This window comes from Pseudoalteromonas sp. SA25 (assembly GCF_011378705.1).
Taxonomy (GTDB): domain Bacteria; phylum Pseudomonadota; class Gammaproteobacteria; order Enterobacterales; family Alteromonadaceae; genus Pseudoalteromonas; species Pseudoalteromonas arctica.
Map to the genome: position 1 here is coordinate 1 of NZ_WTKV01000030.1, position 57,671 is coordinate 57,671.

General features: G+C 38.6%; 54 protein-coding genes and 1 pseudogene. 23 read left to right on the top strand and 32 right to left on the bottom strand.

Translation table 11 applies throughout. The annotated features are described in order from the left end of the window. The 4 genes from GQR45_RS19035 to GQR45_RS19050 all read right to left on the bottom strand — a co-directional run. Positions 1 to 299: transposase (locus tag GQR45_RS19035; protein ID WP_165726761.1), on the bottom strand; the 299-nt coding region annotated here is incomplete at its 3' end. A 215-nt stretch (positions 300 to 514) separates the two neighbouring features. Then, on the bottom strand, positions 515 to 1,315 hold the full coding sequence (locus tag GQR45_RS19040) for a hypothetical protein (RefSeq protein ID WP_165726762.1): 801 nt from the start codon (positions 1,313 to 1,315) through the stop codon (positions 515 to 517). A 360-nt stretch (positions 1,316 to 1,675) separates the two neighbouring features. Continuing rightward, positions 1,676 to 1,927, bottom strand: coding sequence for a Rho-binding antiterminator (locus GQR45_RS19045; RefSeq protein ID WP_007378407.1), 252 nt, complete (start codon positions 1,925 to 1,927; stop codon positions 1,676 to 1,678). Between the two features lie 16 nt (positions 1,928 to 1,943). Beyond that, positions 1,944 to 2,783, bottom strand: coding sequence for a DUF417 family protein (locus tag GQR45_RS19050; RefSeq protein WP_165726763.1), 840 nt, complete (start codon positions 2,781 to 2,783; stop codon positions 1,944 to 1,946). Positions 2,784 to 3,069: 286 nt separating this feature from the next. On the opposite strand from GQR45_RS19050, the gene GQR45_RS19055 reads away from it, so the two are divergent. Further along, complete coding sequence (locus GQR45_RS19055) at positions 3,070 to 4,536, top strand: DASS family sodium-coupled anion symporter (RefSeq protein WP_165726764.1); 1,467 nt, start codon at positions 3,070 to 3,072, stop codon at positions 4,534 to 4,536. Between the two features lie 221 nt (positions 4,537 to 4,757). Here the strand turns inward: GQR45_RS19055 and GQR45_RS19060 are convergent, their stop codons facing one another. Next, the gene (locus GQR45_RS19060; protein ID WP_004334621.1) at positions 4,758 to 5,393 is read right to left on the bottom strand and encodes a trimeric intracellular cation channel family protein; all 636 of its coding nucleotides are present in this window, start codon (positions 5,391 to 5,393) and stop codon (positions 4,758 to 4,760) included. A 711-nt stretch (positions 5,394 to 6,104) separates the two neighbouring features. Between GQR45_RS19060 and xdhA the strand changes: the two genes are divergently transcribed. Genes xdhA through puuE form a run of 8 tightly spaced genes read left to right on the top strand, consistent with a single transcriptional unit; the run spans position 6,105 to position 15,175 of the window. Next, a complete protein-coding gene (gene xdhA, locus GQR45_RS19065; protein ID WP_165726765.1) occupies positions 6,105 to 7,604 on the top strand; it encodes a xanthine dehydrogenase small subunit in 1,500 nt (499 codons plus the stop codon). Continuing rightward, entirely contained in the window at positions 7,591 to 9,930 is a 2,340-nt protein-coding gene (gene xdhB / locus GQR45_RS19070) for a xanthine dehydrogenase molybdopterin binding subunit (protein WP_165726766.1), read from the top strand. Before xdhA ends, xdhB begins: the two co-directional genes overlap by 14 nt. Further along, positions 9,923 to 10,828, top strand: a complete 906-nt coding sequence (gene xdhC, locus GQR45_RS19075) for a xanthine dehydrogenase accessory protein XdhC (RefSeq protein WP_165726767.1) — start codon at positions 9,923 to 9,925, stop codon at positions 10,826 to 10,828. Before xdhB ends, xdhC begins: the two co-directional genes overlap by 8 nt. Continuing rightward, positions 10,810 to 11,310: a 2-oxo-4-hydroxy-4-carboxy-5-ureidoimidazoline decarboxylase gene (uraD, locus tag GQR45_RS19080; RefSeq protein WP_165726768.1), complete on the top strand. Its 501-nt coding sequence runs from the start codon at positions 10,810 to 10,812 to the stop codon at positions 11,308 to 11,310. Before xdhC ends, uraD begins: the two co-directional genes overlap by 19 nt. Then, on the top strand, positions 11,307 to 11,657 hold the full coding sequence (gene uraH / locus GQR45_RS19085; RefSeq protein ID WP_033028479.1) for a hydroxyisourate hydrolase: 351 nt from the start codon (positions 11,307 to 11,309) through the stop codon (positions 11,655 to 11,657). The genes uraD and uraH overlap by 4 nt, the downstream gene beginning before the upstream one ends. A gap of 2 nt (positions 11,658 to 11,659) precedes the next feature. Continuing rightward, entirely contained in the window at positions 11,660 to 13,024 is a 1,365-nt protein-coding gene (guaD, locus tag GQR45_RS19090; protein WP_165726769.1) for a guanine deaminase, read from the top strand. A gap of 5 nt (positions 13,025 to 13,029) precedes the next feature. Further along, entirely contained in the window at positions 13,030 to 14,241 is a 1,212-nt protein-coding gene (locus GQR45_RS19095; protein ID WP_165726770.1) for a urate hydroxylase PuuD, read from the top strand. Position 14,242: 1 nt separating this feature from the next. After that, positions 14,243 to 15,175 carry an allantoinase PuuE gene (puuE, locus tag GQR45_RS19100; RefSeq protein ID WP_165726771.1) on the top strand — a complete coding sequence of 311 codons (933 nt, stop codon included), beginning with the start codon at positions 14,243 to 14,245 and terminating at the stop codon, positions 15,173 to 15,175. Between the two features lie 80 nt (positions 15,176 to 15,255). Here puuE and GQR45_RS19105 read toward each other — a convergent pair. The 4 genes and pseudogenes from GQR45_RS19105 to GQR45_RS19120 all read right to left on the bottom strand — a co-directional run bounded on the left by GQR45_RS19105 (position 15,256) and on the right by GQR45_RS19120 (position 20,067). Next, positions 15,256 to 15,945, bottom strand: a pseudogene (locus GQR45_RS19105) (LuxR C-terminal-related transcriptional regulator). Between the two features lie 183 nt (positions 15,946 to 16,128). Next, on the bottom strand, positions 16,129 to 17,631 hold the full coding sequence (locus GQR45_RS19110; protein ID WP_165726772.1) for a trehalase family glycosidase: 1,503 nt from the start codon (positions 17,629 to 17,631) through the stop codon (positions 16,129 to 16,131). A gap of 14 nt (positions 17,632 to 17,645) precedes the next feature. Next, entirely contained in the window at positions 17,646 to 18,884 is a 1,239-nt protein-coding gene (locus GQR45_RS19115) for an MFS transporter (RefSeq protein WP_165726773.1), read from the bottom strand. A 175-nt stretch (positions 18,885 to 19,059) separates the two neighbouring features. Beyond that, on the bottom strand, positions 19,060 to 20,067 hold the full coding sequence (locus GQR45_RS19120; protein ID WP_165726774.1) for a substrate-binding domain-containing protein: 1,008 nt from the start codon (positions 20,065 to 20,067) through the stop codon (positions 19,060 to 19,062). Positions 20,068 to 20,352: 285 nt separating this feature from the next. On the opposite strand from GQR45_RS19120, the gene GQR45_RS19125 reads away from it, so the two are divergent. Continuing rightward, on the top strand, positions 20,353 to 22,605 hold the full coding sequence (locus tag GQR45_RS19125; RefSeq protein WP_165726775.1) for a TonB-dependent receptor: 2,253 nt from the start codon (positions 20,353 to 20,355) through the stop codon (positions 22,603 to 22,605). A gap of 80 nt (positions 22,606 to 22,685) precedes the next feature. Here GQR45_RS19125 and GQR45_RS19130 read toward each other — a convergent pair whose 3' ends face one another. The 5 genes from GQR45_RS19130 to GQR45_RS19150 form a co-directional block, all read right to left on the bottom strand. Then, entirely contained in the window at positions 22,686 to 23,207 is a 522-nt protein-coding gene (locus GQR45_RS19130; RefSeq protein WP_165726776.1) for a hypothetical protein, read from the bottom strand. 57 nt (positions 23,208 to 23,264) lie between these two features. Further along, a complete protein-coding gene (locus GQR45_RS19135; RefSeq protein ID WP_165726777.1) occupies positions 23,265 to 24,803 on the bottom strand; it encodes an EAL domain-containing protein in 1,539 nt (512 codons plus the stop codon). Between the two features lie 78 nt (positions 24,804 to 24,881). Beyond that, entirely contained in the window at positions 24,882 to 25,517 is a 636-nt protein-coding gene (locus GQR45_RS19140; RefSeq protein ID WP_165726778.1) for an SGNH/GDSL hydrolase family protein, read from the bottom strand. Positions 25,518 to 25,525: 8 nt separating this feature from the next. Further along, positions 25,526 to 26,035: a DsrE family protein gene (locus GQR45_RS19145; RefSeq protein WP_165726779.1), complete on the bottom strand. Its 510-nt coding sequence runs from the start codon at positions 26,033 to 26,035 to the stop codon at positions 25,526 to 25,528. 72 nt (positions 26,036 to 26,107) lie between these two features. Then, positions 26,108 to 26,581, bottom strand: a complete 474-nt coding sequence (locus tag GQR45_RS19150) for a flavodoxin family protein (protein WP_165726780.1) — start codon at positions 26,579 to 26,581, stop codon at positions 26,108 to 26,110. Between the two features lie 76 nt (positions 26,582 to 26,657). On the opposite strand from GQR45_RS19150, the gene soxR reads away from it, so the two are divergent. From soxR to GQR45_RS19165, 3 genes are all read left to right on the top strand, one after another. Continuing rightward, positions 26,658 to 27,116 (top strand): redox-sensitive transcriptional activator SoxR, encoded by a 459-nt coding sequence (gene soxR, locus GQR45_RS19155; RefSeq protein ID WP_165726781.1) that lies wholly within the window; start codon positions 26,658 to 26,660, stop codon positions 27,114 to 27,116. 418 nt (positions 27,117 to 27,534) lie between these two features. Continuing rightward, on the top strand, positions 27,535 to 28,176 hold the full coding sequence (locus GQR45_RS19160; RefSeq protein WP_165726782.1) for a hypothetical protein: 642 nt from the start codon (positions 27,535 to 27,537) through the stop codon (positions 28,174 to 28,176). Continuing rightward, the gene (locus GQR45_RS19165; protein ID WP_165726783.1) at positions 28,166 to 29,251 is read left to right on the top strand and encodes a rhomboid family intramembrane serine protease; all 1,086 of its coding nucleotides are present in this window, start codon (positions 28,166 to 28,168) and stop codon (positions 29,249 to 29,251) included. Before GQR45_RS19160 ends, GQR45_RS19165 begins: the two co-directional genes overlap by 11 nt. Positions 29,252 to 29,464: 213 nt before the next feature. Here the strand turns inward: GQR45_RS19165 and GQR45_RS19170 are convergent, their stop codons facing one another. Further along, positions 29,465 to 29,983: a transthyretin-like family protein gene (locus GQR45_RS19170; protein ID WP_240920289.1), complete on the bottom strand. Its 519-nt coding sequence runs from the start codon at positions 29,981 to 29,983 to the stop codon at positions 29,465 to 29,467. A gap of 25 nt (positions 29,984 to 30,008) precedes the next feature. Next, on the bottom strand, positions 30,009 to 30,392 hold the full coding sequence (locus GQR45_RS19175; protein ID WP_165726784.1) for a DUF1294 domain-containing protein: 384 nt from the start codon (positions 30,390 to 30,392) through the stop codon (positions 30,009 to 30,011). Positions 30,393 to 30,444: 52 nt separating this feature from the next. Between GQR45_RS19175 and GQR45_RS19180 the strand changes: the two genes are divergently transcribed. Continuing rightward, entirely contained in the window at positions 30,445 to 30,975 is a 531-nt protein-coding gene (locus tag GQR45_RS19180) for a hypothetical protein (RefSeq protein WP_165726785.1), read from the top strand. A 62-nt stretch (positions 30,976 to 31,037) separates the two neighbouring features. Here GQR45_RS19180 and GQR45_RS19185 read toward each other — a convergent pair whose 3' ends face one another. Beyond that, complete coding sequence (locus GQR45_RS19185) at positions 31,038 to 31,580, bottom strand: carboxymuconolactone decarboxylase family protein (protein ID WP_007586212.1); 543 nt, start codon at positions 31,578 to 31,580, stop codon at positions 31,038 to 31,040. Positions 31,581 to 31,692: 112 nt separating this feature from the next. On the opposite strand from GQR45_RS19185, the gene GQR45_RS19190 reads away from it, so the two are divergent. Beyond that, on the top strand, positions 31,693 to 32,280 hold the full coding sequence (locus tag GQR45_RS19190) for a TetR/AcrR family transcriptional regulator (protein WP_010553549.1): 588 nt from the start codon (positions 31,693 to 31,695) through the stop codon (positions 32,278 to 32,280). Between the two features lie 103 nt (positions 32,281 to 32,383). Here GQR45_RS19190 and GQR45_RS19195 read toward each other — a convergent pair whose 3' ends face one another. The 5 genes from GQR45_RS19195 to GQR45_RS19215 form a co-directional block, all read right to left on the bottom strand. Further along, entirely contained in the window at positions 32,384 to 34,504 is a 2,121-nt protein-coding gene (locus GQR45_RS19195; RefSeq protein WP_165726786.1) for a methyl-accepting chemotaxis protein, read from the bottom strand. Between the two features lie 108 nt (positions 34,505 to 34,612). Beyond that, positions 34,613 to 35,830: an organoarsenical effux MFS transporter ArsJ gene (gene arsJ / locus GQR45_RS19200; protein WP_165726787.1), complete on the bottom strand. Its 1,218-nt coding sequence runs from the start codon at positions 35,828 to 35,830 to the stop codon at positions 34,613 to 34,615. Between the two features lie 24 nt (positions 35,831 to 35,854). Further along, positions 35,855 to 36,865, bottom strand: a complete 1,011-nt coding sequence (locus GQR45_RS19205; protein WP_165726788.1) for an ArsJ-associated glyceraldehyde-3-phosphate dehydrogenase — start codon at positions 36,863 to 36,865, stop codon at positions 35,855 to 35,857. Positions 36,866 to 36,897: 32 nt separating this feature from the next. Continuing rightward, entirely contained in the window at positions 36,898 to 37,254 is a 357-nt protein-coding gene (locus GQR45_RS19210; RefSeq protein WP_024591540.1) for a metalloregulator ArsR/SmtB family transcription factor, read from the bottom strand. Positions 37,255 to 37,411: 157 nt separating this feature from the next. Next, a complete protein-coding gene (locus GQR45_RS19215; protein WP_165726789.1) occupies positions 37,412 to 37,840 on the bottom strand; it encodes an organic hydroperoxide resistance protein in 429 nt (142 codons plus the stop codon). 129 nt (positions 37,841 to 37,969) lie between these two features. Between GQR45_RS19215 and GQR45_RS19220 the strand changes: the two genes are divergently transcribed. The 3 genes from GQR45_RS19220 (at position 37,970) to astB (ending at position 41,539) form a co-directional block, all read left to right on the top strand. Further along, a complete protein-coding gene (locus tag GQR45_RS19220) occupies positions 37,970 to 38,404 on the top strand; it encodes a MarR family transcriptional regulator (protein WP_165726790.1) in 435 nt (144 codons plus the stop codon). Positions 38,405 to 38,449: 45 nt separating this feature from the next. Next, a complete protein-coding gene (locus GQR45_RS19225; protein ID WP_165726791.1) occupies positions 38,450 to 39,556 on the top strand; it encodes an L-dopachrome tautomerase-related protein in 1,107 nt (368 codons plus the stop codon). A gap of 636 nt (positions 39,557 to 40,192) precedes the next feature. Beyond that, positions 40,193 to 41,539 (top strand): N-succinylarginine dihydrolase, encoded by a 1,347-nt coding sequence (astB, locus tag GQR45_RS19230; RefSeq protein WP_039486553.1) that lies wholly within the window; start codon positions 40,193 to 40,195, stop codon positions 41,537 to 41,539. 99 nt (positions 41,540 to 41,638) lie between these two features. Here astB and GQR45_RS19235 read toward each other — a convergent pair whose 3' ends face one another. Beyond that, positions 41,639 to 42,493 carry a mechanosensitive ion channel domain-containing protein gene (locus tag GQR45_RS19235; protein WP_007586226.1) on the bottom strand — a complete coding sequence of 285 codons (855 nt, stop codon included), beginning with the start codon at positions 42,491 to 42,493 and terminating at the stop codon, positions 41,639 to 41,641. A 275-nt stretch (positions 42,494 to 42,768) separates the two neighbouring features. On the opposite strand from GQR45_RS19235, the gene GQR45_RS19240 reads away from it, so the two are divergent. Continuing rightward, positions 42,769 to 43,449 carry an SDR family oxidoreductase gene (locus tag GQR45_RS19240; RefSeq protein ID WP_165726792.1) on the top strand — a complete coding sequence of 227 codons (681 nt, stop codon included), beginning with the start codon at positions 42,769 to 42,771 and terminating at the stop codon, positions 43,447 to 43,449. A 131-nt stretch (positions 43,450 to 43,580) separates the two neighbouring features. Here GQR45_RS19240 and GQR45_RS19245 read toward each other — a convergent pair whose 3' ends face one another. The 3 genes from GQR45_RS19245 to GQR45_RS19255 all read right to left on the bottom strand — a co-directional run bounded on the left by GQR45_RS19245 (position 43,581) and on the right by GQR45_RS19255 (position 45,681). Beyond that, complete coding sequence (locus tag GQR45_RS19245; RefSeq protein WP_007586232.1) at positions 43,581 to 43,919, bottom strand: hypothetical protein; 339 nt, start codon at positions 43,917 to 43,919, stop codon at positions 43,581 to 43,583. 185 nt (positions 43,920 to 44,104) lie between these two features. Then, positions 44,105 to 44,404, bottom strand: coding sequence for a hypothetical protein (locus GQR45_RS19250; protein WP_165726793.1), 300 nt, complete (start codon positions 44,402 to 44,404; stop codon positions 44,105 to 44,107). Positions 44,405 to 44,973: 569 nt separating this feature from the next. After that, positions 44,974 to 45,681 (bottom strand): SDR family oxidoreductase, encoded by a 708-nt coding sequence (locus GQR45_RS19255; protein WP_165726794.1) that lies wholly within the window; start codon positions 45,679 to 45,681, stop codon positions 44,974 to 44,976. 386 nt (positions 45,682 to 46,067) lie between these two features. Here GQR45_RS19255 and GQR45_RS19260 point away from each other — a divergent pair, with 386 nt between their 5' ends. Next, positions 46,068 to 47,381: a M20/M25/M40 family metallo-hydrolase gene (locus GQR45_RS19260; RefSeq protein WP_007586240.1), complete on the top strand. Its 1,314-nt coding sequence runs from the start codon at positions 46,068 to 46,070 to the stop codon at positions 47,379 to 47,381. A 64-nt stretch (positions 47,382 to 47,445) separates the two neighbouring features. Here GQR45_RS19260 and GQR45_RS19265 read toward each other — a convergent pair whose 3' ends face one another. The 5 genes from GQR45_RS19265 to GQR45_RS19285 form a co-directional block, all read right to left on the bottom strand. Next, complete coding sequence (locus tag GQR45_RS19265; RefSeq protein ID WP_165726795.1) at positions 47,446 to 48,243, bottom strand: response regulator; 798 nt, start codon at positions 48,241 to 48,243, stop codon at positions 47,446 to 47,448. Between the two features lie 121 nt (positions 48,244 to 48,364). Beyond that, the gene (locus GQR45_RS19270) at positions 48,365 to 49,081 is read right to left on the bottom strand and encodes a Sir2 family NAD-dependent protein deacetylase (protein WP_165726796.1); all 717 of its coding nucleotides are present in this window, start codon (positions 49,079 to 49,081) and stop codon (positions 48,365 to 48,367) included. After that, positions 49,078 to 50,094: a kelch repeat-containing protein gene (locus GQR45_RS19275; RefSeq protein ID WP_165726797.1), complete on the bottom strand. Its 1,017-nt coding sequence runs from the start codon at positions 50,092 to 50,094 to the stop codon at positions 49,078 to 49,080. Before GQR45_RS19275 ends, GQR45_RS19270 begins: the two co-directional genes overlap by 4 nt. Positions 50,095 to 50,202: 108 nt before the next feature. Continuing rightward, positions 50,203 to 50,388, bottom strand: coding sequence for an epimerase (locus GQR45_RS19280; protein ID WP_010553527.1), 186 nt, complete (start codon positions 50,386 to 50,388; stop codon positions 50,203 to 50,205). Between the two features lie 147 nt (positions 50,389 to 50,535). Continuing rightward, on the bottom strand, positions 50,536 to 51,414 hold the full coding sequence (locus GQR45_RS19285) for a sensor domain-containing diguanylate cyclase (protein WP_121955445.1): 879 nt from the start codon (positions 51,412 to 51,414) through the stop codon (positions 50,536 to 50,538). A gap of 483 nt (positions 51,415 to 51,897) precedes the next feature. Between GQR45_RS19285 and GQR45_RS19290 the strand changes: the two genes are divergently transcribed. Genes GQR45_RS19290 through GQR45_RS19300 form a run of 3 tightly spaced genes read left to right on the top strand, consistent with a single transcriptional unit; the run spans position 51,898 to position 56,521 of the window. Continuing rightward, positions 51,898 to 53,958 (top strand): TonB-dependent receptor, encoded by a 2,061-nt coding sequence (locus GQR45_RS19290; protein ID WP_165726798.1) that lies wholly within the window; start codon positions 51,898 to 51,900, stop codon positions 53,956 to 53,958. A 9-nt stretch (positions 53,959 to 53,967) separates the two neighbouring features. Further along, positions 53,968 to 54,495, top strand: coding sequence for a YfiR family protein (locus tag GQR45_RS19295; protein WP_165726799.1), 528 nt, complete (start codon positions 53,968 to 53,970; stop codon positions 54,493 to 54,495). 4 nt (positions 54,496 to 54,499) lie between these two features. Beyond that, positions 54,500 to 56,521, top strand: a complete 2,022-nt coding sequence (locus GQR45_RS19300; RefSeq protein ID WP_165726800.1) for an EAL domain-containing protein — start codon at positions 54,500 to 54,502, stop codon at positions 56,519 to 56,521. Between the two features lie 253 nt (positions 56,522 to 56,774). Here GQR45_RS19300 and GQR45_RS19305 read toward each other — a convergent pair whose 3' ends face one another. Continuing rightward, positions 56,775 to 57,410 (bottom strand): isoprenylcysteine carboxylmethyltransferase family protein, encoded by a 636-nt coding sequence (locus tag GQR45_RS19305; protein ID WP_165726801.1) that lies wholly within the window; start codon positions 57,408 to 57,410, stop codon positions 56,775 to 56,777. Positions 57,411 to 57,671 lie beyond the last annotated feature (261 nt).

Here is a 57,671-nt window from a genome sequence, read left to right on the forward strand (position 1 = left end):
TGGATATCTCCCGACACACTCATAAATAAAATGTTCGTCTCACACGCTTTAGCAATTCGACGGCTACTGATCAAACCATGTGCATAGCCCAGTAAAATAATCTTTAGCATTACCGAAGGCGGATACGCAGCAGCGCCCGTTTTGTCATTGTTGTACCACGCGTCAAACCCCGATAAATCGAGTTTATTTTCGACAATATAACAAAGGGCATACTCAAAAGTGCCAGGCAGAATTTGCTCAGCGAAATTGATAGGAATGAATTTATTTTGACAGGATAAGTCAGGCTTGTAGTTAGCCATAACAGTTTACCGTGGGTGAATAATATCTATTAGATCACAGCGAACAGATGGATTCAAGGTTAAAAAGCAACCAACCAAGAATTGTTGGATACGTTCCTAAAAAGAGTAATTCTACAGCCTCAACGCTTTGCTAAGCGGCTAAAAATGGCTGGCTATAATAGCGAGGTACGAGCACAGCCAGCTGTTTGTGTCCGTTTAAGCAACTTGTTATACGTTTAAGCACCAATATATTTACCTAGTATTGACCCAAGCCACCCAAAAACATTACTTATAATTAAAAGTGTTATTGCTACAAATATACCAGCAACAAATGCCTGAGATAACCAATTTAACGAGCTTTTATCTTGTCTAATAAACCTCACATTTGGAAAAGAGAACTCAAGAAACCTAAGGATTTGTTGATTAAGGAACCCCCAAGTATTGGAAAAAATTAGAAAAGCGAAAAGGAATGTTATTACAAAAGAGTTTTCAATATTTATATGCGGTGAAATCTGCAAGCCTGCGATTAGGCTCAATATAAAACCAAATACAACGCCCGCAATCTGAACTATTAATTGGCTCCAAGTATTACGAACTAACCAATTTTTATTTTTACCTTTTTTAATTATTTCAAGTAACCCGCAAAACACAGAGTCAACAGAATCACTATCATCAGAGGAAACTTGAATAAATGTATTCCTAGGATCTTTCGCATCAATTTTAATTTCAAAATGCTCCCCGTACATTCTATTAGTTTTCACGCTTTGAGCGGAATCTAGCGTAAAAATAACCCGTTCAATAGAATTAGCTTGCGAGTAGTGTTTTTGAAGTTCAGAGAAATCTGTCGGTTTATAGCCTCGGTTATCAAAACGAATTATATAATTTAACATTAATTCTTGATCGGGTTCAGCACCAGATTCTTTTAATTTTTCGTTTGCTTTAGTTTCACGCTCAGTTAGAAATTCATTGATCTGCTCTAACATTTGCTCTGTAACACTAAAGTTTTCGAGAAACTCATCTCTTAAATAATTAGCCAAATCTGAACTCCATTTTCTAAAAACGTATAACATCTTATTGAACACCACTTTGGGGGGTTATAACACCCCAAAGCGGCGTATATTACACCGCTCAATAATTCCACTAAATAACTGCAATGTAAACAAACAATTAGGTATGCAATGAAAAAGCCTTTGTTATTTTGCACCAAAACGGCTTTTAATAATGTTATTGGACAAAGTAAAATAGCTGTTTATATGAATAGTTCAGTCTGAAGAAAAATTTTGGCTTTGTGCATTTAGCGCGTAATTAGCTAAAGCATTGGTGAGATAAGCGAGCCTTAACATATTAATGATACAGGCTCGCTGAGGTGTTTATAATAAAACGAATGAGTGAGGTGTTTACTTTACATCAAAATTCACGTGGTCAAAGTATGGATTTTGTTCACGCGCTTTAAGTACGCTGATTGTAGTGAGCACAATGAGTTGCAGTTCGTTATTTACGTTAACAACTATGCATTCGTCTTTATTTGCATTGCGCTTTGTATCAGTGGCTACACCACATACACCATCACCATTTTTTAATACAAGCTCAATATTCAGCCTGTGCATACAGGCAATTTCAATGTAGTCATATTGGTGGCAACTGATCATAAAGCCTCGTTATAAATTACTTAGCTGATTGAAAAAGCATTAAATTAGCAATTACTGCAAGGTTGGCTATATACCAAAGATCTTTAATTACAAACATACCGAGACCATCTAATAAAGTGGCGGCACTAAATGCACCGGTTGCGGTAATTAAGAATGTTTGAGTCATTAAAAATACACTCAAACACGCTAAGCCACTTACAATAATTAGCTTTTTATTATTTAAAAATAGCCCTAAGCCTAATAGCACAGCAAATAATACATCAAATCCGCCAATCACGTTAGACGCGCCTTGTACGCTAAATACCGTGTATAACCACGACATAAACGGTGAGGTTTCTACTAAACTTACAATGCCTTTTGCTTCAAACTCATAAAACTTCATGCCGCCAATCCACAATAAAACCATGGCAACCGGTATAAAGTTTAAAAGTACGTGTTGTTTGTCGGTAAGTTTGTCTTTATAAAATAAAAACAAATACAAAGGCACTACAGCAAAGTATTTAATTATGCCCTGCCCACTACCAATGATTGGAAAGCCGCCAAGTTGAGCCATCCAACGGTTACTGGCAAACAAGGTAAGTAATGCTACTAAACTTATAATTGCTGCAAGTAAAAGTGCTGGCGTAGGTTTCATTAGCTTAAGGTGAGCGAGCACGGTGGCAAACGCTAAAGCAACCATAAATGAGCCACTAATCAAACCTAATGCAGATACAGACATTAGCGAATCAACGCCATAAAAACTAAACGTAGCCGTTAACGTATTAGGGTTTGCTCCTAACGCAAACGATAAGCCAAGTAACAAAAAGCTACTCGCTAATAAAAAAGTAATCACGTTGTTGGTTAATTTTAAGTTCATTGTATTTCCAAGTATTCGTTAAGACTTACAAAGACCTTGCTAGTCGATAAAACAATTCAAGCTAACTCTTAAAAATATAAGAGTTGATTAAGCACAACGTAAGCTCTCATCGGGTAATGTAATCAATCACTTTAGTTTATGATTTATTACCTCTTTATTAATAAAATTAAATAAGTCTAATATTCATATGATGTGCGTCATTTTTTTTATTATAAAATGAAGTAGAATAACGTCGCCTTTTCAATACACAGAATGCATGCATTTCTAAAACTTAGGGACATTTTTAATGAAGGGTACTGATATTCGAGTTACCTCTGGACTGATTTCTATAGCCATTGTTTTACTACTTTGGTTTGCTGTACCGCCCCCGCAAGGTGTTACCGAAAACGCATGGCATTTGCTCGCTTTATTTATTGGTACTGTAGTTGCCATTATTGGTAAAGCAATGCCTATCGGCGCCATTGCTATTTTAGCTATTACTTCTGTTGCGTTAACCGGCGTAACTAATGACAGCCCATCTGGCGCTATTAAGGATGCATTAAGTGGCTTTTCTAATTCATTAATTTGGTTGATTGGTATTGCTATTATTATATCTCGGGGTTTAGCTAAAACTGGTTTGGGAAATCGCATTGGCTATAATTTTATTTCTCTTTTTGGTAAAAAAACAATTGGTATTGGTTACGCACTCGCACTTTCTGAACTTGTTATAGCGCCTGTAACGCCAAGTAATACCGCGCGAGGCGGCGCTATTATTCACCCAATTATGAAGTCGATAGCAACAAGCTTCGGCTCGTCCCCTGAGGAAGGCACCTCTCGTAAAATTGGGCACTACCTTGCTTTAGTGAGCTACCATATAAACCCTATTACATCAGCTATGTTTATTACGGCAACTGCGCCAAACCCTCTAATTGTAAAGCTGATTGCTGATGCTACCGGTGCAAATATTAGTATTACTTGGGGTACGTGGGCACTCGCAGCGCTTGTTCCTGGTTTGCTATGTATTGCCCTTGTGCCTTTGGTTGTTTATGCCATTTACCCACCTGAAGTTAAAAGTACGCCCGACGCTAAAACCTACGCAGAATCTAAATTAACTGAAATGGGCCCAATGAGTTACGGCGAAAAAATAATGGTGGGTGTTTTTGCCATGCTGCTTATTTTATGGGCCGGCGTGCCTGCAATGATTTTAGGGGCTGACTACGCAGTTAACACAACCGCAGTGGCTTTTTTAGGTTTGTCGGTTTTATTAGTGACTGGTGTATTAAGCTGGGACGATGTACTTAAAGAAAAGTCTGCGTGGGATACCGTTGTTTGGTTTTCAGCATTAGTAATGATGGCCACTTTTTTAAATAAATTAGGTTTGGTAACGTGGTTTTCAACACTTGTTGAGAGCAACATTGCGCAACTGGGTTTTGACTGGATTGTATCGGCCATTATATTGGTAGCTGTGTATTTTTACGCTCATTACTTTTTTGCCAGTACCACAGCACATATTACTGCTATGTTTGCCGCATTTTACGCCGCAGGTTTAGCGCTTGGCGCACCGCCTTTATTTTTAGGTTTACTGTTAGCTGGCGCTTCATCACTCATGATGTCGTTAACACATTACGCAACGGGCACATCTCCCATAGTGTTTGGCTCAGGCTATGTATCATTAAAAGACTGGTGGGTAATGGGCCTTATAATGAGCATTATTAATTTAAGTGTATGGGGAATTATTGGCGGGCTTTGGTGGAAAGCACTTGGGTATTGGTAGTGCTGTGTATAGGTAGTAATGTCTTTGTTAGCTTAACCAGCATGTTTAACTCTATGCGCTTGTTTTAGTCGTACCTAATTAAAAGCGCTATAGCCCTAAAAATATAAACTTTAGGGCTATTATAAGGAAGTATTAAAGCTTTATAAACGACTCAGTTTTACCATTATTGATGAAGATAATTACGAGTACCACATGCAAACGCGGGCTACTCGTAGCTAAAATTAGTCGCTTTGATCTCTGAAGTCTTTTTTTCTGAAAATAGTTAAATGCCAGCCCCAATGCAAAGAGCCTAATCTTAAAAAAATAGTCGTGAAAAATGAGCCTAAAATACACCAAATGTAATCTACATTAAGGCTAAATAAAGCAGCATAAACTGCACCACCCGCTAAACATGCAGAGGCGTAAGGTTCGCTGCGCATAACAGTTGGCACTTCACGGCAAATTACGTCACGTATTAAACCACCAAATATACCTGTAGTAATACCCATGGTAATTGCGACTACCATGCCAGAGCCATTAATGAGTGCTTTTTCTATCCCCATAATATTAAATAACGCCATACCAACAGCGTCTACCAATAAAAAGTAGTAATTATTAACGCGCGGTAAGTATCGAATAAATGCAATTGTTGCTATAACGGCCCCGTAGGTCGAATACAAATACTCCGGGGTAGCAATCCAAAATACCGGTTTGTTTAAAAGTATATCTCTGAGGGTACCGCCCCCTAGTGCTGTAACGGTTGCAACCACTACTACGCCAAAGCCACTAATGTTTTTTTCATACCCAAGCAATGCCCCTGCAACAGCAAAAAATGCAACACCGAGTAACCCTAGTACCATAAAGTATTCAGCAGTCATGGTAATTCCTTTTTAAAGTTTATTAGGAGTTGTATCAACTTACGTGCCAAAAAAACATCTCTCAAAAGTTGAATTAACTTTGAAAAATACATTTAAAAACAACGCTGTAATTCACACTGAATGCAGTTTGAGGTTAGGTTTTATGAAAGGTAATATTTGAGAAGGTAATTATTTTAAAAGTAGGTATTTTTTACACGTTGTTTATAAGTAGGCCCATAAATTAAGCTAGCGCTATTTATCCACTCAAAATATGCAAGATAGCCTACAAAAATTGACTCAAAGATTAATAGGCTAATACCTATCCAACTTGCAAAGTTACGTAAAAAAATAACGCTGACACCTACCCTAATTTTTCATTGTTGATTGGTATTATACGGCCATTAAAAAAACATGTCCCTTTGGTCAGGTTTAACCACACTACAAAGCATTTTCATTAACGTGCTTTTACCAGCCCTATTTTCCCCTTTAGATTTAAATAGTAAAAGCATTCGCTTCACCGTGCCTTATTTTTAAGGCTACTCCGTTATTACCTATACCTCGATAATTTAACCCAACCGCCCTTAACTGACCAAGCGGTCAACAATGGCATAGTAACTGCAATAAGCTAATTAAAGATTAAAAAGTATTTTTGTTACCCGTGCGCAAACAACAAGAAAAAACATACGCCAAGCCTTTATGTATCAGGGCTTTATAAAAATTAAGGGGGTCTGTGTGATTCAATTTTTATTAAATAACACGCCAATTGAAGTACAAGAATGTTCGCCAAGTCTCACCATTTTGGACTGGCTTCGCACCAAAAAAGGGAAAGTGGGCACCAAAGAAGGATGTGCAACTGGCGACTGTGGTGCGTGCACAATTTTAGTGGGTGAAGAGCGTATAAATGCAAACGGGCAAACTAGTTGGCAATACAAAACAATGAACAGCTGTTTATTGTTATTAGGTAATGCGCATGCAAAACATATAGTAACGGTAGAGGCTGTGACTACTGGTTTATACCCAAACTTAACCGATTTACACCCCGTACAACGTGCACTCGTTGAGTGCCATGGTTCGCAATGTGGTTTTTGCACACCCGGTATAATAATGAGTTTGTTGGCTCTTTATATTAATGAACCAACGTACCCTGGTAAAAAAGCGGTTATTCATGCACTTAGCGGTAACTTATGCCGTTGTACAGGTTATAGCCCTATATTACTTGCAGCAGAAAAAGCCTATAGCTATGACCGTAAAGCTGAACCGTACTCAGCAATGGCCGCTCAATTTAAAGCATCACTTAATACGCAATATGATGACGATATTCCATTTTTAAAAAATGGTCCTCGCAAATTTTACTTACCACAAATAGCCCAACAACTTGTTGAGCTAAAAGCGCTTTATCCTTATGCACATTTAGTTGCTGGTGGCACCGACTTTGCCATTGAGCTTAGCCAAAACATGCTCTTACCGGATGTAATTATCTCCCTTAGCCAAGTAAAGGAGCTTTGCACCTTGGTAGATAATAACGGTGAGCTACACATTGGTGCAGCACTCCCTTATAGCCAATTTGTTGAGGTATTTTATAACCATTACCCAGAGTCAAAAGAGCTATTTGAACGCTTAGGATCAAGCCAAGTACGTAACAGCGGCACACTCGGTGGCAGCATAGGGAATGCCTCTCCGATTGGCGATCCCGCTCCCCTTTTAATCGCTCTTAATGCATCAATGGATTTATTAAGCAGCGCTGGTACGCGCACTATTAAAGTTGCCGACTACTTTATTGATTACAAAAAAACAGTTCTTAAAAGCGATGAAGTAATAAGTAAGTTCACCATCCCAAAGCGCCCAGAGTCGCTAAAACTTGCGTGTCATAAAATATCAAAACGCTTTGAAGACGATATATCTACCGTGTGTTTGGTACTTGCTATAGAGCATTCACAAAACGTGATTACTCAAGCCCGCTGCGCTATGGGCGGTATGGCTGCTATTCCTAAACGCGCACATCATATTGAGCAAAAGCTGATATCTCAATCATTACAAGTAAGTAGTTTTATAGACGCAGCAACGGCTATTAACGATGACTTTACGCCCATGAGCGATGTAAGAAGCAGTGCGCATTACCGCACCACGGTAAGCAAAAACTTATTACAACGCATTGGTATTGAGTTTTGTGAGCCGCAAGCACGCAACAATAACAACATTGCCATTACGAGGATCTCACATGCGTCACTTTGAAATGGATAAACTAAAAGCGCAAGGTGGTAGCGTTGGGCAATCTAAATATCACGAAAGCGCTATTAAACAAGTTTGTGGCAGTGCAAATTTTGCCGACGATAACCCGGAGCCATACGGCTGCCTACATGCTTACCCAGTGCTCGCCCCTGTTACAAGCGGCTTTATTAAATCAATAGATACAAGTCACGCACTGGCAGTTGAAGGCGTTAAACGTATTTTATCGGCCGAAGATGTACCGGGTAAATTAGATATTGGCCCGGTATTTCCAGGTGACGTATTACTCACTAGTCATGAAATTCAATACCACGGGCAACCTGTGCTGGTAGTAGTTGCGGACAGCTACGCCATAGCACGTCGCGCGGCACGTTTAGTGGTTATAGAGTGCGAGCAAACCACACCCATACTCGATATTAAAGAAGCTATTAGCAAAGAGCATTGGGTAAGGCCGCCCCATTCACTTAACCGTGGTAACAGCGAACAAGCCATTAATAACTCAGCCCACCAGCTTAAAGGCGAAATAAACATAGGCGGGCAAGAACACTTTTATTTAGAAGGCCAAATAGCGCTGGCGCAACCTGATAACGACGGGGGCATTCATGTTCAGTGCTCTACGCAACACCCTACTGAGGTGCAGCACTTAGTCGCTAAAATTTTAAAAAAGCCATTTAGTTTTGTAAACGTAGAAACCCGCCGTATGGGCGGTGCTTTTGGCGGCAAAGAAACCCAAGGCGCACCATGGGCATGCCTTGCAGCTCTTGCGGTTTACCACCTTGGCTGCGCAGTAAAAATGCGCCTAGCCCGCAGCGACGATTTTAAATTAACCGGTAAGCGCCACCCTTTTTATAATCACTATCATGTCGGTTTTGACGAAAATGGCTTAATAGAAGGTGCCGACATTACCGTAAACGGATTTTGTGGCTACTCGCCTGATTTATCGGATGCAATTGTAGACCGTGCCATGTTTCATGCCGACAACGCCTACTACTACCCAGCCGCCACAATTAAAGGTAATCGCTGTAAAGTAAATACCATAAGCCATACCGCATTTAGAGGGTTTGGTGGCCCGCAGGGAATGATTACGGGCGAGCTAATAATGGACGATATAGCCGCCAAATTAGGTAAAGATCCGCTTGAGATCCGAAAACTTAATTTATACAAAAAAGGCCGCGATACCACGCCGTACCATCAAACCGTAGAGCAACATATTTTAAAAGATATGATAAGCCAGCTTGAGGAGTCGGGTGACTACTGGGCACGTAAAGAGGCCATTAAAGCATTTAACGTATCGTCACCTATTATCAAAAAAGGCCTTGCGATGACGCCGGTTAAATACGGTATTTCGTTTACGGTACAACACTTAAACCAAGCCGGTGCATTAGTACATGTATATAGCGATGGTTCTATACATTTAAACCACGGCGGCACCGAAATGGGCCAAGGGCTCAACACCAAAATTGCGCAAATTGTGGCCCATGGCTTTGGGGTCGATTTTAACGCGGTAAGTATTAGTGCTACGCGTACCGACAAAGTACCAAACACCTCGCCAACAGCGGCTTCAAGCGGTACCGACTTAAACGGTATGGCGGCGCTAAATGCAGTAAACACAATAAAAGAGCGCTTAATAAACTTTATTACCGAGCACTTTGAAGTAGACAGCAACACTGTTGTATTTAAAGATAACCTCATTACTTTTAGTAAAGGTGAAATAAGCTTTAGTGAACTTGCAAACCTTGCTTACATGAATCGTATATCGCTTTCATCTACCGGTTATTACGCCACACCTAAAATTCATTACGACAGAGCCAAAGGCGAAGGCCGTCCGTTTTTTTACTACGCTCACGGCGTAGCACTCAGTGAAGTAGAAGTAGATACGCTTACGGGCGAAAACACGGTAACCCGCGTTGATATACTGCACGATGTAGGCAGTTCAATTAATCCAGCACTTGATATAGGGCAAATTGAAGGCGCCTTTGTGCAAGGTATGGGCTGGCTAACAACTGAAGACTTACAATGGAATGATAAAGGCCAGCTTGCAAGCTTTGGCCCAGCCAACTACAAAATACCAGCCATTGGCGATACACCTGCCGAATTTAACGTCAATCTTTATAACTCAGCAAATCCAGAAACCACCGTGTTTAGATCAAAAGCCGTAGGCGAGCCGCCATTTATGCTGGCCTTTAGTGTATGGAGCGCTATTCGTAATGCCATAAGTAGTGTGGCTGATTACAAATACACCGCCCCATTGGATACACCCGCAACCCCAGAGCGAGTATTGAGTGCAATTGAGCAAACCGCTAGTTGGTTTAAGGAGCATCAACATGACTAATTTAAATGAGTCGTTTCAGGGTTTTCATACTCAAAACTGGGCGCAGGCTATAAACGAGCACGAACAAAGCGGCACTAATTATGTAATTGCCACGGTACTTGGCACAAATGGCTCAACCCCTCGCGGCACAGGCTCTAAAATGGTAATAAGCGGCGAGCATATTTACGACACTCTTGGCGGTGGCCACCTTGAATACGTAGTAATAGAAAAAGCCCGCGAACTACTTACCAAAGGCGAAGCCGCCCAAGTAATTGAGCAATTTAACCTAGGTGCAAATTTAGGCCAGTGCTGCGGCGGAGCTGCCACCGTTATGCTTGAATGCATGCAATGCGAGCGATTTACCCTCGACATTTATGGCGCAGGCCATGTAGCACAAGCGCTTATTGGTATATTGGCACAGCTGCCTATGCGCATACGCTGGATAGATAGCCGCGCAGATGTATTCCCACAGGCTATTCCAAATAACGTAGTAAAAGTGGTTGATGAAGAGCCAATAGAACAAGTAAAACGTGCGCCTAAAGCTAATAACTACTTAATACTTACCCATAACCACCAGCTCGACTTTGCACTCACCCAAGCCATTATTAAACGCGCTGATGCCAATTGGCTGGGCGTTATTGGCTCTGACACTAAAGCAAAACGTTTTAAACAACGCCTAGCACATCGCGATTTTACAGCCGCTCAAATACAACAAATGACCTGCCCTGTTGGGCTTAAAAATATTACGGGCAAATTACCAATGGAAGTGGCTATTTCGATTAGTGGACAGCTAATTGCCCTTTATCAGGCTATGCAAACCCAAGCGCCAAAACGCCAAGGCTTGCAGTGGCGCACACTAAAAAATGCCTTAATTAGCACCACGCAGGAGGAAGTAGACGCATGCGTAGCTTACAAATAAATACGCTAAATGATGCACAAGCAAAACAAGCACTTGAGCATTGCTGCGCGGCCCCTAACTGGGTGGCAGCCATGGTAAAAGCAATGCCATTTAAAAGTGCTCAACAGCTGTATGAATGCGCAAAAAACATATGGGATAGCCTTGGCGAGAGCGACTATTTAGCTGCCTTCGAAGGCCACCCGCAAATAGGCGACTTATCAACCCTTAGCAAAAAATACATAGCCACCGCACAAAAAGCGGGCCATGAGCAATCGGGTATGAGCAAAGCAAACGAAGCCGTACTTACCAAAATGATTGCCCTTAATAAAGAGTACCTGAGCAAGTTTGGCTTTATTTTTATTGTGTGCGCCACCGGTAAAACGGCCGAACAAATGCTTGAACTCATAGAGCAGCGCATACACAACACCTGCAGCACAGAGCTTGCTATAGCCGCGGGCGAACAAGCCAAAATAACAAAAATAAGATTGGAGTCATTGCTATGAATAAAAGTATGAACAAAAGCCCTATTACCACCCATATACTTGATACCAGCACCGGAAAACCTGCAGCAAACGTTGCTGTTAAGCTATTTAAACTTACAAATAACGAATGGGTACAACTAACCCAAGGCACAACCGATACCGATGGGCGAATTACCGACTGGCTAAATACAGAAGTAGAATTTGCAACCTATAAGCTAGTCTTTGATTTAGATAGTTATTACCAAAACCAACCTACCCCTGCGTTTTACCCAGAGGCACAAATAACGTTTAGATTACAAGATACTAAACATCATCATATCCCATTGTTGCTTAGCCCGTTTGGCTACTCTACATACAGAGGTAGCTAATAATGAGCACGCAAAACAATAATAACTTAACAGTAGTTTGTGCCGATATACTCGACTTTATTGACGACCCTGCCATTGCTGGCGAAAGCGCCCATCGTTTTTTTGAAAAAGGCGCATTAGTTATCAAGCACGGCAAAGTAGTTAAACTTGGTTACGAGCAAGACATATTACCTACGATTGATAAATCAGCGCGTGTTATCCGCCACGATGGCAAACTGGTTATGCCTGGTATGATTGACACCCACATACACTTACCACAAACCGAAATGGTGGGGGCGTACGGCGAGCAACTGCTAAGTTGGCTAACCGAGTATGCGTTTCCGACAGAGAAAAAATTTACGTGTAAGCATTACTCAAAAGAGATCTCTAATCGCTTTTTAGACGAGCTACTGCGCAATGGCACAACCACTGCCCTTGTATTTGGCACTGTGCACCCGCAATCGGTTGATGCGTTTTTTAAAGAATCACAAAAACGCAATTTACGTATGATTGCGGGTAAAGTAATGATGGATCGTAACTGCCCTGACGACTTATCTGATTGCGCGCAAACAAGCTATGACGAATCCAAAGCCCTAATAAAAAAATGGCACAATGTTGATAGGTTAAGCTACGCAGTTACACCGCGTTTTGCTCCCACATCAACCCCTGAGCAATTACAAAAATGCACTCAGTTACTTGAAGAATACCCAGACACCTACCTGCACACTCATCTATCTGAAAACAAAGACGAGTGCGAATGGGTAAAAGGGTTATTTCCAGAAGCCGAAGATTACCTTGGCGTTTACGAGCAAGCAAAAATGGTGCGTAAACGCTCAGTATTTGCCCATAGTATTCATTTATCTGAGCGCGAGCTTTGCTGCCTTGCAGATAACAATGCGGCTATATCGCACTGCCCTACCTCAAACCTGTTTTTAGGCTCAGGACTTTTAAATTTAAAAGCCTGTGAAGAGCACGGCATAAACGTAGGCATGGGTACCGATGTAGGCGCAGGAACAAGCTTTTCTATGCTACAAACAGGTAACGAAGCTTACAAAATCCAACAGTTACAAGGTCAAAAGTTTTCAGCATTTAAAGGGCTGTATTTAGCAACACTCGGCGGTGCTAGAGCGCTCGATTTAGAAGGGACAATTGGTAATTTTGAAGCCGGCTGTGAAGCCGATTTTATTGTAATGGATTGTTCGGCAACTTCGTTTTTAAAATTTAGAATACAACATGCCAAAACCCTGCATGAAAAACTATTTGCAATGATGATGTTAGGCGACGACCGCTGCGTTGAGCAAACCTACATTATGGGTAAAAGTGTGTATAAGCGCGATGATAGCAATCAATTTTCAGACACCCGCTCACCGGTATTAGAAGAGGCTTAACTGTTATGGAAAACTATTTATTTGAGCTTGCTCATTTAGTACTGCGTTATTTTCATGTTATTGCTGGTATAGCCTGGATTGGCGCTTCATTTTATTTTGCATGGCTTGATAACAACCTACAAACACCACCGCAATGGAAAATAGATAAAGGCATAAAAGGCGATTTATGGGCCGTGCATGGCGGTGGCTTTTACGAAGTGGCTAAGTATCAAAATGGCCCTGAACAAATGCCTCATACCCTGCATTGGTTTAAGTGGGAAGCGTACACAACCTGGATCACCGGTATATTACTATTTAGCTTACTTTATTATGTTGGCGCCGATGTGTACTTAATTGATAACAGCAAAAGTGAGCTAAGTAAATTTGTAGCTATTGGCGCATCACTTGGTTTTATTGGCTTAGGCTATGGTGTTTATCGTTTATTGTGTAAAAGCCCACTGGTCGAAAACGGCAAAGTGTTTATTGCTGTAGTTATTGGTTTATTAGCTCTATGGACTTTTGGGGTTGATCAATTATTTAGCGACCGCGCTGTGTATATTCATGTAGGCGCACTCATTGGCACGTGTATGGTGGGTAATGTGTATCACATTATTATGCCAGGGCAACGCTATATGGTAAGTGAAGTAGAAGCTGGTAGAATCCCTGATTCAGCGCCAGGTTTAAAGGCAAAGCTGTGTTCTATTCATAATAACTACGCCACGTTACCTGTGGTATTTATTATGCTTAGCAATCACTTTCCTTACACGTATAGCCACAACTTTGGCTGGCTTATTTTAATTGCGCTGTTTGGTATTGGTATGTGGATACGCCATTACTTTAACTTAAAACATCAAGGCGTTAATAAACCTTCAGTACTTATAAGTGGTATTGCAGCATTTTTTGCCCTTATGCTAGCAATAGCACCTTGGCCCAGCAGTACAACAAATGCAGACGAAAACGCGCCTTTACAAGCAAGTATTACCGACGCACAAGCGTGGGATATAATTAATAAGCACTGTACCGGGTGCCACAGCGAAACACCTACCTCTGAGCTTTTTCAAACAGCGCCGCTAGGCTTTAAGCTCGATTCTATTAGTGATGTAAAAAAAGCTAGTACGCTTATTCATACCCGCGCGGTTATAACCAAAGATATGCCACTGGCTAATATGACCAAGATGACAGACACAGAGCGAGAAGCGCTAGGCTCTTGGCTCGCAGCGCTTAAAAAGGAGCAATAATATGAGCGAGAAATTTAAAAACTACCCGCGCGATTTAATTGGTTATGGCCCAGATGTACCTCATGCAAACTGGCCTAATAAAGCACGTATTGCCGTGCAAGTGGTATTAAATTACGAAGAAGGCGGCGAAAACTGCGTGCTGCATGGTGATGCAGCCGCTGAAACGTTTTTATCAGAAATAGTCAGTGCTCCCCATGTAGAAGATCGCCATATCAGCATGGAGTCTATTTACGAATATGGCTCGCGCGCGGGCGTGTGGAGGCTACTGCGTTTATTTAAAAAATACGATATACCGGTCACCATTTTTGCAGTGACGATGGCTCTTGAACGCCATCCCGATTTAGCTAAAGCCTTTGTTGAAGCGGGCCACGAGATTGCAAGCCATGGCCTGCGCTGGATTAATTATCAAAATATAGATAAGCAAACCGAGCGCGAGCATATGCAACAAGCCATTGATGTCATTAAAAAGCTCACAGGTAAAAAGCCCAAAGGCTGGTATACCGGCCGAACTAGCCCAAATACCGCAGCCCTTGTAGTTGAGAATGGCACATTTTTATATGACGCCGACGATTACAGCGACGATTTGCCCTTTTACAGTATTAAAGAAGGTAAGCCACAGCTCATTGTGCCCTACACGCTCGATGTAAACGACATGCGCTTTGCTGCCGTGCAGGGTTTTAATGCTGGCGATCAGTTTTATAATTATTTAAAAGATGCATTTGATACGCTTTATGAAGAAGGCGACCCACAAGGCGAAAACACCCCAAAAATGATGTCGATAGGTTTGCATTGCCGCTTAATTGGCAGACCAGGAAGAATAAAAGCATTAGCACGGTTTTTAGAATATGCCCGATCGCATGAGCAGGTATGGTTTGCCACGCGCGAGCAAATCGCCGAGCACTGGCTTAAAACCCACCCGTATAAAAAAGCATAGTTTATATTTTTTAAAACATAAAAAAGCCCAGCAAAGCTGGGCTTAAATTACTTTAGGAGTAGTGAAATTTATTCAAAAAACTATTTCCCCATTGGCAGCAAAACCGATATATAGCGCTGCGCCCAATTAGCAAGCTCCACCCTGTTGCGTGAGTTAGTTTTTTTAAACGCACTGTATAAATGTGTTTTTACAGTGTGGTCGCTAATGTTAAGTTTATCAGCGATTGTATTGTTACTCGCACCCTGTGTAATTAAATGAATAACAGACTTTTCTCGTTTTGTTAAATGATCGTAATCGTCCTGCTTCAATTCAACGTCGTCGTGTAAGCTATTAAACGACGATGTCACGGCTAAAATATCGTTAAAAGCTTTTGAAATCACTTTACGCGTAAACCAAAGCTCGCCAGTATTAACACGAAGTAACCCTTTAAAAATATCTTCTGGTGGATCAGATTTATAAAAAACACCATTAAAATGGTTAAGCAATAAGTTTTGCTCGCACACATCTTCTTTATCAACATTAAAGATAACAACGCTGTAGTGTTTAGCTAAAAAAATAAGGTCTGCAGGGATGAGATCTTGCCACTTACTTTTGGCACCATCTATTAAAAACAAATCATAATTTGCACGCTGCTCAACTTTAGGAATAACATCGTCCATTTTAATATTACCAAACAAGGCCTGTAGTGTTCTTAAAATAGCAGTGTAGTTGTGTGAATGAAAAGATGATTAAAACGTTGTTTTTACAAATACTGAATTTTTATGGGGCATAAATTTCGTCCTTGAAACATTTACACTACATTACCTAAATCAAATACAACTTACAATGAGATTTTGGTATTAAAATAAAGTTATCGTTTCTCATCCTAAAAAATAAAAACCTATTAAATCAATGCATAACATACATTGCCTTCGTCTTTACAATTACTTTTGTAAGATAAATAACAGATCGGATTAGTAGTTTAGTAATTTATAAAATCGAGCCGTTACACCATTAGTCCAACCAAAGCCCTGTTGTACTTGATATTCACCACCACTGGCTAAAACCGCTGGTGTACACACATTGTATTTTTCGAGTAAACACTTATTTACTGCAAAGTTTTGCTCAACCATATTTACCCAATTTTGCATTATATGTGTACTCAATTGTGTAATACCGTAGTTATTAAGCCCCTTTACCGCAAACCATTGTAGTGGAGCCCAACCATTTGGACTATCCCACTGCTGAGGCGTTTGAGTAATAGTTGTAACAATGCCACCCTCTTTTAAAAATTCATTGGCTAATATTGTAGCTACCTTGATTGCTTGATCATTACTCGCTAAATTAACAAATAAAGCAGTAGTTGCCGCTGCACTAAGTATTGGAGATTGAGTCGTTGTACGGCAGTTATAATCAACAAAAAAGCCGGTTGGTTCATTCCAAAGGTAAGCATTAATAAGCGCCTTGCGATTGCTGGCAAGTAATTGGTAATGCTCAGCTTGTTCACTATTGCCTAGCAATTGAAAAAATTTGCTTAGCTGATTCTCTAAGTTATACATAAGGCAGTTTAAATCTATAGGAACAATATCAGTTGTTTGAATAGAGCTTAGTAAATTAGACTCACCAAGCCAACGAGAGCTAAAGTCCCAACCCGACTCACATGCAGCGCGAATATTGCGATAAAAATCAGACTTTTGCTCCTTCGCTAACCCTTGCGCTAGCGCTAAGTCTTCACGCAATGACTCTGCTCTTGGCTCACTTACATCGTCCCAATAACGATTTAAAACACCACCACAAGGCATTCTTACTACCCGCTTTGAGCCCAATAAATCACTCGAAAGCAACTGCGCGTCTTGCATCCAAAATATATATTCTTTTTCAAGTGCTGCAACGCACATAGCAAGCCATTGCGTATTAAGTGATTTGCTATGCGTATGTTCCCATAATAATTCGACCATGAGAGCTAAAACCGGTGGCTGCGAGCGTGATAAATAATAGCGACGGTTACCATTTGGAATACAACCATAATCGTTAATTAAATCGACAAAGTTAAGTAGCATATCTTCAACTACATCACCTTTATCTGCATCGATTAAGCCCAATGCTGTAAAATAACTATCCCAATAGTAAATCTCTTGAAAGCGCCCGCCAGGCACAATATAGCTGTGCTTTAGTGCTAGTAATGAATCTTGCTTCGGGGTATCCGCCTCTCTTCTAAGGCCACTCCATAACGAGTCTATATAATGTTTAACCGATGACGTATCAACCTCAGTGCCCATTGCTAGCACTGGGGAAGTAATAAAGTGTGCGTTTACAAACTCACTAAGCTGCGTATTAGTTAAAGGCGCTAATTGTTCATAGCTTTTACATGCACTTTGCCAATTAACACGCGCAATTGCATCTGCGAATGTTTTACAGTCGCTAAATACATGCTGCATTTGAACATCTTTAAATAATTGGCTGTCAAAAAAACTCATAACTTTCCTTACTGTTAAGCTGTCGTTGCGTGTTGTGAGATAGCGTCGGTTCGTTTTTTGAAAAAAATCACGCTAATAAAAATCAAACTAATGGGAACTAAAGAAAGGTAAAACGCATGCTGGCCACTAAAGTGCTCAAATACATAACCAGTTATTATTGAGCCTGTTGTGCCACCAAGTGCTGAAAAAACTACAATTAAGCCAGTCATAGCGGCATGACGATGTTTTTCAAGAGCGCTGAGCATAACTGAGTTAAGTACCGGATAGATAGGCGCCATGAAAAAGCCAATTAACGGTAAAATAAATGCAGCAAGTGGTGCATCAAATAAGCTAATTACTGTATTTTCAGTAACATTCTCAGTAAGCGGTAGGGTAATAAGTATGAGGCCGGCCATCGCAACTAAACAACTGCTCAATACAACAAACCAGTGAATGTGTTTAAGTACTTGCCCTGCTACTAAGCGCCCAAATGCAAGTGCCGCAGCAAAAATACTGGCCAGCTGAATACTAATAGCTATAGGAAGTTTTAAAACTTCATTATTGAATGTGGGTAGCCAAGTACCTACGCCCTGCTCAATTAATACGTATAAAAAAGCACTAATTATAAATATGAGTACCAACGGTTGATATGTTAGCTTAAGCATGGCGATAAAATCGAACCAACAGGAGCGTTTAGTTTTACTTATAATGGCGGGCTTTATAGGCGCAGCAATTACGCTCGCTATAACAATTAGGGCCAGAGCTGCTAGTAAGTAATAAACGTTGAGCCACGCGGTTGAATCGTTTGGATCTATAAAAGCAGTAAAAATCCAATAGCCACTTAACACACCAACCATAAAAATGCCCTCAATGGTGTTTAACAATGAAGAGTGGCTATTTGCATCATCTGTCACTTGGCCAATAATAGAGTAAACCGACACTTTAACCACAGCAAAGCCACAACCAATGGCGGCAAATAAAATTTTAAACGCATAAAAGTCACTAATTAAAGCGGTACTTACACAAGCAAGCGCAACAACAGTAAGTGCCCCTAGCATGGCCAGTTTATAGCCTAGGCGAGGAATAAACGAAGCCACTACAAATGACATTATCGCAATGGATAAATCTTTAAACCCCTCAAGCACTGAAGCTTCTGTTTTACTTACCCCAAGGGTATTTATTGCCTGCAAAATAACGGTGCCCACGCTATTTAACAAAATAGCGAAAATAAAGTAACTTGCTGCAATTGCCAGTGTGACTTTTGTTTTACTCATAATTGCCCTCGTTTTACAGCGTTATTTAAACGCTATAACGACCTTTATTGTATGCCCATAACGAGTGCATACACAGTGTGTGTTTATATCAGTGAGGTTTGAGTTTAGTTTAGAACAGCTCTCAATGCAATCGTTTGCATTTCAAATTTAACATTAACTCAACATGATTTATAAACTATCGTTTACTTGATTGGCGGGTAATCAGTTCAATATCAATTACTTGTGACACTACTTTTTCACCAGATAGTTGCTGCATCAACTTTTGAACTAATAGCGTGGCTGCGTACTGTGTGTTTTGTCGGATAGTTGATAATGAAGGGTGGCTAATGTCGGCCATAGCAATATCATCAAAACCTACTAGAGCGACATCATTAGGAATGCTTACATAACGCTCTTTTAAGGCTTTCATGGCACCTAAGGCAACCATATCACTACATGCAACTATAGCATCAAAATAAAGGCCTTTTTCACGCAGTAATTGGTTAATTGATCGATACGCTGAGCTACTTGTAATATCAATAGATACAACATGTTGCTCTAATTTATGGGATGCTAATGCGGCAGAGTACCCTCTATGACGCTCACTAATTTCACCATGTTCTGGATCGCCTAAAAATACAATGTTTTTAGCTCCGTGCTCTATTAAATGCGTTGTTGCTTGCAAGCCTCCCAGGTAATTGTCACTTCCTACAATGGGGTAGTTGCTAGGTGTTTTAGGGTCTCCCCATACCACCAGCGGAATACCTGCGTTAGCTGCATTTTCTATATTGGTTTGGTTTTTACCTTGACCTACAACAATAATACCGTCTGCACGGCGGCTATTAATAAAATAATTAGCCCAATCGTCTTGCGCCATGATTGAATTAGATAGTAAAAGCTCTAACCCTTGCTGATTAAGTGCAAGATTAATTTCGCTCACTACTTTAAGTAAAAACGGATCGCTAATCGACTGCTCTGTTTGTTCGTCAAGGTTAATTATAACCGCAACTACATTGGTTTTTTGTGTCCGCAACCGACTTGCAGCCGTATTAAGACTAAAATTATGCTCTTTAGCTAAGCGCTGAAGTTTATCGCGGGTTTCTTGCTTAATTAGCGGATTATCATTAAGCGCACGCGAAACTGTAGAGGTAGACACGCCTGCTAGTTTCGCTAAATCAGTTAATTTAATTTTTTTGTTATTCATGATCTTCCTAAATAGTCGCTTACCACTGATCAATACAATTATCTAACTCGCTGACAATATAGCATTATTATTTTTTGCTGGCGCGAACAACGACCTAAAAAGTGTTTAACATATAAATAAGCTCAATAAATAAACTATATAAATTCATAAATAATTTACAAATAAATATTGCAAACGTTTGCATTTATCTCTAAGGTTTCAATATACACAGCCTATTTACAATGATTTTTAGTAAAAAGGCTGCAGAAATACACTGTTTAATACACTAAAAACGGGATCACACACATGAAAATCAATAAAGCAAAAAGTACATTAGCGTGTGCAATTACTTTAGCGCTTAGCACTCAATGCGCATTTGCAGCAGAGCAAACACAAGAAAAACAGAAAGTTGAGCGCATTGTGGTATCGGGAACACCTACAGGTGTTGGAGTTAGAAAAATTGATGCCAGCTATGCGGTAACTAATATCGATAGTGAACAAATTATTAAACTGTCTCCAAAAAGCACCGCTGATTTGTTTAAAGCAATACCTGGTGTTTGGGTAGAAAGCTCAGGTGGTGAATCGGGCGCTAATGTATTTGTTCGTGGTTTTCCTGGTGGTGGTGATGCCCCATTTTTAACACTCAGTATTGAAGGCTCACCTATTTATCCTGCTTCAACATTGTCATTTTTAGAAAACTCATCAATGTTTCGTGTTGATGAAACCATTGAGACAGTAGAAGCCCTGCGTGGTGGACCTAATCCTGTTTTATCTAACGGACAACCAGGATTAACAACCAATTTTAGATTAAAACGTGGTGGCGAAGAAACAGAAGGCTTATTTAAATACACAACTTCTGATTACGACTTACAGCGAGTTGACGCTGTGATGAGTGGTGAAATTACTGACGATTTATACTTTATGGTTGGCGGTTACGTAAAAAGCTCACCGGGTATTCGTGATGCGGGCTTTACTTCTGAAAAAGGTAGCCAATTTACAATCAACATTACTAAAGATTTAGACAACGGCGAGCTTAATTTTTATACCCGCCAAACAGACGATCACGGTGCATGGTACTTACCAACACCCCTTAATGTTGATGGTATTGACGCAGAATATACGCAACTTGGTACGCTAAATCGTCAAGCAACAATATTTACAGGCCCCGATGCGCAAGCACTTGATATTGACCTAGGTGATGGCCGAGGGTGGGACGGCCATGTTTCGGGCGGTAGTATTAAGCTAGAGCTAAAAGGTGGTTGGCATTTTTCAGATCGCTTTAACATTACTAAAGGCGATGCAAATACCTACGGTTTAGTACCTAGTGGCTCAGCAACAACGGTTGGAGCAGTTGCTGATAACGGCCAAACTGCATTTGGAGCAGTTACAAACACTGAATACGCAAGCGATACCCCAGTCCAACAACTTGGTCGATGGGTAGTACTTAAAGAAATCAGCTCATTTACTAATGATTTAGCTTTTTCGAAGAAATTTGGCGACCTATCAACAACCTTTGGATATTACACTGCAAGTACTTCAGCAAAAGATTGGTGGAGCTTAGGTAACACTGCATACCATGTACTTGAATCAGGTGGCGAAGCATTAACCGGTATTGAATGTAATCAAAACACCGATGGTTGTGATTTTAACTACGACATAAGCTCAACAGGTGATGCGCGCACTAACGCGTTTTATGTCACCGGTGAATACAAATTTGCTGATGCATTTACACTTGATGTTGGCGTACGTCAAGAAAACCACGAAGTAGAATACAGTGTAGATGAGGGCCTTGACGGTATTATTACTAAAACCGTTAGCTATGATGAAAGTAAAACATCGTGGACTACAGGGTTAAACTATTCAATTAATGATGATATGGGTGTGTTTGCCCGTGTTAACCGTGGTTATAAAATGCCTTACTTTGATGACTTTAGAGATAACTTTGATGCTTACGAAGGCGGCGAAAAGCTTATTAAAGAAATTACTCAAGGTGAACTAGGTTATAAATTAATTACTGAATCAACCGACTTTTATGCAACCGTATTTGTAAATGAAGTTAAAGGCGACACATTTGTAAGACGACCTGGCGTACCAGCAGAAATTTTAACAAACGAAGCATACGGTATAGAGCTTGATTACAACTTTAATCATGATTCTGGTTTTTCTGTTAATTTAAATACGACATTACAAGATGCTGAAATTACAGAGAGCCCAACAAACGATGGTAACCAGTCGCAGCGCCAACCAAAATGGCAAGTACGTATAACGCCAAGTTACGATTTTGAGCTACAAGGTATGTATGCAACTTTATACGGTACGCTTTCAGCGGTTGATGATCGCTTTGGCAATAACGAAAACACTGTAACACTCGATGGCTACGAAAAAGTTGATTTAGGTTTAATATTAGAACCAATGGAAGGCATCAAGCTTCAAGTAGCAATAGATAACTTAACGGATGAGCAAGGCATTACAGAAGGTGATCCACGTAATGCTGATGCACCAAATGGTCGTTACATTATGCCTCGTACAACGCGCTTTAGTGTAAGTTACGCGTTTTAAATAAAATACAATATAAAGGGAGCATTCGCTCCCTTTCACTTTAATTAACCTAAACAAATGAATTTAAAGGCTAAAGTGAATTACTCAATACTCGCTTTTAATTTATTTAACGCATCAACCGAAAAACCTCGGTCATAAAAATATAAAATTTCGCCGCTGCTATTTATAAGTACCACACGTGAGTTATTTGGGCTTTGATTACCTGTAAACTTTTGAACTCTCTCGCCATCTTTATAAATAGTGATTACTCCACCCCATAATTCTTTAGGGATGCCTTTGCGCATACCGCTGTCTATAAATGTGCTAAACATACGTGGTGCCATGCCGGCAATGGTTGGTAGTTCGTATGTAGGGAGCGTTACGCCCGCCATATCTAAACCAATTAACCAACGGTCTATATCAAACTGGCTGTCTTGCTTGTACCCGATGAGCAGTAGTGTTTTATCTGCTTTAAAATCACTAGGTATAGTCACCATGCTTTGCTCTAAGCTTTCGCCGCTAATGCTTGGAAACTGCTTACCTGTTAATTGCTGGTTTGGGTACTGTGTTGTACATGCGCTAAGTAGTAAAAATGCAAAAGCACTTAATATTAATTTGATCATAATAAACCTAATATTTTTTAAATTTCATAACGATACGCTTAGTATGGCAGCTGAGATCTAAAAATGCTGACTAGTTATATAATTTTTAAATTTAGACGCAGTCATGGGTTTACCATACTTCCAGCCTTGTCCGTAATGCACACCCGCTGTTTTTAAAATTGCTTCTTGCTCAGTGGTTTCAATTCCTTCTGCTACACAGGTATAATTAAACTTATGCACAAGTTCCATAATATTTGGGATCATAGAGGCTTTTAAGCCCTCAGTTGCTATATCTTGAACAAACGTACGGTCAATTTTAAGTTGATGAAAGCTCAAGTTTTGTAAGTTTCTTAAATTCGAATAACCCGTGCCAAAGTCATCTAGTGATAAGTTAAATCCCGATTCAACCAAGGTTCTAAAATGAGCATGCGCGATGCTTGTATCAAGGTATTCGTCTTCAGTTATCTCTAAACAAATAATAAAGCGCGAATTGGTAAGCTCTGTAATTTGCGGCAACAACGATACATTACCCAGCTCTACATCACACGGAAATATATTAAGCGACACCTTAAAGCCTTCAGGCAATTCCTCTAGAGAGGTTAACTCTTTTATTGTGTTAGCAATCATGGCCTCAGTAAAACTCCAGGTTAAATTATTTTTTCTGATAACCGGAATAAACTCATCTGGAAATAAAGCACCGTACTTATCTTCAAAACGTGCAAGTACCTCGCAACCAATCAGCTTGCCACTTTGCAAACAAATAATAGGCTGGTAAGTCCAATAAAATGATCCCTTTTTAAGTCCTTTACGGATACGCTGATTAATAGAGCGACGTGCAGCAATTCTAGCATCAACTATTAACGCACTCGATATTCCCGCTAAACAGGTTAAAATTAACGAAATTATTAATAACAAGTGATTATTAGAAAAGAACTGACTCCAAGGTAAGTGCACTACAACACAGTATTGACTACTTGTAGAACTACAAACTGAATTAGTTTCGTAAGGAAAGAAAACATTGTTTTTTACTTGAAGATAGAGACCTTCTTTACCCGCTAAATGATGCAAAGTATTTGGTGTTTTATAAACAACTTCCCAATCAGGCGCAGTAACTCCAATATTAGTAAAGGGAGTACTCTGCATAATTAAATTATAGTCCCCTTGCCTGACTATAATTACCTCCATAGGGCGCTCACTAAATAATAATAAATAAAGCTTTGGCTCAAAACGAACCCTCACCTGTTCATCATCGCGAATAAAGTCAGGCTGTTTATCGTTAATTGGTTTACTTAATAAGCCTGCCCCCGTTGTACAAACTAACTGGTTACCTTTAAAAAAACCTATATCAATTACATATTTTGCGTCAAATAAAGCGCGGCGCATCTCAAGAAGAGTCGTATTGTCACACTGTTTAAACGCAAGCTTATTTAATGGGGTAAGTATTCGACGCCTCTCTGCAATTGCACCTTCTACATGAGTGAGAATATACTCAGCATCAGACTTTGTTTGTGCTGTTAATTGCTGCGCTGCAAAATTGAGTAAAATAATACAGCCAGTTATGAAAACTAACACTCCGGTTAAAACGGCTATAATAGATTTTTGTTGGTACTTTTTCATAGCATCCCGAAGTTGTTAATTTATATCACTACTTTATTAGATGATTGCATAAGTCGCATTAAATTCAAACAGATCGATTCAAGAATTATTGAACGAATTTTGAATAAACTGAGTGATTTTAGCGCTTACCGTTAAATGCTGATTACTTTCAAAGTGAATCCCATCACCGGCTGTTACATTAATAAATGTATTAAAATCAATAAAAGTACATTTATGAGTAGCCCCAACGCTTTTGAATGCACTAGAGAGCTCTGTTGCTTTTATATCTGCACCTTCGTAAACACGCGAATACTGCTCGGTGATTCTTATTTTAGGTGGGCTAGCAATAATAATTTTAGGAGATTTTAAAGTACTACCTTGCTGATAATAAATATGTATTGAGTTAATTAAATCATTTAAGCCACCTGCTATTAAACTAGGTGTTAAATTAAAACGTTTTTTAAGATCGTTTGTACCAAGGGCAATAATAATAAAGGCGAGCTCATGCTTATCCAAATAAGGCTTTAGATAACTAACACCATTAAGCACGCCATCAAACGGTGGATTATGCACTAACGTGCGGTTAGGCTGCCCTGCCTCTATTACGTTAAAGCCACACCCTAAGTTTTTATTTAATAACGATGTCCAACGGGTATTTTCATCAAAGCGTTTTCCCGTTACAGGGTTTAAACCCCACGTATTAGAATCACCAAAGCAGAGAATATTTTTTGTCATGTTAATTATTAAAATGGATTGAGTGTATAACCCTGCTGTTGCAGCTGGGCATGTGCTGTCATCGCCGAAAGTGACATTTGCACACCTTCAATTAGTTGTTCTGGTGCTACTTTATAATGCGTAGCCGATTGCCCACATACATAAACCACGGTGTTATTGGCCAACAATTGCTTTATTAAACTTTGATTTTTGTTATCTGCTTTAAAACGTTCTTTATATTCACTATTAGCCAATACATCAACGCTAGCACTACCATGTACCACTAACGCTAATTGAATGTTATCTGGCTTTACACCGTGTGCTACATGCATATTAATAAAACGTGCAAGTGAGTTTATTGAATTGTTCTGCTCACCTTTTTTAGCGCCATCACCAACATCAAAGGTTATTTTGAATACCGTAGAGTCATTTATCTGAACATGCTCCGGGACACTATAAAAGTAACCAAAGTCTTTAATAAGGTTTTCATCCGCTTGCGAAAATGGGCTTATAAGTAAAAGCAATAATAGGTATTTCATAAACAATCCTGTGTTTTAAATAAGTTAACCTATTTATAAAACTAACAGAAGCAAAGAAAAAAGGGCAGCTTATCATGCTGCCGATTGAGTGTTTTTATGATGGTGGTTAATAAACTGCATACCTAAATAGCTAAATGTTCGTTTAAACATTTCTACAAAAATATCAGGCGCTTCAAGCGATGATGCGTTTGATAACAACGAAAAATCTTTATTACGTAAAGCCCGTAACTTCGGCTTCAAGGTTTCGTCATCCATGTAATCTGTGATCCTATCTATAAAAGACTTCATTTGTACCGTAGTGTTATACCAATAAACAGGAGACGCGAACACCCAATGGTCGTACTTTAAAACTGCTTCAAATAGCGCGTAAAAGTCATCATTTTTATAGTTTTTGTCATAACAATACGGCGCAATTTTATAATCATCCAGACAAATTACGCGCACATCATTTTGCTCGGCAAAGCTATTAACATGGGCTGTGGTATTGCCGTTTTTTCGTGCGCTTGAATAAATAATAACAGTATTACGCTCAAGTTTTTGTTGCATTTAGTTAGCTCCTTTTTTAATGTGGTAGAAGCTTAAAACCTCAAGTTATATTGAGGTCAACTGAAGGATTAAAATAATGCCAGCAGGACAAAAAAAATTAACCGAAGCTAACCTAACCGTTGGCTATGTAGCAAAAAGAAGTGGTGTAAAAGTATCTACTCTTCACTTTTACGAAACTAAGTTTTTAATTAAGAGCTGGCGAAATAATGGTAATCAGCGACGTTATAAACCTGATGTATTACGCCGTGTAGCTGTAATAAAAGCAGCTCAAGCGATGGGAATTACGCTCGATGAGATTAAAAACACCTTAGCTACCCTACCCGACAACCGCACACCAACAAAACAAGACTGGTCAGCACTTTCAAAACATTGGCAAGCGCAACTTGATGAGCGAATTGCGCATATGCAACGCCTGCGCGACAAAGTAGACGGTTGTATAGGATGTGGTTGCTTATCACTTAAAAGTTGCCCAATTTACAATGAAGATGATCATTTAGGCGAAAATAAAAGCGGCGCTGTGCTTTTAAATACATAGTCTTTGCCTGTATAAAAAGTTCTCCACTTTTGTATAACAAAAATAAATACCCCTCTTAGGCGTTGGGCCAACAATGCCTTAAATATAAAGGCTAACTACGCCTTATTATTGAGTTATTAAAGAAGGTTTTTTAGTCCGTTTATTGGTAATACGTTACTTTGCTAACAAAATAGCCTCAGGCACTACAAAAACTCTCTATTCATTAATATAGAGCTATGAAGTTTTTTGTTTAGTTGGATCGCTAGATGATTTAAAAAACAATTTAAAATTTAAGGGAAAGGCTATACTCGAATTGTTTCTTTAATATAGGTATATATGTAAAAAGTATATTCAATGTGGGTAGGAGCATTGCTAACTGGTTAATTTTTAAGTATTCTTGCGTGCCTAAAAAGGAAGCAAAAATTTAAGGAATAAGCTATTGGAACCAACTAATCACACCCCAGAAAACAATACAAAACCACCTATAGTTACTCAAAAATTCACTCAAGCCCTTAAAACGGTCGATCATAAAGAACTAAAAAGCACTGGTTTTTGGTTAAATCAATTTTTTATGGTTATTTCTACTGTATTTGGTGTTTTTCTGGCGGCTCAAAGCGGTTTAGAACAAGCGCTTAAGTTTGATTCATTTAGTAAAATGGAAGATAACTACTATTTACGTACATCACTTTATGACGAAGTTAATGATAATGCAAACACGGTAGCTGAGTATGCAGAACGCTTAGCGAAGAGCCCTCCAACATCAGAGATGGAGTTTTTTAAACCAACACTTGAGCAGTACATATGGAAAACCATGCAATTTTCTCCTACTACGCTTGAAACACCGAGTGAGTTTTTAACTAGAATACGTCGGTTTTATTCTCGAGCCGACTTTATCATTAATGCCGCAATAAATCGCAAAATGTCTGCTAAGCAAGCCTCTATCGAATTAACAAAAATAACAGACTTAATTAAAACTCAAACACTACCAGCATTAAAAAATAGCGCTAAACAATTAAAAATGGAATTACAGCAGAATGACATTTCTGTTGGTTCGTTAAAGGAACTTGAAAATGCCAACTAAGAACTGCCCTCATTGTAAAAACCATCCATTAGAAGCAACCAATTATCAAGGTGAAGAAATAGATATTTGCCGTGAGTGTGGCGGTTTATGGTTCGAAAAAAATGAAGTAAACAGAATGATTTCAGAGATAAATGACGGTCCTGAAGGAGATAAATTTGAAACTCACTTTGGTGAACCATTAGGAATTTCTGAGCTTGACTGTCCTGATTGTAAAAAAAGTTTAGAACGTTTTCATTTACTTGAAGCTTTTCATACCGAAATTGATGTTTGTAGACACTGCGATGGCACATGGATTGATAAAGATGAGCTTGAAAGTGTAGAAAAAAGCCCTGAAATAAAAGCGAGTTTAGGCGAGCTAAATCAAAAAGTAAGCTGGAAAACCTACCTGTTCCAATTTTTAACGCAAATGCCTGTTGAATATAATATTAAACCACAAAAAACCCCTTGGGTTACTCGCGGCCTTATTGTTTTAAATACATTGATTTTTGCACTTTATTTTTTAAATCCAAGCTCATTTAGCTATGTTATTGATAACTTTGCTATGACACCTGCAGATTTAAGCAAAGGTAATGAGCTATGGACTGTATTAACTTGCGTATTTTTACATGGCTCTATAATGCATTTAGTCGGCAATATGTACTTTTTATATATAGTTGGTGATAACCTAGAAGATGTTTTAGGCCATAAACGCTTTTTGTTATGGTATTTAGCCTGTGGACTACTCGCTTCGTTTGCTAGCTACATTGTAAGTCCAATGTCGAATATACCTGGCGTGGGTGCAAGTGGCGCTATAGCCGGTTTATTTGGCATGTACTTAATGTGGTTTAGACACGCAAGCCTTACTTTTATGTTTGTAATTTATCAGAAGAAACTTTCTGCGGTATGGTTTTTTGCTATTTGGTTAGGATTTAACATTTTTGGTGCAGTAACAGGCCCTGATGGCATTGATTATGGTGCGCATATTGGGGGCTTTATAGCTGGACTAATTATTGGTTATATTTTGAAAAGTAAAATATTAGAGCAAAACCCTATAATTCGTTTACTAAACCAAAAAGAAGCACAGTTAAAACGTTAATCGTCATATTAAAGCCACTAATAGATGAACATTAGTGGCTTTATCAAACTTCTCACTAATTTCTATAACTTATACCAATCCGCAATAATACTTAATCATTTTGCGGGGTTAAACGTGTCGCTATCTGCGTTAAAAAATTCTCATTTAGAACAACTAAATAGCGAATTTCTTGCCTAGCTATCAACACGTTTTTCCGCCCTCAAAATAGACCACTTAATTAAGCGAATTGGTATTACAACGCGTATAAACTGTATAAAATTGACCCGTATTTTTTATCGGTATATCGTACGTTCTAGCCTCTTCACTAAGTTCGCATTCAAAGTTATTTAATATATCAGACAGCAGTGCTTGCTCTTCGGTGAACTGTATTGTGGTATACCACAAGATTGAATCTTCATCTTTTTTGTTTTCAATATAAATACTCTGTAGCAAAGAGCTATTAAAAAACATGCTTGAAGGTTTTGAACTGCGTATTGTTTTATTACCGAAATAAAAGTAACCATTGTTATCACTTATGGCTTCATCAATATAAGTATCACCGTAAATCAGCTCTCTTGTTACTTTAACGCCCTGTTGGGGTTCACCATTATTTAATAGTCTGCCTTTTACTGGCAACGACAACGTAACGTCTTGTTTATTAAAGAACCCAAACATGTCTGCACATCCTTGCATTGGTATTAATAAAAATAAAATAAGCGTTAAAGTCACGCCAGCCGATCTTGTATTGGTCATAAAAAGTCCTTTTCCTATTTATACTTTAACCTAACAATAAATCCGGAAAATAAATAGCGATAATACTGCATCCTACATTAATTAAAATACATAACCACAACACAATAATAAAACGTCGCTTTTGCGATTTATGACGAAGTAATTGTTGAGCAAGTAATGCCCCCGGCCATCCTCCAAATAATGCAAGTAGTTGCAGTGTGCGCTCTGGCGTGCGGTTTACTTTTTTATGTGAAGAACGCTTAGCTTGTCGCTTATCCCACGCGTACATTAAAAAAGTTATAGCACTTAATACACTTATATAACCAGGTACATATATTGGTATATAAACAGGTAAGTATTGCAGCGGGTGAGCTAACCAAATGGCAGCTAAATAAAGCAATGAGAACGTGATTAATATTTTCTTTATCAATTAATTATCACCTATACTGGGCTTATAAGAGCCTAACAACGAGAGCCAAATTATGACATATTTTAAATCGCTATTCTTAGCATTATGTTTATGCACATTTAGTAGCTTTGCTAATGAAACTGCCAGTAACCTTGATAAAGAGCTAGAAGTGTTTAAACCTTACTTAGGAACGTGGCAAGCAGACTTTAAAGTACCAGAAGGCGCTAAAAAAATACAAGATGTTGGCCGTTGGGAGCGTGCTTTAAACGGTAAAGCGATACATACCAAGCACTCTATTAATGAAGGTGAGTATGGGGGCGAGTCGATGATTTTTTACGACAGTAAAAAAGAGTCTTTGGTATTTTACTATTTCACTACCGCTGGATTTTACACAAAAGGCACTATGAAAGTACTCAGCCCTACTCAATTTGTAGCCTATGAAGATGTAACTGGTAGCCAAGATGGTATTACAAAGGTTAAATCGATGAGTGAACTAAAAGACGATAAGTTTCTAGTATCGACCTCTTATTTAAAAAAGGGTGAGTGGACAAAGCCCGAACAACGTATTTATACACGCAGTACAAAAACGGTTAAATTTAAATAGCCGCGATTTATAAACACAAAAAAGGCAGCCTAGGCTGCCTTTTGTCATTTATAAAATCGTATTTATTTTACATATTTTTTAAATGCAGCGTCTACTGGTGTATCAGCAAGGTGATTAGTGTAGTTGCTCATTACTTTTTGAGACAAGCCTACAATAATTTCAAGTAGTTGTTGCTTACCGTAACCTGCTGCAAAGAATTTTTCGATTTGCTCATCGCTGATCACGCCACGTTCACGTGTCATTGCGAGTGTAGTTTCACGAAGAGTTTCTAGCTTAGGGTTTTCAAGTGGTGTTTTGTTTACAAGTGCATCAACAACACCTTGGTCAACTTTCATTGCCGCTGCAATACCACTGTGTGCAGGAACACAGTAATGACATGCGTGCTCAACGTTAATTGATTGCCATACTACTGTTAGTTCTTCTGCATTGAATGATGTTTTTTGAAAAAGCTCATGCAGTACTTGGTAACCTTTAAGTAATGTTGGTGCTTCAGCCATTACTGCATGTAAGTTAGGAAGCATACCAAATGCTGCTACTGAATCAGCTAGTAACGGTTTTGCTTCTTCTGGTGCGTTTTCTTGAGTGTATAAAGTAAATTCGGCCATGGTTAGCTCCTAATAATTAATAGTTTTAAGTAACTTCGAGACACATAGTATTTGATTTTGAGCGACTGTTCAAGTTAAAATTGAGCAAATGTTCAAATTGATTGAGAATGATATGGCTAATAAGGTTAAATTTGAACGCGATAATGTAGTTCGCGTTGCAAGCCAGCTATTTTGGCAAAAAGGTTTTCATGCAACCTCAACGCGTGACTTACAAGAAGCCGTTAATATGCGCCCCGGTAGTATTTACTCTGCGTTTGGCTCTAAAGAAGGGCTATACTGCGAATCGCTGAAAGATTACACAGTACAAATGAAAACCCAAATAGAGGGGTTTTTATCAAGTGCCGATACAGTACTTGGTGGATTACGTGCGTTTGTTGAAAACGTGGTAATTAAAACAAAAGATTGCAGCCCAAGCGCTATTTGTATGCTGGTTAAAGCAAACAGCGAGTTTGCAGAAAAAGACTCAAACCTATATGAGCTAAGCTTAGATTTAACCGCTCAATTTGAAGCTTATTTAACGCAGTTGTTTACACAAGCAATAAACAAAGGTGAGTTAAGTAATACGTTGACCGCTGTTGAATATGCGCGCTTTTTTCAGGTGCAATTTACAGGTTTACGCGGTTATTTTAATCGTCCTAATGTAGAGCAATTTGCTGAGCCAATGATCAACCAAATGTTTATGTTGATTAAAAAGTTATAAATAGCAGTTATCGCGCATTCTCAACAAGTTATACTTATTTTACTAAATAAAAATGGCCAGTATTAACTGGCCATTTTTTTGTGCTTAAAACTTAATTTATAAGTTACGTTTTAAGCTTATTTAGCTCATTATCTTGCTGGGCAACAAGTGCATTAAGCGCTTCGCTGCTATCTCCTGCTTGTGTAGATAAGTCAGCAAGTTGCGATGCGGCATCAGATATAAGCGTTAAATTACGGTTTATTTCTTCAGTCACTAAGCTTTGCTCTTCGGCAGCGGTGGCAATATGTGTAATTTGATTGGTTATTTCATCAACTTTAACAACAACACTGTGCAGAGCATCAAAAGCTACTGATGTTTCATCAACGGCATTTTGTGCACGTACTACGCCTTTTTCAATAACGGTAGATGCGTTACCTACTTCAGATAATAAACTATCAATTAACTGGCTTATGTCATCTGTTGATGAACGCGTTTTAGAAGCAAGTGCACGTACTTCATCAGCAACAACGGCAAAGCCTCGCCCATGCTCACCAGCGCGCGCAGCTTCAATGGCTGCGTTAAGTGCAAGTAAGTTTGTTTGTTCTGAAATAGTACGAATTACATCTAATATTTGCGTAATGTCTTTACTACGCGAAGCAACTTTTTCAACTGCTTGGTTAGCTTCTTTAATTTCTTCAGACATCGTTTTAACTTGTGTCATCGCTGACGATAAGCTCGACTCACTGCTTACTACCAAACTATTTATTTCATCGGCTTGCTGGGCTGATTGCTCTGATGCTCTTGCAACTTCGAGTGCTGTAGCGCTCATTTCGTTCATAGCCGTTACCACACTTTCAATTTCGTGAAATTGCGATTGCACATTATGCTTTGTATCAATAGCTATATGCTGCGCTATTTCACCTTGTTGCTTAGTTTGATCAGACACATCTTTAAGTTCTGTAATTAAAATACGTAACTTTGATAAAAAGGCATTAAAGCCTCCCGCTAAAGCAATGAGCTCTGCGTGGGTTTCAACATGGAGTGTATGCGTTAAATCGCCTTCTGAGCTTGCAAGGTTATCTACACGTTGTTGAATTTGCTGAAGCGGTGCAACCACGCTACCAATAACAATTTTCATAATGATAAACGCGATTACTGCAATTACAGCACCTGTAATTAAAATCATTGCGCCTAAGTCGTTTGCTGTGTCAGTCATATCTTGCGATAAAGCATTAGGGCCAGCTAAAGCTAAGTTACTTGGTACTTCAATAATTAAAGACCAGTCTGTGTTAGCTAGCTTTATATTTATAGGGTAATTAACTAAGTACTCAGACGATGTTTTAAATATGCCTTTTTGGCCCTTAAATTTTTCAAGCTCTTTAAACAAGTCAGAACTCACGGCTTCTTTAAATGGGCGTCCTAATTTAGATTTATAATGGCTGCTCCCTACAACTAACCCAATATCGCTAAGCACGGTTACTTTGGCTTGGCCATTATAAAGCTGCTTAGAAAGCTCCTCAGTCATTATTTGAAAAGTAGGTAGCGTTAAATCAACACCCGCTAAACCAATAAACTGACCCGATTTTAAAATAGGCACGGTTAACGAAGTTAGCATTACTGAATCGCCTGATGGAATTTCGTATAAGTACGGTTCCATAATACAAGGCTTAAGCGTGTCTTTTGCACATAAGTACCAATGCGCTTCGCGAATACCAAATTCGTTTAAAGAGGTTATATATTTATCGGCAGCATTAGCTACTTTTTGCTGCTCAATAGCCCCACTTGGATCACGTGTTATATAAACTTCTAAGGTACCATCACCATCAACAGAGTGTTTATAGCCCTTGTTAAAGCTCGAATCTTGCCCGTCAAACGCGTTTGGTTCAAACTGAGAGTAGATAGATGAGAGTAATGTGTTTTGTTCTAAAATAGAGCGATTTATACTTACTACCGTATCGCGGCTAAGGGTTTCGCTTTTTGCGGTATCACCTAATAAAGCGGCTAAAGAGTATGGTACTCGATAAGCTTCGTTAATAAAGCCCGCTATTTTTTCACCATATATTGCGGCATTCGCATTTAACTTCTCTTCTACTTCAGCAACAATATAATTTTCTGACTTGCTTGCAAGCTCTTCATTACTTGCAGATAACTGCCACCATAAAATGCCCGAAAGCACCAATACGGTAATAAATATACTTCCGACAGTAAGCCACAGTAATTTTTTTGCTAGCGATATTTCTCGCATTTATCACACCCTTTAAATTAAAATTACTGATACAGTTTAGTAGATCTAATCAATGAAGCTATGAATATCGTTAAACAAATTGAATTTAATACAATACGTTGAGTTTTTTTAAAGTTTAGCCAAACGTGCCGTTGTAATTGAGGCTGCAATTAATAAACATACACTTACCCATAAACATGCACTAAGCCCATATACTTGAAAAACCCAGCCAGAAAGCACCGTTCCAAGCAAACGCCCTATCGCATTGGCCATATAATAAAAACCAACGTCGAGCGACACCCCATTATTTTTAGCAAAACTCACTATTAAGTAACTGTGCAGCGATGAATTAACAGCAAACACACCGCCAAAAACAAGTAAGCCGATTACAAGCGTATAATGTACCGCTACATCAAATTGCATCAACAACGCTAAAATGCCAGTTACGCCACTTAATAGAGCAACCCACCAATACGCTTTTTTAACTGAATGTGAGTTTGAATCACTTTGCCCTGTTATACGCGGTGCTTGCGATTGCACCAATCCATAAGCAATTACCCACAAAGCCATAAAGCCGCTTACCCACCAGTGATCCCAGTTAAACTGAGCGGCTAAGTAAACCGGCAATGCAACCACAAACCATACATCGCGTGCCGCAAATAAGCATAAACGCGCTGCACTAAGTAAGTTGATTGCCCGCGATTTAGAAAATAATTCTTTAAACTTAGGTTTGTTTTTAGCTTTACCAATATCGCCTTTTAAAAAAATTAAACTAATAACCCACGCAACACTAAGTAAAGCAATTAGGCTTATTAATGCCCCCACAAAACCAAATACGGTAAGTAGCAAGCCACCTAAAAAAAAGCCCACTCCTTTTAACGCATTTTTAGAGCCTGTAAGTATGGCAATCCATTTATATAATTGGCTTTTCCCTGCATCGTCTTGTGGTACTAAATACTTAATGGCGCTCTTTGCGCTCATTTTATTTAAGTCTTTAGCTATGCCACTCAGTGCTTGCGCTGCCATAACATAGGCAACGGTTAGCGAATCCCCAGGCACGCAAAGCATAGCTAAAGCTACAAGCTGCAGCCCAAGCCCTACATTCATGGTTTTGTTTAACCCTAAATATGCCCCAAGCCATCCACCTACTAAATTGGTGATTACGCCAAAAATTTCATAAAACAAAAACAACATGGCTATCGCAAATGCGCCATATCCCAACTGATGAAAGTACAGCACCACCAGCATGCGCAGTGCACCATCAGTTAAAGTAAATGCCCAGTAATTACCGGTAATTATTAAATATTGTTTTATAGAACTTGGTAAATTAGCTAACTGCGCAAGCATGAATTTAAACCTTTTTAAACGAGATTAAACCACATCACTTTGTGCAACTTTAAGCATTAGCTCAGCCGTACGATTTGCATAACCCCACTCGTTATCATACCAAGCGTATAATTTAAGCTGAGTATTGTTAATTACCATAGTTGAAAGCGCGTCTATGGTGCAGCTACGTGGATCTGTTTTATAATCTATAGATACAAGCGGTCTTTCTTCGTAGCCTAAAATGTCTTTTAGCTCATTATTTGCAGCATTTTTAAACCAAGTGTTTACTTCATCTTGTGTAACACCGCGCTCAAGCTCAAAAACACAATCGGTAATTGATGCGTTAGTAAGTGGTACGCGCACGGCATGGCCGTTTAATTTACCTTTTAGCTCAGGAAAAATATGCGTAATGGCTGTTGCACTGCCTGTTGTTGTTGGTATTAAACTAGTACCGCATGAACGCGCTCTGCGTAGATCTTTGTGGGGTGCATCTATAATAGTTTGGGTATTAGTAATGTCGTGAATAGTAGTCATTGAGCCGTGCTTAATGCCCACTTTTTCTTGGAGTACTTTTACTATTGGCGCTAAACAGTTAGTTGTGCAAGAAGCCGCAGTAACAATTTTATGCTCACTTGGGTTATATAGGTCATCGTTTACACCCATTACTATATTTAAAATACCGTCTTCTTTCACAGGAGCCGTTACTACAACGCGCTTAACACCTTGCGCTAAATATTGATTTAACAGCTCAGTGGTTTTCATTTTACCGCTGGCCTCTATTACTACATCGCAATCTGACCAATCAGTTTCATTTATGGTTTTGTTATTGGTAACTGCAATCGTGTGTTTACCCACACTAAAGCTATTATCATCACTAGTAACCTGCTGCGCTAAGCGTCCGTGTACTGAGTCAAACTCAATTAAATGTGCGTGTGTTTTAGCATCGCCCGCTACATCATTTACTTTAATAAACTCTATTTCTGGCCAATCAACTGCTGCACGCAGTGTTAAACGTCCCATACGGCCAAAACCGTTAATACCTACTTTAATAGTCATAATTAAATACCTTTAATAAGTTAATTTATTAGTTAGTTACAACAGCTAGCTGCACGTTCAGGGCGATTACCCATAGCGTTTAAGCGCGTTAAATCGTTTTGATAAAATGAAGAGTTAGCAGTAAGCGTTTGCGTTAATACATTTTTAGCCCACTCTGGCAGTGCTTTATTAATACTGTAGTACACCCATTGATTTTGTTTACGGTCGCTTAATAATCCGCATTGTCTTAACTGCGCTAAATGGCGAGATACCTTAGGTTGGCTTAATTTAAGTGCAGCAACAAGCTCGCATACACACAGCTCTTCTTCGTGGCTAATTAGCAGCATTGCTTTTAAACGTGTATCGTCCGCTAGGCATTTATAAAATTGAAGTGGGTTGAATTGTTCCATACTGTCCTCACTGTGCTTATGCATACACAATAAAACAAAATAACAACATATGGAATAGTGAATATACGTTTTATCGTATATTTATGCCTTAAACGCAAAAAAGCACACAACGACTAATTGTCGTTGTGTGCTTTTATAACTTTTCTTTATTTAGTTATTAAATAACTGAAAGCTCTACTTCAATATTGCCACGTGTTGCGTTTGAATATGGGCATACTTGGTGTGCTTTATCTACAAGCGTTTGCGCTGCAGTTTTATCCATATCACCTAGTGATACAGCAAGTTTTACTGCAATACCAAAACCGCCTTCAATAGCACCAATAGACACTTCAGAATTAATATGTGTGTCGCTTGGTAAATCTATTTTTTCGCTACCTGCTACAAATTTAAGTGCGCCAATAAAACATGCTGCATAACCTGCGGCAAATAATTGCTCTGGGTTAGTGCCTTGTCCGTCGTCTCCGCCTAAACCTTTAGGTGTTGATAAATTTACATCTAAACGACCATCATCAGATTTAGCTACGCCTTCACGGCCGCCAGTTGCAGTTGCTTTTGCAGTGTAAGCTACGTTTTGTAATACATTCATAATGAACTCCAAAGTTTTAAAATATCAATCAATTTAGTTTGTGTGCAAAATAATAGATCAAGTAATTAGAGATTGCAAATACTTTGCATGCAAATTAAAATGACATGTATTGAAATGAAGGATAACGTTATGCCGTTTGAGCAATTAAAGTTAAAAAATCAGTTATGTCATCGGTTATATATGGCATCTAACAGCATTGCGCGTGCGTATCGCGAGCCTTTAAACGCGCTAAATTTAACTTACCCGCAATACGTAGTAATGATGGCGCTGTGGGAGCAAGACGAAATAACAATTGCAGAGCTAATAGATAAAACCGCGATAGATGGCGGCGCTATGACCCAAATACTTAAAAAAATGAGCGACAAATCATTACTGGCTGTTATTAAAGATGAGCACGACAAACGCAAACGCCTAGTGCAGCTAACCCAGCATGGCCAATCACTTAAGTTAAAAGCAGCCGATATTCCTAAAAATATTTTATGTAAATTTGATAGTGTAGATGCAACACAAGCGAAACAGTTAGTGCAACTGCTCGATTTAGTAGTAAACGACTTAGCCGATTAGGCTCTTAATTTTTAAACAATAAACGTGTTTTAAAAGGTTTTGAAAATGACTCATATTAAAAAATTACTATTAGCTGCGGCGTGTAGCACGGCACTTTTAGGTAGCAACGCCGTATTTGCTAATACTGCTAATCAAAATGCTGATTTAAAAACAGTCGCGACTTTTGATGCGCAGCACCCACCGGGCAACATTGCTATTACCCCATCGGGCAGAAAGTTTTTATCTGTGCATGGCTTTTTTGGCCAAAAGCAAAAAATTATGGAGCTTTTAAGCGATGGTACAACTAAGCCCTACCCTAATGAAGAATGGGCATACGCGTACAATAACGGTAAAGGTTTTTACGACGTACTTGGCATAAACGTATCAAGCGATGGCGTTTTATGGATGCTCGACACTTCAGGGCCCGATCACGCTGGGCGCTTAGTAGGTTGGGATACAAACAAAGAGCAACTGCATAAAATTATTTATCTGGCTAAACCTACTATTACCGACACCTCGTTTTTAAACGATTTGGTCATCGATAATAAGCATGGCGTTGTATACATTGCCGACACAGCCCAAGGCAGCCAAGCTGCTATTATTACGGTAAACCTTAAAACAGGTGTCGCACGCAGAGTATTACAAAATAGCCATTACACCACAGCCGAAAATATCGATATGGTTATTGATGGGCGTACAATGAGCCTTGGCGGACAACCTGCCCGTTTAGGTGTTAACCCTATTACGCTTGACCCTAACGAAGACTGGCTTTACTTTGGCTCTATGTCGGGCACGTCGGTTTATCGCATTGCCACCAGCGATATAAATAACGAGAGCCTCTGGGCTAAAGCACTTGAAGACAAAGTTACGCGTTACGGCACTAAGCCAATTTCAGACGGTATTATTGTTGATGGCGGCGGTAACGTATATGTAACCGACATAACCAATGGCGCAATTGGCGTAGTTAAACCCACTGGCGACTACGAAGTATTATTTAAAGACAAACGCTTAAGCTGGCCTGATGGGTTTAGCTACGGAGCGGATCATAAAATATACTTTACCGTTGACGATTTACATAACTCGCCTGTACTTAATAATGGCAAAAATCAAAGTCACGGTAAGTTTAAAGTAATGTCGTTCGAGCCTTTAGTAAAAGGAAAAGTAGGCCGCTAATTTACTTTTTAAGTGACTGTATTTTTTAAAAAGCCTTGCACATTTAAGTGACCTAATAGTTGCAGGGTTTTTTGTTAAAAACACACCACGTTGGTGCATCTTTTAGTAATACTTCACCTCTTTGGTGCTAATCCTTAAGTATGTATTTACACTTAAATACTAAACACCTGATTTCTATTCATAAAATATTCAAGTTAATGTTGGCATACTTCTTCCTATAAACTGATGTGTTCAGTGAAAATACCAAGGAAAAACCATGTTCAATTTATACCATACCCTTTACCTTTTATGGCGTTTAGACATTAGCGTTTGGCAAGTTAATGATCCAACAAATACCCGCACTACCGCTGATAAAGAACGCGCCTATGTTAAGTAGCATCGTATTGTGTAAAGGCTTGGCATAAAGCTTAAATGTATAAACCTACTTTAGGCTAAGCTTTTGCACACTATGAAATTTATGAATAAACCTTATTTAATTACTTATTAGCCACCTGATATAAAAACGAAGCTCCCTGCAAAAAATCACACATATAAAAACATCGAAAAATTAGTAAAAACACTGCGTTTATAACTTTGCAAGCAACCCTATTGCGTTGTATTGTTGCACCCTATTGAAAATTTTTAGTTGGAACGTGTATGCACGCTTTGGAAGTTAATTTTGATGGCTTAGTTGGCCCTACTCACAACTACGCTGGTTTATCGTATGGTAATGTTGCCTCGTTAAATAACGCAGCAAGCTTTTCAAATCCTCAAGAGGCAGTGCTTCAAGGCCTTGAAAAAATGAAAGCCATGCACGACAAAGGCCTAACTCAAGGTGTATTTGCACCTCATGCGCGCCCCGACTTAAACGTACTGCGCCGCTTAGGCTTTACCGGTAACGATGCACAAGTAATTCATAAAGCATTTAAAGCAGATCCTATTTTATTACGCGCGTGTTATTCAGCGTCAGCAATGTGGACAGCCAATGCCGCTACGGTATCGCCATCTCCAGATACAACCGATGGCAAAGTACATTTTACTTCAGCTAATTTAAATAATAAGTTTCATCGTTCATTAGAGCCTGCAACCACTACACGCTTATTAAAAGCGATGTTTAACAACGACAAATACTTTGCGCACCATACCCATTTACCAGACCAAGGCTTTTTTGGCGACGAAGGTGCAGCAAACCATACTCGTTTTTGTGACAGCCACGGCGAGCAAGGCCTTGAAATGTTTGTATTTGGTGCCAGCGCGTTTAACAGCCAATTACCAAAACCAGCTAAATTTCCTGCAAGGCAAACACTTGAAGCCTCAGAAGCAATTTGCCGTTTACATAACTTAAAAGATTCAAGCCAAATTTTACTACAGCAAAATCCAGACGTAATAGACCAAGGCGTTTTTCATAACGATGTAATTGCAGTAGGTAACGCCAACGTATTACTGTGCCACCAGCAAGCATTTTTAAACCAAGCTTTGGCACTTCAAGATATTCGCGAAGCGTATGTGGGCAATAAAGAATTTTACATTATTGAAGTACCTACCGATAAAGTAAGCATTACCGACGCTGTAAGTAGTTACTTATTTAATAGCCAGCTTGTGAGCCTTGAAGATGGTTCAATGCTGTTAGTTGCACCACAAGAATGTAAACGCAACGTCGCGGTTAACGCCTACATTGAAGAAATGATTATGGCTGATAACCCCGTAAACCAAGTACAGTTTTTTGATTTACGCCAAAGTATGCAAAATGGCGGTGGCCCTGCTTGCTTGCGTTTACGTGTAGCCCTTAACGAGCAAGAACTTGCTGCAGTAAACCCAGAGGTTATTTTAACTGATACTAAATACACACAACTGTGTGACTGGGCAAAACGTAACTACCGCGACAAATTAGGCGCAAGTGACTTTGCAGACTCAGCCCTACTCACCGAAAGCTACCAAGCACTTGATGAGCTCACACAACTACTTAATTTAGGCTCAGTGTACGACTTTCAACTAGAAGGTTAATACCTCAGTTAACACAAAGGCTAATACTACGGCTAATATAAAAATAGCGAGCCAAGGCTCGCTATTTTTATTTGTGCTTATGTTTATGTTAATACATATTTAAGCATCTTTGTTAACAGTTATTGCCGACGCCATAGACTCAGATATATGCAGCGTACGCTGCGGAAATGGAATACTCAGCCCAGCGCCTTCAATAGCTTCTTTAACACGCTTATTTAAATCCCACACGGTTTGCCAATAATCACCATTAACAGCCCACGCACGTAACTGAATGTTTACTGCGCTTTCGCCTATTGATGTCACCATTACTTTAGGTGCAGGCTCTGCGAGTAATCGGCTCTCTGATGCGGCTAATTCTTTAAGTACATTTAAGCCAACGTCAATAGAGTCGGCATACGAAATACCCACCACTATATCCATTCGTCTTTTGCCATTACGGGTAAAGTTTTTAATATTGCCACCCCATACTTTGCCGTTAGGCGATGCTATATAAAGACCGTCGGTGGTTTTAAAAATAGTGGTAAACAAGTTTATTTCACTCACAGTACCAAGCGTGCCGCTGGCATCAACAAAGTCGCCTATTTTAAAAGGCCTGAGTATTAGCAGCATAATACCCGCAGCAATATTGCTCAGCGTATTTTTAAGGGCTAAACCAATCGCTAAACCAGCAGCACCCATTAGCGCAATTAAACTGGCCGTGTTTACGCCAAAAATATCTAAAATAAATAGACCCCCAATTATATAAACTAAATAACCAGCAATACTCGATAAAAGAGGAAGCAGCGTACTATCCACTCTTTTTAACGGGGATTTAGAGTTTTTAATCGCTTTTTTAACCGAGCGTGCAATTAAGGCACTCGCAACTAAAATCACCAACGCTAAAATCACCTTGTAACCTAAAGTGATGATTGTTTCTGAATGGCTTTGCCAAAACGCTAAGAGTTTATCTTTCATGTTTGTTCCGATAAATATTGCTGAAACTCAGCAAAATAATGGTTAAATCTAATAAAAACCGACTTCAAAAGAAGTGGCGCGAGTATATAGAATAAAAAATTTAAACCTACCTTTTTTAATCACTTATTCCAATTTTAATAACGGCCTAAAAACCATGGTTATTAGAATATAAAACACCGCCATTTATGGCTAATTTATAGCGACTATTCAATGTAGGTTAATCGTTTATTGGTATGGTGATTTTAAGTTTTTAACGTTCATTAAAGAGGTCATCTATGGCAAAAGAAAAAATAGTACTCATAACCGGCGCTTCAAGTGGCATTGGCGAAGCAACCGCAAAAACCCTTGTTAACAACGGCCATAAAGTAATACTCACCGCTAGACGCGAAGATAAGTTAACTGAGTTAGTTGAGTCGCTAGGCTCAAATAACGCACTGAGCGTAGCTGCAGATGCAACCGACTTTACCGCGCTTGAAAACGTAGTTACCAAAGGCATTGAAAAGTTTGGCCGATTAGATGTAGCCTTTGCTAACGCGGGTATGGGTGTTTCAACCGCTGGCACCGAAAAAGGTGATCCCGATGAGTGGTCAACTATGATCGACATAAATATTAAAGCCCTACTGTGGACTGCAAAATTAACACTGCCGCATTTACGCCAAAACAAAGGTCACTTTATATTAACCAGCTCTGCCGCTGGCCGTAAGCCAATTGGAGGCTCTATTTACGGGGCAACTAAATGGTTTGCTTATGGCTTTGGACAAAACTTAGCTGAGGAAATGAGCCAGTGGAACGGACGCTGCACAACCATAGCACCAGGGATGGTAAACACCCCGTTTTTTGATGAAGCTAAACCCGACAAACTCGACCCGCAAGATGTAGCCGACGCGGTATTGTTTGCTATTGAAGCAAACCAGCGCAACAGCGTACGCGAGATTTATTTAATGCCGACTAATTAACGTTGATTGGTTGAGTTCGGGCTGTCAGGTTTAATGCTAATGGTGTTAAACCTGATGGTTATTAGTACTTAGTTTGGGTTAGGTGTTAGTAGGTAAGAATGAATTAAAGGTATTACGCATTTAAAGTCTTATTAATTGCCAATGCTGCCCTTAAACCATATGTAAGCAAAATATAAGACAACGGCAATATATCCAAAAGAAATAATTAGATTTACTTTCCAAAGGTTTAGCCAAAAATTGCCTCTGAAATAAGTGCGTTCTCTTACTTCATGGTTGAACAATGCTACTGAAGAGGGCACTAATATTAACGCAGACCAACCAAGTATAGGTAACACCATAAACATAATGCCTATGCCTGTACCTCCTGCTGAAGCGTCGGATGCTTCACCATCAATTGGGGCTAGCATCACGTAGCCTAAAATAAACCCAACAATCGCAAGTATAAAACCTAAAAGCTGAAATGTTCTCATTATTATCCTTGGCAACTAACGAGACTGTAAAATAACTCCAACAGCCAAATTCAATTAAAAAATGAGCACCTTTAATTAACCCTAAGCGTTTTTAAAGCATTACAAGATTTAGGTTGGGTGTCACTGTAATTCACGCTGGAGCATAACCAACTGTTTTTTGTCCTTATTGGATCGTCTTGTTATGTTTACTGATCCACCGATTCCTCAGTTACAACTAATTCGTGTTGCCCAGGAATTAAACTACTAAGCACAAGGGCAGCAAACACCACTAAAACAAACAACAAAGGGCTATAAAGGATAGAACTTTCCTTGATTGGATAAAAGAAAGCAGTTGATGCACCTACAATTCCTGCGATATAACCATGCCTTGTAGTGAACTCATGTATTGAGCCACAATTTACACAACGGTATTTAGTCCATTTAAAGGCTGTTAAAAACCAACTAAGTGATATTTTCTTAGAACAACTTCTACATTGAGGAAACATGGGAAAGACTCCTTTCTTAATTTGTAAACATAACAATTTAGTCTACGACATTTGTCGTTTTACAAACCGACAAATGTCTTTATATTACAATGATTTTATCCTAGCTATAAAATAAACAACTGTAAACAGTTAGTTAGATTCGCCTTACCTTTTCTAAATGTAGCAAAACCCCAAAATGGTGGAGATCAGTAATATAAGACATATTGCTATGTTGTAATAATGGCTGCTTAGTTAACAGGTTATATTTTAAATATCTGTGTTTAAACCAATAATGCGTACACCCCATGGTCCTTAAACTTGTAACTCGTTATTACTTATAAAATTAGTTAAAAATCACAATCTACTTCTATTGAATCCTGTGTATTTTTACTTCATGTTAAATACTCTTATTTCTCACTTACATACCTAGAGCGCTGCATGAATGGGTTATGGATCTTAAACCGCGTTAACACCCTACGATGAATTGACGTATTTAATAGCCTTAAAACGAAGAGGCTCAGCAGTTTTAAAATTTGCAATTAATAGCTGACTTTACTAGTTATCCACCTCATAGCGTGTTGTTATATTTATTAGAACGGTAACTCATCACCATTAAAACTATAAAGCTTTCCCGTATTATCAATAGATAAATTCAGAATAACGTTCATAACTCCAAGAGCCGAATCTACAACATTTTCACTTGCTGTAGAGCCACCCATATCGGTTTGAACCCAACCGGGGTGAACAGCTACCACAGCCACATTATCATTAACAAGTTCTTGTGATAAGTTCACTACTAGCATATTGGCTGCTGCTTTAGACATTCGATAACCATACCAATCCACACTTTGTTCTAGCGACAAAGATCCCATAGCAGAAGAAATAACGGCTATCTTACATAAGCGTTTTTTATTTATTAAAGGTAAAAAGCAATGAGTTAAATATAGTGGTCCAAGTGAATTTACCTTAAAACACATTTCAGCATTAGCATAATTAATAGTATGGATACTTGTGTTTTCTCGATCCAAATATCCCGCATTATTTACTATTAAATCTAATTTAATATTTTCCTCATTAAGTTTACTTGCCAACGTCTTAATTTTTTCAGGGCAAGTGATATCCATTAGTTCAATAGACAATTTATTTGGAAACTTATCTTTCAATGAAACTAGAGCAACCGCCGTTTCTAGATTTCTACAGGTAGTAATTACTGTCCATCCATTTATAAGGTATTGTTTGGCTAATTCGAAACCGATTCCCCTATTAGCACCCGTTATTAATACAACTAAGTTATTCATTGTTTATACCTATAAATCTTACAATTTAGTCTACGACATTTGTCACCTAAAAATGACAAATGTTCTTATATTACAATGGTTTTACCCTAGCTATAAAATAAGTATTTGTAAACAGTTAGTTCAGTCTCAACTTTTCTAAATGTAGCAAAAATCCAAAATGGTGGAGGTCAGTAATATCAGGCAAATTGCTGTTTAGTTGCACAGGTTGATTATTAGTTAAGTGGTTATATTTAAATACCTGTGTTTAAACCAATAACGCGTTCACCCTTAAACTTGTAACTCGTTATTGTTTATAAAATTAGTTAAAAATCACAATCTACTCCTATTGAATCCTCTGTATTTTTACTTCATATTAAATACTCTTATTTCTCACTTATTATGCTGTTATGTCATTTTTAAAATTTAGCCATGCACTTATCCTCACACTCGCTAGTACCTTACCGCTTACAAGCCATGCTGCGCTTGATAAAAATGAGCGTGAAATAGTAAAACAGGTCGATAAAAACATTCCCCAAGCACTGCAAGAAATAGAGCAAGCTGTAAATATTAATAGCGGGTCGCTTAATATTGAAGGTGTAAAAAAAGTAGGTGCGCTGACAAGCGAGCAGCTTAAAGCCATTGGTTTTAAAGTAGAATGGCTGGATGGCAGTGCGTTTAACCGCGCAGGGCATGTATTAGCAACCCATGAGAGTGAAAATCCCGATGCAATAAAAATACTGATGATCGGCCATCTAGATACGGTATTTGCCAAAAACGATGACTTTACTACCTATAAAAAGCTTGATGCCAATACAGCCAGTGGTCCAGGCGTTGCCGATATGAAAGGCGGTAACACGATAATAATTACCGCTCTTAAAAGCTTACAAGCCCTTAACTTACTCGAAAATGTAAGCATAAAAGTATTACTTACTGGCGATGAAGAAAGCAGCGGTCGCCCGCTTAGCTTATCTAAACAAGCTATTGTTGATGCAGCAATTTGGGCTGACGTAGCGCTTGGCTATGAAAATGGCGATAACAATATAAAAACAGCTATGGCGGCGCGCCGTGGTTATACCGGTTGGACGCTAAATGTAACGGCAAATGCAGCGCATTCGTCACAAATATTTAGCGAAAGCGTTGGTTATGGCGCTATTTACGAAGCATCACGCATTTTAAATGATTTTAGAGAGCAACTTGCCACGCAACCTAATTTAACATTTAACCCAGGGCTTATTGTAGGTGGTACAAATGCCGACTACGACAGTGCTAATTCGTCAGCAACGGCGTTTGGTAAAAGTAATGTAATAGCACAAACCGTGCATGTAGCAGGTGATTTACGCGCACTATCGCCAAAGCAATTCGAAAACGCAAAAAGATCAATGCAACTCATTGCTAGCAACAGTTTAAATGGCAGTAAAGCAGAGCTTATTTTTGAAGACGGTTACCCGCCAATGGCATTAACTGATGGCAATAAAAAGCTATTAGAATTATACAGCGACGCAAGCCACGATTTAGGCTTCAACAAAGTAGTAGCCGCCAACCCTCGCAACGCAGGTGCAGCTGATATTTCGTTTGCGGCAAACCATGTTGATATGGCACTTGATGGTTTAGGTTTGATGGGCAGCGGCGCGCATACTAAAAACGAAACAGCCGATTTAACCAGCCTTGATAAAAACATTAAAAAAACTGCATTACTCATTTATAGATTAGGAAAACTGTAATAGTAAATGTATTTTAAAGATGAGCGTAGGCCAAATAATAACCGTCCTACGCTTGTACTTACTTTTAAGACATTATTTTAAACAATAATTCTCGCACTGTGGCCGGTTCAAACGGTTTATCACAAATAGCATCAACTCCCGCTTGAGCTATATTTGCTAGGTGCGTTTCGTTTGCCTCTGAGCTCACCATTAAAATAGGAATATGTGAGTAACTATTTGAGCTTCTAACGGTTTCTGTTAGTTCTCGTCCGTCCATTTCTGGCATATTGTAGTCGGTTACAATTAAGTCAAACGATTGGTTGTTTAAGTGCTCAATAGCTTCTTTACCGTTTTCAGCTTCTACCGGGGCAGGTATTCCCATACCCGCAAGAACACGAATAATGTGTTTACGCGCAAAGCGGCTGTCGTCTACCACTAAAACTCGCAGCAGCGTTACGTCAAAATGATCAAGTTCTACTTCTTCTTCGCTTATAATATCGAGGGTTGCTTTGAGTGCGCGGGTAATGGCTTTTGCGCTAAAAGGCTTAGGCAAAATAGCTAGGACACCCGATTGGCGTAATTGCTCAAGGTATTTTTTATTACGCTCGCTCGATATAAGCATAAAAGGTTGATGCTCGGTGATAAGGTTTGATCTTATTTCTTGCAATAGTGAGTCGGCTGTCCCGTCAGATAAATACATAGAGCTTATAACTAGATCAGGGTGATAACTTGCCAATAAGCTAAGCGCTTGTGTTTGTGTAGATGCAGTTTCAACTTGTTTTACACCACTTTCTAAAAGCGATTTTATTATTATTTTTTGCTGAACCTCTGAAGGCTCTACAAGTAAAATGGACAAGTTTGCTATTGCAGTTAAGTCGCTCATTCAGATCTCTTTAATATTGTTATAATCAGGATAATAATAACATTTTTGACTCGTTAATATTATATAAAGAGATTGTAATATTTAAGAAAACATTATCAATCCCTTTAAAATATAGCACTTATTAATTAGATTGAATGTAATCTAATGCATTCATTTTTTTATATGTGACGTTAGCGTGCAAAATATGTGCAGGCTCAGGGTCAACCACTTCAACAGGAATGTCGTAATTTCGGGCTATTTCAATTGCCATTTGCGTAATATTAACGCTAAACGAGGTGCCCATAAATACAATTTTATCGGCGTTGAGCATACGCTGTTGTGCTTGTGTTATTCTGTAAAGCTCGGTGTAATATTCGTCAAATAATAAAACAAAGGGCTTAAATGAATGGTTTAGCACAGGCGTTTGGTCTTGAATATTAAATAGCTCAAAAAGAGACTCTTGCAGGCGGCTTTCTTCTACACTATCCCACGGGGTGGCAAGTGGCGTGGCTGGCTCACCTTGCTCATGAAATAAGGTCATTTGATCAAGCCTGCCGTGTATCGCTATGTAATTTTTGTTACCCGCTTTGCCATCAAGCCCATCTATGTTTTGAGTAATTAGGTTTTTGTCACTTAGCCAATGGTGTACGTCGTTTGGGCCATGGTTACGATACGTTGCAAAGCGATGGTAATACCATGCTAAAAACTCTTTTGGGGCGTTTTGGTACATTGCGCGTGTTGCCATTTCCATAGGCGTATAATTTTTACTGCCAATGGTCCAATAGCCATCCTCCCCTCTAAAGGTGGGAATACCACTGGCAGCGCTGACTCCCGCTCCGGTAATGTAAAGGGTATTCACTTTGGCGCCTCGTAACCGAGTACGTTAGCGCTTACTTGCTGACTGTTATCAATGCCGCCAATTCGATATAAAACCCCACTGTGCTCAAGTAAACCACGATGATCCATGCTCTTTACTTCAACTGGGGATAAAATCTGCCATTCGTTTTTTTCGATACTAAAGCGCCAAATATGGTCACTTGCAGGTGCAGGTTTGCCGTCGTAACCTATTGCGCTGTAGTTGTATGGGTTATTAGAGCCTGCCATCATATAAATATTGCCATTATAGCTGGTGGCTGCCATTCGGTAGTGAGCAGTGCCCGTTGGATGTGGCAAGGTACGCCAATCTATTTTTTGTGGGTTAGTTGAATCTATTGTGCCTTTTAAGCACTGTGCTACACCTGCAAACGAGCGACGCGAATCAGGATTAGCTTGTGTTTTAACGCCATCACAAATAACAATGGTGTTAGCACTAATAGCAGCGGCTTGGCCAAATACAGGCTCACCTAAAAATGGCGAGGCTTGTTGCCATGTATTATTTTGCGTGTCGTATACTTGCACTAAGTTTACGTTGCCGTCGTTATGCCAACCGCTAATTAGATAAATGTAACGCGCTTTGTAGCTCAGCGCTACGCTATCGTCTACGGGTACTGGCATACTCGCAAGATGAGTGTAGGTATCTTTTATTACGTCGTACCTATATACGTCGGGGCTTGAAACTTCAGTATGATCCTCTGCTACCGTATAGCCGCCAAACACATAAGCGTACTCGCCTAAGCCGACTGCGGTGCTTGCTAAGCGCCCTTTTAATGGCAAGCTTGAAGGCACACCAGTTTTAGTTTGCCACTGTGAATCGCCAACTTTAAGCACCCACACTTTATTATGCACTGACGAGTATTGTTTATCGCGCCCCAGCCCCATAAAGCTTAAAAAGTAAGGCTGATTTTTAACAATAACTTTAGCCACAGCATTATTTGCAACAGGCTCTGGTAAAGCGGGAAGGCTTGCTAACGCAAGAGAAAAAAGAAGGCTCATAAGGCAAATAATTTAATAAGAATTAATACGCTCAGATTAAATTATTTTAGCCTTATGAGCCAGTATTGTTATATCTAAATAATCAAACGCTTTTGATTAGTAACCATATTAGTAGGCAATACTAATATGCTGATTTACGTACGCTGCATTTTGCGCTTCATCAACCATTGCGCTTGCATAATCAGTGACCAATATATTGCTTTCGCCTGCATCATTAGTAAAAAACGTATTACTGCCGATACGGTAATTGTCTTCATTATCACCCAGACATAACTTGTGCAGTTTATTTATCAAGGAACTACCTACAAACTGCTGTAAGAGCATTTATAGATTTTTTAGCGCAGCACTGGAAACCGATATTAAAAAATATGTCAGCAAGTAAGGCATTGTAGTTAAGGACGCTGTGACTATTGTTTAACCTAAGGTGATAGTTCAGCTTAGTTATTGAGGTAAATAGGTTACGTTATCTAAGCCTCGTTGTTTATTTTTGTACATAGCTTGATCAGCATACTTTATGAGTTCGTGATCTGTTTGGCCGTGCTCGGGGTAGTTTGCAATTCCTATACTGGGTGAAATATTTAGTAGTACGTCATCTAACTTAAAGACGGCTTTAAACTCAGTGAGGACTTTATTTTTTATTCTGACGGTTTCGTGGCTAGAACTTAAGTTATCTAAAATAATTAAAAATTCGTCTCCGCCTAAACGCCCTACTGTGTCGTAATGCCTTACTGACGCTGAAAGCCTTTTTGCTATAGCGCATAAAAGCTTATCGCCAATTTCATGTCCGTGAGTATCGTTTACTGCTTTAAAGCCATTTATGTCTATAAACAGTAAAGAAAAAAACGTGTTGTCTCTGGTTGCACTAATAATTACTTTTTCTAATCGATTCATTAATAAAGAACGATTTGGTAGGCCGGTTAACACATCGTGCCGTGCCATATAATGGAGTTGATCTTCCATTACTTTACGTTCAGTTATATCGTGCGCGACAGCGATTCTTACTTGATGTTGCTCTGACCAACGAACAGACCATAATATATGAACTACTTGACCATCTTTTCTCATCCAACGGTTTTCAAAGCGAGGGTTCACCATTTCGCCAGACAACAGCGAAGTTACGGCATTATGCGTTTTATAATGATCACCTTCGTAAACATAGTTAATCATTTTTTTGCCTACAACTTCGTCGGCCGTATAACCAAAAATTTGCTCAAATGCTGCGCTTACAAAAACAAATGTGCCTTGTTTATCTACCACGCATACCGCATCAAGCATTAAATCGAGTACTTCTTCTACATTAATTAATTCATTTTTTTTCATACTTTGGTGCCTTCAAAGCAAAACCAAGCGAATTTAAGTATTCTATATACCTTTAATAAAAGCAAAGGTAATTGAAACTACAATAATAGTTAATACAAAGTTAGATTAATCGTGCACGTATAATTAATATCGCCCTTGTAAAAGCATAAAATGCAAAGTTAAATAATCAATAAGCGTAAAATACTTTGAAGTCCTTCAAAAATAGACTAAATTTTAAATAGTATATAATAATATAACTCTCAGTAACTTCTATTTTTTGACTCTTTAATAAATGTAATTGTATAAAATGTATCTACTTTATTTTTTAAATTTTACTGTTTTATTGGCCTAAGTTAAATTTTTTAACTACTACAAAATTAGTTGTTTTGATTTAATCGCATTTATACTTTTACGCTGTTAATGTATGTTAATATTGTGTGATATCACATGTATTACAAAAACAGTCATTGTTTTTGATTTTTTGATTGCGCAGGAGACTTTTGGGTGAAAATATCACAACGTTTATTTTGGCCATTACTTTTTGTGTGCCCTCTTGTAACGGCTGAGCCGTTTGAAGATGAAGACCTCGATCTTGATGCTTTAATGGGTATGGATGTGCAAGCGACTTCTGCGATGAAAAGAGCACAATCAGCATTTGATACCGCTTCATCTATTTATGTATTAAGTAAAGAACAAATTACTAAATCTGGTGCTACATCAGTACCTGAAGCACTAAAAATGGTGCCGGGTTTAATTGTCCGTCAGCTCGATAACAATCAATGGGCTATTTCCTCAAGAGGCATTGCCTCTCGCTTTTCAAGCAAATTATTGGTTATGATTGACGGACAAAGCTTATATACCCCAAAGTTTGCCGCTGTTTATTGGGAAACACTCAACGTTCCTTTGTACGATATTGAACGTATTGAAGTTATACGCGGACAAGGCGGATTACTTTGGGGAAGTAACGCAAATAATGGCGTTATTAATATCATTACTAAAAATAGTATTGATACTCGCGGTGGATACGCAAGTGTAACAACTGGTAATCAAATAAATGTTGATGCTAATCTTCGCTACGGTGGTGATATAAGTAACATAGGCAGCTACCGTGTGTATGGGCACTTAAAAGATGCTAATGAATCAAAAAAAGGGATCTCACTCGCTCCTAACGACACAACCAAGCAAAATTCTTTAGGTTTTAGAGCTGACTTTACCCCTAATGATGAGTGGTCTGCGCTACTTCAGGGTGATGTAACTCATTCCACACTTGGCCAAAACTACCGAGGTGTTGTTGATGAAACCAACGAAAACATTTCATTTTCAGATGATTTAAAGCGAACAGACTCGCGCATAATGGCGCGCCTTGAAAACAGAATGTCGCCAGATGCCAATCAAATGCTACAAATTTCTTGGCTTAAACAAAATGGCTCTCAAAATTATATTAAAGAAGACTTTGAATCGATAGATATTGATTATCAAATGAACTTTATATATCAATCTCTACAGTTAGATTGGGGGTTGAACTACCGATACAATTCTATATCTTTCGCAGAAAGTGTATTTTTAGATAGCGATAAAAACTTTGATAGCCTCAAACAATATGGTGCACTTGTTCAAGCTCAATATAATGTGACTCCTGACACTCTCGACTTTATTATTGGTACTAAGCTTGATCATAACGATTTAACTGGCTGGGAAAATCAACCATCAGCAAGACTTATATACAAACCAGTAGATAACCATCTTACTTGGGGCGCAATATCGCGAAGTGTGCGTACACCAACATTAATTGAGTTTAACGATAATTTTAAAGTTAATGGTACAGAAATTAAAGATCTTACCGGTTTAAGTTCAGGCTTTGACCAAATAGACGACTACCGAATTGCAACCTACCTAAATGGTAATGATAAAGTTAAATCAGAAAACTATCTATCTTATGAATTAGGTTACCGTTTTACTGCTAACGATTGGTCATTAGATCTTTCTACTTATTATACCGATGCTAAAAACGTAGCGGTTATTGATATGAATACACATGCTGAACAATTCACTCCTATACTTGATTTATTTCTAGCAGGGAGAATTCCAGAAGTATTTCAAGCACTAAGAATGACTCGTATAGATTTAGACTTTGCATCTGTAGCAGACACAACCACTAAAGGGTTCGACTTAGTAGTATCATGGCAACCAATTGATAATCTCAATACTGAGTTTGGTTACAGTTACACCGACTATAACTACGATTTACCTCCTAGAGTAGAGCCCGCTATCGGGTATGACTCTAAAAACAGGCAGTTATTTGCAAAAGCCGATTATACATTCTCAACTGACCATAACGTATTTGCGACATTGCGAGCAGTAAACTCAAATGCATATAATACTGATAATTACACAACGTTAGATATTAGTTGGAATTGGCAGGCTACTCCGGTGTGGTCTACTGCAGTTTCGGGTAAAAACCTATTTTCAGGTTCACATATTGAGTACAGTAATACGCGCGAAACCTATACATTACCAAACTATATTGATGAATGTATTACGTTTACAATTTCAGCAAATTTCTAAGCTAATTAGATGATTAAATTAAGAAGTCTAATTCACAGAAGCTTAATAGCCTTGGTACTTTTAAGTACCAGCGTTGACGCTGTTGAAAAAGAATACATGCTAAAAGCAGGCTTCTTATATAACTTTGCACGTTTTGGACACTGGGACTCTCATTTAGAACCCCTTGATCAATTTACTATTTGTAGCCCTGATAAATACTTTATTGATGTGGCTAACACCGCTCTAAAAAATCGCACTATAAAAAAATTACCTTTACATAATAAATTAGTCACTATTGATGAAGTCACAACATCTGCGTGTAGCATGCTATTTATCACCTCAGATACATTTGCTCAGTGGCAAAACATAACTCCTTTAGATCTAAAAAATATTATGGTCATTGGTGAAACAGACTCATTTATTGAAAATGGCGGCCATATCAGGTTCTTTCTTTCCAGTGGTAAAATTCGCTTTGAAATTGCACCACAACAGCTTAAAGATGCAGGCATTACTATGAGTTCAAAAGTACTACGACTTGCACGCGTTGTAGATAGGTAATGCAATGAAAAAACTATTTGCATTAAATACAATGAGCAAAAAATTATTATTCATCTTAATGAGTGTCGCACTTGTATCAACCGCTACAGTAACCATTGTATTTAGTGCTTATGAAATCACCAGCGCTAAAGAAGAACAAATAGAAAGCCTGGGGTCGCTGTCTAAAATGCTTTCACCCAATATAACTACTGCACTTATGTTTAATGATATAGATGCAGTACAAGAGCTTATAAACCCAATACTTATACGCTCAGATGTTATTAGTATAATGGTAACGAGTATGACTGGTGAACAACTTGTTATTGCTCAAGCCGAAAATGAAGAAATAGAACAAAGCATTGAGGTTAATACCCCCCTTCAGCTCGATATGCATGATTATGGCATATTAAAAATACGCGCTAACAACAGTTACATTCAAGACAGAATCACTTTTTACTTTAAATTTATAATGATTTTGATGGTCTTTACCTTTGCTATCAGCCTCATTTTATCCCTTTTGCTAAGGCGCCGCTTTTTAAACCCTATTTTATATTTAGCACAAACAGCAAATAAAATAACAACATCACATGATTATAGCTTACGCGCTAAACAACTATCACAAGATGAAGTCGGACAGTTAACTTCTTGTTTTAACGATATGCTATACAACATTGAGCAAAGAGAAAGCTCATTAGAAAACCAAGTTAGGCTTCGTACTAATGAACTTGAAAATGCAAATATTCAGTTGCAACAATATGCTTACCAAGACGGGTTAACTGATTTACCGAACAGACGGTATTTTTACGAAAAACTACAAAGCTTAGTAAGTGTTAAAGGAATGAAATTCGCACTTATATTTATAGATTTAGATGGTTTTAAAGAAGTAAACGACAGCCTTGGGCATGACTACGGTGATTTATTATTACACCAAGTAGCAACGAGGCTGCAAAGCTGTATAACAACAAAAGATACAGTAGCACGCTTAGGTGGAGACGAATTTACATTAATTTTAGAGGGGGTAAGTAGCCCAGATGAAGCATCAAAAATTGCCAAAGCTGTAAAAAGTAGTTTAATGCAGAGCATTAAAATAAAAAAAGAAACAGTCTATGTTACCGCAAGCATAGGTTTAACGTTTTTCCCTGCTGATGGTTTAACAGTAGAAGAGCTCGTTAGACGTGCTGATCAAGCGATGTATTTATCTAAAAATAAAGGGCGGAATCGCTATGAGTTTTTCTCCTATGCTATCGAAGAAAAAGCCACAGAAAAGCGTCGCCTGATAGAAGAGATACGCACTGCAATTGTAAAAAAACAATTTGAATTATATTACCAACCTATATTTTCAATTGATGGAAAATCAGTACCAAAAGCTGAAGCCCTTATTCGTTGGAACCACCCTGAACGAGGCCTAATAGGCCCCAATGAATTTATACCTGTTGCTGAAAAAAATGGATTAATAAACGACATAGGCCAATGGGTAAAATCTCAAGCAATTCAAGATACCGTCCAATTCAATGTTTTAAGTGAAAAGACAATTCAAGTCAGTGTAAATACATCACCTCTTGAAATTGACCGCGCTGGTTGCTGGGTGGATGAATGGATTGTTGCAAGTAAAAAGTACCAACTACCCGCCAACACTATTTTAATTGAAGTCACTGAAAATACCTTAATGGATCCAGATTCGTCAATACAGCGACAATTAAAACGCTTAAGCACTATTAATATAGACATAGCGATTGACGACTTTGGTGTTGGTTATTCTTCTTTGGCGTATTTACAGCGCTTAGATATAGATATTTTAAAAATAGATCGCTCATTTATAAGCGATATTGAATCAAACGATAATAGTATTGCTCTCGTGAAGGCTATTATCACTATGGCTCACAACCTAGATGTAATGGTGGTAGCGGAAGGTGTTGAAACACAAAAACAGTATGATCTATTAAAGCAGCTTGCTTGCGATTATATTCAAGGCTACATTTTTTCAAAGGCAATTTCTAAAAAAGAATTTATGAAAAAGTATATAATACCAATCCGCAATAATACTTAATCATTTTGCGGGGCTAAATGTGTCGCTACCTGTGTTAAAAAATTCTCATTTAGAACAACTAAATAGCAAATTTTTTGCCTAGCTATCAACACGTTTTTCCATCCTCAAAATAGATCACTTAATTAAGCAAATTGGTATAAAACAAAAAGAAGTGATCTGATTTATGTCCATCTTGCTGGATTTTAGCAATTCAACACAGAACACTTCTTTACTCTTGCGTTAAAATTTCATGTATTTAAAGCTTAATCCCAAGCTATAACCAGCGAGGGACTAGTTGCTTATACTCTTTATATTGTGTTGAAAAGCGATGAGCTAAATGAGCTTCTTCAACTAACGTCTGTCTATATATAGCTATAAAACCAATAACCAAACAGGTCAAACTAAATATACTAGGTAAGGCTAAAAAGAAACCCACCTGTGCAGCTACAACACCTAAATACATCGGATTCCTAGAGTATTCATATAGTCCTGATGTTTTAAGCTCATGCGGTCCCTTAGGATCAATTCCTGAACGCCAAAGTGCTGCCATATGAAAATGTACAAACATCGTCAAAATAAAACCTGCACTCAATAAAATATCGCCAAATAATACACCTGGCCAGCCATTGAGAATTGGAAATAGCCCAAGGTAGCTATCTAACTCAGGTACAAACACTCTAATTACACATACAAACCAAATAGCAGCCCTGAAAAACTTAAAAACCATATGGTTCCACCAACTAGTACAAAACTTATCTCCGGGATAAATAACGCCTAATGGTGTGTCTCTATTTTTATAAATAATTCTAAATGTATAAAACCCCGCAACAAAAGTATAAAAAACAGCTAAGTAAATACGTGTAAATTCAACTAGCGAAGTAGAGTCATCTAAAAATGTTTCATAGGGCATCTAGTTACAGCTCACAATCATTATTGGTAGTAATTTTAAAACAACTAACTCAATAAATTTTAGTTATAAGGTCATGAAATTATATTAGTATTCATTGCCTTCATAAACAAGTTAAGTCAGAGGTTTGTTAACGAGTAATCATTAACTCATACCATTAATTTAAAATAACTTTGATTTATGAGGATCCCATACTTTTTATATAATACCAATCTGCTTATATATTTGAATTGATATTATTCACTCATATTTTTACATTCTATA

Coding starts and splice junctions, on each gene's coding strand:
- GQR45_RS19060 (WP_004334621.1), bottom strand. CDS start 5,393: ATGACTGCTGAATACTTTATGGTACTAGGGTTACTCGGTGTTGCATTT.
- GQR45_RS19275 (WP_165726797.1), bottom strand. CDS start 50,094: ATGAGCCTTCTTTTTTCTCTTGCGTTAGCAAGCCTTCCCGCTTTACCA.
- GQR45_RS19260 (WP_007586240.1), top strand. CDS start 46,068: ATGTCATTTTTAAAATTTAGCCATGCACTTATCCTCACACTCGCTAGT.
- GQR45_RS19205 (WP_165726788.1), bottom strand. CDS start 36,865: ATGACTATTAAAGTAGGTATTAACGGTTTTGGCCGTATGGGACGTTTA.
- GQR45_RS19115 (WP_165726773.1), bottom strand. CDS start 18,884: ATGAGTAAAACAAAAGTCACACTGGCAATTGCAGCAAGTTACTTTATT.
- GQR45_RS19240 (WP_165726792.1), top strand. CDS start 42,769: ATGGCAAAAGAAAAAATAGTACTCATAACCGGCGCTTCAAGTGGCATT.
- GQR45_RS19255 (WP_165726794.1), bottom strand. CDS start 45,681: ATGAATAACTTAGTTGTATTAATAACGGGTGCTAATAGGGGAATCGGT.
- GQR45_RS19250 (WP_165726793.1), bottom strand. CDS start 44,404: ATGTTTCCTCAATGTAGAAGTTGTTCTAAGAAAATATCACTTAGTTGG.
- GQR45_RS19145 (WP_165726779.1), bottom strand. CDS start 26,035: ATGAAATACCTATTATTGCTTTTACTTATAAGCCCATTTTCGCAAGCG.
- GQR45_RS19215 (WP_165726789.1), bottom strand. CDS start 37,840: ATGAATGTATTACAAAACGTAGCTTACACTGCAAAAGCAACTGCAACT.
- GQR45_RS19190 (WP_010553549.1), top strand. CDS start 31,693: ATGGCTAATAAGGTTAAATTTGAACGCGATAATGTAGTTCGCGTTGCA.
- GQR45_RS19050 (WP_165726763.1), bottom strand. CDS start 2,783: ATGAACTTAAAATTAACCAACAACGTGATTACTTTTTTATTAGCGAGT.
- GQR45_RS19285 (WP_121955445.1), bottom strand. CDS start 51,414: ATGAAAAAAAATGAATTAATTAATGTAGAAGAAGTACTCGATTTAATG.
- GQR45_RS19220 (WP_165726790.1), top strand. CDS start 37,970: ATGCCGTTTGAGCAATTAAAGTTAAAAAATCAGTTATGTCATCGGTTA.
- uraD (WP_165726768.1), top strand. CDS start 10,810: ATGCGTAGCTTACAAATAAATACGCTAAATGATGCACAAGCAAAACAA.
- GQR45_RS19140 (WP_165726778.1), bottom strand. CDS start 25,517: ATGACAAAAAATATTCTCTGCTTTGGTGATTCTAATACGTGGGGTTTA.
- xdhB (WP_165726766.1), top strand. CDS start 7,591: ATGCGTCACTTTGAAATGGATAAACTAAAAGCGCAAGGTGGTAGCGTT.
- GQR45_RS19245 (WP_007586232.1), bottom strand. CDS start 43,919: ATGAGAACATTTCAGCTTTTAGGTTTTATACTTGCGATTGTTGGGTTT.
- GQR45_RS19055 (WP_165726764.1), top strand. CDS start 3,070: ATGAAGGGTACTGATATTCGAGTTACCTCTGGACTGATTTCTATAGCC.
- GQR45_RS19265 (WP_165726795.1), bottom strand. CDS start 48,243: ATGAGCGACTTAACTGCAATAGCAAACTTGTCCATTTTACTTGTAGAG.
- GQR45_RS19180 (WP_165726785.1), top strand. CDS start 30,445: ATGACATATTTTAAATCGCTATTCTTAGCATTATGTTTATGCACATTT.
- GQR45_RS19195 (WP_165726786.1), bottom strand. CDS start 34,504: ATGCGAGAAATATCGCTAGCAAAAAAATTACTGTGGCTTACTGTCGGA.
- GQR45_RS19165 (WP_165726783.1), top strand. CDS start 28,166: ATGCCAACTAAGAACTGCCCTCATTGTAAAAACCATCCATTAGAAGCA.
- GQR45_RS19170 (WP_240920289.1), bottom strand. CDS start 29,983: ATGACCAATACAAGATCGGCTGGCGTGACTTTAACGCTTATTTTATTT.
- puuE (WP_165726771.1), top strand. CDS start 14,243: ATGAGCGAGAAATTTAAAAACTACCCGCGCGATTTAATTGGTTATGGC.
- GQR45_RS19045 (WP_007378407.1), bottom strand. CDS start 1,927: ATGATCAGTTGCCACCAATATGACTACATTGAAATTGCCTGTATGCAC.
- GQR45_RS19110 (WP_165726772.1), bottom strand. CDS start 17,631: ATGAGTTTTTTTGACAGCCAATTATTTAAAGATGTTCAAATGCAGCAT.
- arsJ (WP_165726787.1), bottom strand. CDS start 35,830: ATGCTTGCGCAGTTAGCTAATTTACCAAGTTCTATAAAACAATATTTA.
- GQR45_RS19125 (WP_165726775.1), top strand. CDS start 20,353: ATGAAAATCAATAAAGCAAAAAGTACATTAGCGTGTGCAATTACTTTA.
- GQR45_RS19185 (WP_007586212.1), bottom strand. CDS start 31,580: ATGGCCGAATTTACTTTATACACTCAAGAAAACGCACCAGAAGAAGCA.
- GQR45_RS19225 (WP_165726791.1), top strand. CDS start 38,450: ATGACTCATATTAAAAAATTACTATTAGCTGCGGCGTGTAGCACGGCA.
- guaD (WP_165726769.1), top strand. CDS start 11,660: ATGAGCACGCAAAACAATAATAACTTAACAGTAGTTTGTGCCGATATA.
- GQR45_RS19135 (WP_165726777.1), bottom strand. CDS start 24,803: ATGAAAAAGTACCAACAAAAATCTATTATAGCCGTTTTAACCGGAGTG.
- GQR45_RS19295 (WP_165726799.1), top strand. CDS start 53,968: ATGATTAAATTAAGAAGTCTAATTCACAGAAGCTTAATAGCCTTGGTA.
- GQR45_RS19235 (WP_007586226.1), bottom strand. CDS start 42,493: ATGAAAGATAAACTCTTAGCGTTTTGGCAAAGCCATTCAGAAACAATC.
- soxR (WP_165726781.1), top strand. CDS start 26,658: ATGCCAGCAGGACAAAAAAAATTAACCGAAGCTAACCTAACCGTTGGC.
- GQR45_RS19095 (WP_165726770.1), top strand. CDS start 13,030: ATGGAAAACTATTTATTTGAGCTTGCTCATTTAGTACTGCGTTATTTT.
- GQR45_RS19150 (WP_165726780.1), bottom strand. CDS start 26,581: ATGCAACAAAAACTTGAGCGTAATACTGTTATTATTTATTCAAGCGCA.
- uraH (WP_033028479.1), top strand. CDS start 11,307: ATGAATAAAAGTATGAACAAAAGCCCTATTACCACCCATATACTTGAT.
- GQR45_RS19210 (WP_024591540.1), bottom strand. CDS start 37,254: ATGGAACAATTCAACCCACTTCAATTTTATAAATGCCTAGCGGACGAT.
- GQR45_RS19305 (WP_165726801.1), bottom strand. CDS start 57,410: ATGCCCTATGAAACATTTTTAGATGACTCTACTTCGCTAGTTGAATTT.
- xdhC (WP_165726767.1), top strand. CDS start 9,923: ATGACTAATTTAAATGAGTCGTTTCAGGGTTTTCATACTCAAAACTGG.
- GQR45_RS19120 (WP_165726774.1), bottom strand. CDS start 20,067: ATGAATAACAAAAAAATTAAATTAACTGATTTAGCGAAACTAGCAGGC.
- astB (WP_039486553.1), top strand. CDS start 40,193: ATGCACGCTTTGGAAGTTAATTTTGATGGCTTAGTTGGCCCTACTCAC.
- GQR45_RS19300 (WP_165726800.1), top strand. CDS start 54,500: ATGAAAAAACTATTTGCATTAAATACAATGAGCAAAAAATTATTATTC.
- GQR45_RS19130 (WP_165726776.1), bottom strand. CDS start 23,207: ATGATCAAATTAATATTAAGTGCTTTTGCATTTTTACTACTTAGCGCA.